Source organism: Achromobacter sp. UMC46, assembly GCF_014170335.1.
Classification (GTDB): domain Bacteria; phylum Pseudomonadota; class Gammaproteobacteria; order Burkholderiales; family Burkholderiaceae_B; genus Achromobacter.
This window is the reverse complement of the sequence record NZ_LZZS01000041.1, coordinates 1-47,217: the sequence shown is the minus strand read 5'-3', so window position 1 is coordinate 47,217 and position 47,217 is coordinate 1. Positions and strand designations below refer to the sequence as shown.

General features: G+C 65.0%; 51 protein-coding genes. 23 read left to right on the top strand and 28 right to left on the bottom strand.

Annotation, left to right across the window (positions count from 1 at the left end; translation table 11 throughout):
* Window positions 1-2: 2 nt before the first annotated feature.
* A complete protein-coding gene (locus A9973_RS30200; RefSeq protein WP_183017237.1) occupies window positions 3-578 on the bottom strand; it encodes an SET domain-containing protein in 576 nt (191 codons plus the stop codon).
* 104 nt (window positions 579-682) lie between these two features.
* On the opposite strand from A9973_RS30200, the gene A9973_RS30195 reads away from it, so the two are divergent.
* Complete coding sequence (locus A9973_RS30195) at window positions 683-1,603, top strand: bestrophin family protein (RefSeq protein ID WP_183017236.1); 921 nt, start codon at window positions 683-685, stop codon at window positions 1,601-1,603.
* Window positions 1,604-1,624: 21 nt separating this feature from the next.
* On the opposite strand, the gene A9973_RS30190 is transcribed toward A9973_RS30195, so the two are convergent.
* Window positions 1,625-2,095, bottom strand: a complete 471-nt coding sequence (locus A9973_RS30190) for an Lrp/AsnC family transcriptional regulator (protein WP_105559432.1) — start codon at window positions 2,093-2,095, stop codon at window positions 1,625-1,627.
* A gap of 93 nt (window positions 2,096-2,188) precedes the next feature.
* Between A9973_RS30190 and ilvB the strand changes: the two genes are divergently transcribed.
* On the top strand, window positions 2,189-4,015 hold the full coding sequence (gene ilvB / locus A9973_RS30185) for a biosynthetic-type acetolactate synthase large subunit (RefSeq protein ID WP_183017245.1): 1,827 nt from the start codon (window positions 2,189-2,191) through the stop codon (window positions 4,013-4,015).
* A gap of 34 nt (window positions 4,016-4,049) precedes the next feature.
* Here ilvB and A9973_RS30180 read toward each other — a convergent pair whose 3' ends face one another.
* From A9973_RS30180 to A9973_RS30160, 5 genes are all read right to left on the bottom strand, one after another.
* Complete coding sequence (locus A9973_RS30180; RefSeq protein ID WP_183017235.1) at window positions 4,050-4,829, bottom strand: SDR family oxidoreductase; 780 nt, start codon at window positions 4,827-4,829, stop codon at window positions 4,050-4,052.
* Between the two features lie 35 nt (window positions 4,830-4,864).
* Window positions 4,865-5,719, bottom strand: a complete 855-nt coding sequence (locus A9973_RS30175; protein ID WP_183017234.1) for an ABC transporter permease — start codon at window positions 5,717-5,719, stop codon at window positions 4,865-4,867.
* Window positions 5,720-5,732: 13 nt separating this feature from the next.
* Window positions 5,733-6,503, bottom strand: a complete 771-nt coding sequence (locus A9973_RS30170; RefSeq protein WP_183017233.1) for an ABC transporter ATP-binding protein — start codon at window positions 6,501-6,503, stop codon at window positions 5,733-5,735.
* Window positions 6,503-7,561 carry an ABC transporter substrate-binding protein gene (locus A9973_RS30165; RefSeq protein ID WP_183017232.1) on the bottom strand — a complete coding sequence of 353 codons (1,059 nt, stop codon included), beginning with the start codon at window positions 7,559-7,561 and terminating at the stop codon, window positions 6,503-6,505. The genes A9973_RS30170 and A9973_RS30165 overlap by 1 nt, the downstream gene beginning before the upstream one ends.
* Window positions 7,562-7,739: 178 nt before the next feature.
* Window positions 7,740-10,388: a DNA topoisomerase III gene (locus tag A9973_RS30160; protein WP_183017231.1), complete on the bottom strand. Its 2,649-nt coding sequence runs from the start codon at window positions 10,386-10,388 to the stop codon at window positions 7,740-7,742.
* A gap of 62 nt (window positions 10,389-10,450) precedes the next feature.
* On the opposite strand from A9973_RS30160, the gene A9973_RS30155 reads away from it, so the two are divergent.
* Window positions 10,451-13,081 carry a GDYXXLXY domain-containing protein gene (locus A9973_RS30155; protein ID WP_183017230.1) on the top strand — a complete coding sequence of 877 codons (2,631 nt, stop codon included), beginning with the start codon at window positions 10,451-10,453 and terminating at the stop codon, window positions 13,079-13,081.
* 25 nt (window positions 13,082-13,106) lie between these two features.
* Here A9973_RS30155 and gluQRS read toward each other — a convergent pair whose 3' ends face one another.
* The 4 genes from gluQRS to A9973_RS30135 form a co-directional block, all read right to left on the bottom strand.
* Window positions 13,107-13,985, bottom strand: a complete 879-nt coding sequence (gene gluQRS / locus A9973_RS30150; RefSeq protein ID WP_183017229.1) for a tRNA glutamyl-Q(34) synthetase GluQRS — start codon at window positions 13,983-13,985, stop codon at window positions 13,107-13,109.
* A 46-nt stretch (window positions 13,986-14,031) separates the two neighbouring features.
* Complete coding sequence (locus A9973_RS30145) at window positions 14,032-14,490, bottom strand: DUF494 family protein (protein ID WP_169272817.1); 459 nt, start codon at window positions 14,488-14,490, stop codon at window positions 14,032-14,034.
* A 241-nt stretch (window positions 14,491-14,731) separates the two neighbouring features.
* Window positions 14,732-16,756 carry a TRAP transporter permease gene (locus tag A9973_RS30140; RefSeq protein WP_183017228.1) on the bottom strand — a complete coding sequence of 675 codons (2,025 nt, stop codon included), beginning with the start codon at window positions 16,754-16,756 and terminating at the stop codon, window positions 14,732-14,734.
* Window positions 16,757-16,985: 229 nt separating this feature from the next.
* A complete protein-coding gene (locus A9973_RS30135; RefSeq protein ID WP_183017227.1) occupies window positions 16,986-17,945 on the bottom strand; it encodes a TAXI family TRAP transporter solute-binding subunit in 960 nt (319 codons plus the stop codon).
* Between the two features lie 259 nt (window positions 17,946-18,204).
* On the opposite strand from A9973_RS30135, the gene A9973_RS30130 reads away from it, so the two are divergent.
* On the top strand, window positions 18,205-19,344 hold the full coding sequence (locus tag A9973_RS30130; protein ID WP_183017226.1) for a DSD1 family PLP-dependent enzyme: 1,140 nt from the start codon (window positions 18,205-18,207) through the stop codon (window positions 19,342-19,344).
* Window positions 19,345-19,375: 31 nt separating this feature from the next.
* On the opposite strand, the gene A9973_RS30125 is transcribed toward A9973_RS30130, so the two are convergent.
* From A9973_RS30125 to A9973_RS30095, 7 genes are all read right to left on the bottom strand, one after another.
* The gene (locus A9973_RS30125) at window positions 19,376-20,113 is read right to left on the bottom strand and encodes an amino acid ABC transporter ATP-binding protein (protein ID WP_183017225.1); all 738 of its coding nucleotides are present in this window, start codon (window positions 20,111-20,113) and stop codon (window positions 19,376-19,378) included.
* Entirely contained in the window at window positions 20,094-20,750 is a 657-nt protein-coding gene (locus tag A9973_RS30120; protein ID WP_183017224.1) for an amino acid ABC transporter permease, read from the bottom strand. Before A9973_RS30120 ends, A9973_RS30125 begins: the two co-directional genes overlap by 20 nt.
* Window positions 20,747-21,415 carry an amino acid ABC transporter permease gene (locus A9973_RS30115; protein ID WP_183017223.1) on the bottom strand — a complete coding sequence of 223 codons (669 nt, stop codon included), beginning with the start codon at window positions 21,413-21,415 and terminating at the stop codon, window positions 20,747-20,749. The genes A9973_RS30120 and A9973_RS30115 overlap by 4 nt, the downstream gene beginning before the upstream one ends.
* An 18-nt stretch (window positions 21,416-21,433) precedes the next feature.
* Window positions 21,434-22,216 carry a transporter substrate-binding domain-containing protein gene (locus A9973_RS30110; RefSeq protein WP_183017222.1) on the bottom strand — a complete coding sequence of 261 codons (783 nt, stop codon included), beginning with the start codon at window positions 22,214-22,216 and terminating at the stop codon, window positions 21,434-21,436.
* Between the two features lie 211 nt (window positions 22,217-22,427).
* Window positions 22,428-23,336, bottom strand: coding sequence for a LysR family transcriptional regulator (locus tag A9973_RS30105; protein ID WP_183017221.1), 909 nt, complete (start codon window positions 23,334-23,336; stop codon window positions 22,428-22,430).
* Window positions 23,337-23,442: 106 nt separating this feature from the next.
* A complete protein-coding gene (locus A9973_RS30100) occupies window positions 23,443-24,216 on the bottom strand; it encodes an SDR family oxidoreductase (RefSeq protein WP_183017220.1) in 774 nt (257 codons plus the stop codon).
* A gap of 196 nt (window positions 24,217-24,412) precedes the next feature.
* Window positions 24,413-25,378, bottom strand: a complete 966-nt coding sequence (locus A9973_RS30095) for a tripartite tricarboxylate transporter substrate binding protein (RefSeq protein ID WP_183017219.1) — start codon at window positions 25,376-25,378, stop codon at window positions 24,413-24,415.
* Window positions 25,379-25,596: 218 nt separating this feature from the next.
* Here A9973_RS30095 and A9973_RS30090 point away from each other — a divergent pair, with 218 nt between their 5' ends.
* Window positions 25,597-26,790: an acetylornithine transaminase gene (locus tag A9973_RS30090; RefSeq protein ID WP_183017218.1), complete on the top strand. Its 1,194-nt coding sequence runs from the start codon at window positions 25,597-25,599 to the stop codon at window positions 26,788-26,790.
* Between the two features lie 74 nt (window positions 26,791-26,864).
* On the opposite strand, the gene A9973_RS30085 is transcribed toward A9973_RS30090, so the two are convergent.
* The gene (locus tag A9973_RS30085) at window positions 26,865-28,235 is read right to left on the bottom strand and encodes a Fic family protein (protein WP_183017217.1); all 1,371 of its coding nucleotides are present in this window, start codon (window positions 28,233-28,235) and stop codon (window positions 26,865-26,867) included.
* Window positions 28,236-28,612: 377 nt separating this feature from the next.
* On the opposite strand from A9973_RS30085, the gene A9973_RS30080 reads away from it, so the two are divergent.
* Both A9973_RS30080 and A9973_RS30075 read left to right on the top strand, forming a co-directional pair.
* Window positions 28,613-29,548, top strand: a complete 936-nt coding sequence (locus A9973_RS30080) for a tripartite tricarboxylate transporter substrate binding protein (protein ID WP_255469349.1) — start codon at window positions 28,613-28,615, stop codon at window positions 29,546-29,548.
* Between the two features lie 22 nt (window positions 29,549-29,570).
* Window positions 29,571-30,761 carry a Xaa-Pro peptidase family protein gene (locus A9973_RS30075; RefSeq protein ID WP_183017216.1) on the top strand — a complete coding sequence of 397 codons (1,191 nt, stop codon included), beginning with the start codon at window positions 29,571-29,573 and terminating at the stop codon, window positions 30,759-30,761.
* On the opposite strand, the gene A9973_RS30070 is transcribed toward A9973_RS30075, so the two are convergent.
* Entirely contained in the window at window positions 30,754-31,719 is a 966-nt protein-coding gene (locus A9973_RS30070) for a LysR substrate-binding domain-containing protein (RefSeq protein WP_183017215.1), read from the bottom strand. The two genes, A9973_RS30075 and A9973_RS30070, sit on opposite strands and share 8 nt — an antisense overlap.
* A gap of 92 nt (window positions 31,720-31,811) precedes the next feature.
* Here A9973_RS30070 and A9973_RS30065 point away from each other — a divergent pair, with 92 nt between their 5' ends.
* A complete protein-coding gene (locus A9973_RS30065) occupies window positions 31,812-32,333 on the top strand; it encodes a GAF domain-containing protein (RefSeq protein WP_370539552.1) in 522 nt (173 codons plus the stop codon).
* A gap of 12 nt (window positions 32,334-32,345) precedes the next feature.
* Entirely contained in the window at window positions 32,346-33,314 is a 969-nt protein-coding gene (locus tag A9973_RS30060; RefSeq protein WP_183017214.1) for a tripartite tricarboxylate transporter substrate binding protein, read from the top strand.
* A 152-nt stretch (window positions 33,315-33,466) separates the two neighbouring features.
* Here the strand turns inward: A9973_RS30060 and A9973_RS30055 are convergent, their stop codons facing one another.
* A complete protein-coding gene (locus tag A9973_RS30055) occupies window positions 33,467-34,294 on the bottom strand; it encodes a hypothetical protein (protein ID WP_183017213.1) in 828 nt (275 codons plus the stop codon).
* 136 nt (window positions 34,295-34,430) lie between these two features.
* Here A9973_RS30055 and A9973_RS30050 point away from each other — a divergent pair, with 136 nt between their 5' ends.
* The 6 genes from A9973_RS30050 to A9973_RS30025 all read left to right on the top strand — a co-directional run bounded on the left by A9973_RS30050 (window position 34,431) and on the right by A9973_RS30025 (window position 37,652).
* Window positions 34,431-35,021 carry a transposase gene (locus A9973_RS30050; RefSeq protein WP_183017212.1) on the top strand — a complete coding sequence of 197 codons (591 nt, stop codon included), beginning with the start codon at window positions 34,431-34,433 and terminating at the stop codon, window positions 35,019-35,021.
* Window positions 34,910-35,245 carry a FecR/PupR family sigma factor regulator gene (locus A9973_RS31415; protein WP_370539551.1) on the top strand — a complete coding sequence of 112 codons (336 nt, stop codon included), beginning with the start codon at window positions 34,910-34,912 and terminating at the stop codon, window positions 35,243-35,245. Before A9973_RS30050 ends, A9973_RS31415 begins: the two co-directional genes overlap by 112 nt.
* Before the next feature lies 1 nt (window position 35,246).
* Complete coding sequence (locus A9973_RS30040; RefSeq protein ID WP_370539550.1) at window positions 35,247-35,387, top strand: hypothetical protein; 141 nt, start codon at window positions 35,247-35,249, stop codon at window positions 35,385-35,387.
* Window positions 35,388-35,589: 202 nt separating this feature from the next.
* Complete coding sequence (locus A9973_RS30035) at window positions 35,590-36,123, top strand: trans-aconitate 2-methyltransferase (protein ID WP_255469347.1); 534 nt, start codon at window positions 35,590-35,592, stop codon at window positions 36,121-36,123.
* Between the two features lie 117 nt (window positions 36,124-36,240).
* A complete protein-coding gene (locus A9973_RS30030; RefSeq protein WP_183017210.1) occupies window positions 36,241-37,314 on the top strand; it encodes a hypothetical protein in 1,074 nt (357 codons plus the stop codon).
* A gap of 17 nt (window positions 37,315-37,331) precedes the next feature.
* Window positions 37,332-37,652 (top strand): hypothetical protein, encoded by a 321-nt coding sequence (locus tag A9973_RS30025; protein WP_183017209.1) that lies wholly within the window; start codon window positions 37,332-37,334, stop codon window positions 37,650-37,652.
* An 81-nt stretch (window positions 37,653-37,733) separates the two neighbouring features.
* Here A9973_RS30025 and A9973_RS30020 read toward each other — a convergent pair whose 3' ends face one another.
* The 4 genes from A9973_RS30020 to A9973_RS30005 all read right to left on the bottom strand — a co-directional run bounded on the left by A9973_RS30020 (window position 37,734) and on the right by A9973_RS30005 (window position 40,130).
* Complete coding sequence (locus tag A9973_RS30020; RefSeq protein WP_183017208.1) at window positions 37,734-38,426, bottom strand: hypothetical protein; 693 nt, start codon at window positions 38,424-38,426, stop codon at window positions 37,734-37,736.
* A 162-nt stretch (window positions 38,427-38,588) separates the two neighbouring features.
* On the bottom strand, window positions 38,589-39,038 hold the full coding sequence (locus tag A9973_RS30015) for a DUF6389 family protein (protein ID WP_183017207.1): 450 nt from the start codon (window positions 39,036-39,038) through the stop codon (window positions 38,589-38,591).
* A gap of 10 nt (window positions 39,039-39,048) precedes the next feature.
* Entirely contained in the window at window positions 39,049-39,699 is a 651-nt protein-coding gene (locus tag A9973_RS30010) for a hypothetical protein (RefSeq protein WP_183017206.1), read from the bottom strand.
* Complete coding sequence (locus A9973_RS30005; RefSeq protein ID WP_183017205.1) at window positions 39,699-40,130, bottom strand: hypothetical protein; 432 nt, start codon at window positions 40,128-40,130, stop codon at window positions 39,699-39,701. Before A9973_RS30005 ends, A9973_RS30010 begins: the two co-directional genes overlap by 1 nt.
* A gap of 87 nt (window positions 40,131-40,217) precedes the next feature.
* On the opposite strand from A9973_RS30005, the gene A9973_RS30000 reads away from it, so the two are divergent.
* The 3 genes from A9973_RS30000 to A9973_RS29990 all read left to right on the top strand — a co-directional run bounded on the left by A9973_RS30000 (window position 40,218) and on the right by A9973_RS29990 (window position 41,895).
* Window positions 40,218-40,832: an ATP-binding cassette domain-containing protein gene (locus A9973_RS30000; RefSeq protein WP_183017241.1), complete on the top strand. Its 615-nt coding sequence runs from the start codon at window positions 40,218-40,220 to the stop codon at window positions 40,830-40,832.
* A 329-nt stretch (window positions 40,833-41,161) separates the two neighbouring features.
* The gene (locus A9973_RS29995) at window positions 41,162-41,623 is read left to right on the top strand and encodes a mobile mystery protein A (RefSeq protein ID WP_183017204.1); all 462 of its coding nucleotides are present in this window, start codon (window positions 41,162-41,164) and stop codon (window positions 41,621-41,623) included.
* Window positions 41,614-41,895 (top strand): hypothetical protein, encoded by a 282-nt coding sequence (locus A9973_RS29990; protein ID WP_183017203.1) that lies wholly within the window; start codon window positions 41,614-41,616, stop codon window positions 41,893-41,895. The genes A9973_RS29995 and A9973_RS29990 overlap by 10 nt, the downstream gene beginning before the upstream one ends.
* Window positions 41,896-41,934: 39 nt before the next feature.
* On the opposite strand, the gene A9973_RS29985 is transcribed toward A9973_RS29990, so the two are convergent.
* The gene (locus A9973_RS29985; RefSeq protein WP_183017202.1) at window positions 41,935-42,357 is read right to left on the bottom strand and encodes a hypothetical protein; all 423 of its coding nucleotides are present in this window, start codon (window positions 42,355-42,357) and stop codon (window positions 41,935-41,937) included.
* A 15-nt stretch (window positions 42,358-42,372) separates the two neighbouring features.
* Window positions 42,373-42,747, bottom strand: a complete 375-nt coding sequence (locus A9973_RS29980; protein WP_183017201.1) for a glutathione S-transferase N-terminal domain-containing protein — start codon at window positions 42,745-42,747, stop codon at window positions 42,373-42,375.
* A 452-nt stretch (window positions 42,748-43,199) separates the two neighbouring features.
* Between A9973_RS29980 and A9973_RS29975 the strand changes: the two genes are divergently transcribed.
* The 5 genes from A9973_RS29975 to A9973_RS29955 all read left to right on the top strand — a co-directional run bounded on the left by A9973_RS29975 (window position 43,200) and on the right by A9973_RS29955 (window position 45,976).
* Entirely contained in the window at window positions 43,200-43,742 is a 543-nt protein-coding gene (locus A9973_RS29975) for a helix-turn-helix transcriptional regulator (protein ID WP_183017240.1), read from the top strand.
* Window positions 43,739-44,155 carry a VOC family protein gene (locus A9973_RS29970; protein WP_183017200.1) on the top strand — a complete coding sequence of 139 codons (417 nt, stop codon included), beginning with the start codon at window positions 43,739-43,741 and terminating at the stop codon, window positions 44,153-44,155. The genes A9973_RS29975 and A9973_RS29970 overlap by 4 nt, the downstream gene beginning before the upstream one ends.
* Before the next feature lie 81 nt (window positions 44,156-44,236).
* Window positions 44,237-44,644: a RidA family protein gene (locus A9973_RS29965; protein WP_183017199.1), complete on the top strand. Its 408-nt coding sequence runs from the start codon at window positions 44,237-44,239 to the stop codon at window positions 44,642-44,644.
* 174 nt (window positions 44,645-44,818) lie between these two features.
* Window positions 44,819-45,481, top strand: coding sequence for a hypothetical protein (locus A9973_RS29960; RefSeq protein WP_183017198.1), 663 nt, complete (start codon window positions 44,819-44,821; stop codon window positions 45,479-45,481).
* A 45-nt stretch (window positions 45,482-45,526) separates the two neighbouring features.
* Window positions 45,527-45,976, top strand: a complete 450-nt coding sequence (locus tag A9973_RS29955; protein WP_255469346.1) for a hypothetical protein — start codon at window positions 45,527-45,529, stop codon at window positions 45,974-45,976.
* Between the two features lie 26 nt (window positions 45,977-46,002).
* Here A9973_RS29955 and A9973_RS29950 read toward each other — a convergent pair.
* The coding region (locus A9973_RS29950) for an MFS transporter (protein ID WP_255469345.1) at window positions 46,003-47,217 on the bottom strand (1,215 nt) is incomplete at its 5' end.

Below are 47,217 nucleotides of genomic sequence, written 5' to 3'. Positions count from 1 at the left end.
GCTTACTTTGCCGTGGCGGGTGTTTTTGCCGCGGTTGCCGATTCGGCTGTTTGGGCCGCTTCCATGACTTCTGCCGGTGCGGATGTCTCTGCTTTTTTCTTCTTCTTTTTCGGCAGCGCCAGCATCGTGCCGCGGCACGGGGGGGTGCCGCACAGGCAGCGGTAGCCTTCCTTCAGCGCCTTGGTGATGCGGCCGTCCAGGACCAGGCCGTAGTCGTACGACAGTTCGGTGCCGCGCGGCAGGTCGCGCAGGGCGACGATGTAGACGCGCTTGCCGTGCTTGCCTTCCTGCGCCTCGCAGTTGGGTTCGCAGGAGTGGTTGATCCAGCGGGCGTCGTTGCCTTCGTCGCCGCCGTCGATCACGCGGCCGGAGCTGAGCGCGAAGAAGAAGGTGTGGAAGGGGTCGTCCGGGTTGGTCGGGTGGCGGCGGTCGGCTTCCTTGGCGCTGATGCGCGCGCCGCCGTATTCGATGATGCGCGTGCCCGCGGGAATCTTGCGGGCGGCGAAGACGCCGTTGCCGTGCAGCTTGGAGCGGCGGACGACATGCCAGGGCTTGATCGGGGTGTCTTCGGTGGTCATGGAGGGGGGGGTAGGCGGTGAGACGAAACAGAATTATATCGGCGCGTCTTTGACAGGACGACAGGCGTATAGTGAGCGCGCCTTGTCCTTACTTGATATTCATCATGATCGTCCGTCCGCGTCCCTCTGCGCTGGCCTTGTTCTTTATCTTGCGCGGCTCCATCATCCCGCGCATTTTCAGCCGGATCCTGGTCATTACGCTGCTGGCCTGCGTGGTGGTGTGGATGTACCACCGCCAGCTGTTTTCGCCCGCGCACCTGACCGCGGTGCCGTTCTCGCTTTTCGGCCTGGCGCTGTCGGTCTTCATGGGCTTTCGCAACAACGTCTGCTATGACCGCTGGTGGGAGGCCCGCAAGCAGTGGGGCGACCTGATCGTGCAGGCGCGCAGCCTGGCGCGCGAAAGCGCGGTACTGCTGGCGGCCAGCACGGCCAACCCGGTGCAGGAACGGCTGGTGCGGCGCTGCATCGGTTTCGGGTACGGCCTGGCGGCGCGCTTGCGCGGCCAGGACATGGTGGAGGCGGTGCGCCCCTGGGTGCAGCAAGACGAGCTGGATACGCTGGCCGGTTGCCGCAATGTGCCGGACGCCCTGCTCATGGCGATCAACCGCGATCTGGCGTCCTGTCTGCGGCGCGGCGAACTCACCGACATCCTGTATCAAGGCCTGACCCAGCGCGTGGCGCAATGCGCCGCCATCCAGGCTGCCTGCGAACGCATCAAGTTCACGCCCTGCCCGTTCGCCTATTCCCTGCTGCTGCACCGTACGGCGTGGCTGTTCTGCCTGTTGCTGCCGTTCGGCCTGGTGGGCACGCTGGAATACCTGACCCCGGTGGCGGTCATCATCATCGCCTACACCTTCTTCGGGCTGGACGCGCTGGGCGACGAGCTGGAAGACCCCTTCGGCCTGGAAGAAAACGACCTGCCGCTGTCGGCGCTGGCCCGCGTGATCGAGATCGATCTGCTGGAAGGCCTGGGCGTGCGCCCATTGCCCGAGGCGGCCGAACCGGTGGGCTACGTGCTGCGCTAAGGCCGGTTCAACCCGGCCGGATCAACCCGCCGGCCCCATCAGCGGCAGCATGGTTTCCTTCAGGCGGCGCAGCACGAAGCAGGATTTGCTGTGGCGGATGCCGGGGATGCGGTAGAGCTGTTCGCGCAGCAGGCGTTCGTAGTCGCGGGTGTCGCGCACGGCGATGCGGATGTAGTAGTCGTAGTCGCCCGACACCAGAAAGGCCTCCAGCACTTCGGGGATGGCCGCCAGCGCGCGGCCGAACTCGTACAGCGTTTCCTCGCTGTGACTCTCCAGCGTGACGTGCACGATCACCGTGTCCATGAAGCCCAGGCTGGCCGGATCGATGTCCACGGTGTAGCCGCGGATCACCCCGGCGCTTTCCATGCGCTTGATGCGGTTCCAGCACGGGGTGGACGACAGGCCCACCGCCGCGCCGATGTCGTTCAGGCTGGCGCGCGCATTCTCTTGCAGCACCTTCAGAATGGCCAGATCAAACTTGTCCAGGTTCATTTTCTTTGATTCCTCCAAATCGAAGATAAATTTACTCTGTCCGGCCGGGAATCGTGGAAAAGAAGATAAAAATTCTTCCAGGCTCCGAATAAGATAGATAGCATGAACGATCGCCTGCACCCCACCGCCGCCGCCGCGCTTGCCGCCACTGAACCCGCCGTTTCGAACGGTGCGAAGATTCTGCTCGATACGCTGATTGCGCACGGTGTGGACACCGTGTTCGGCTACCCCGGGGGGGCGGTCCTGCCGTTGTACGACGCGCTGTATGCCGAGCCGCGCCTGCGCCATGTGCTGGTGCGCCACGAACAGGCCGCCGTGCACGCCGCGGAAGGCTATGCCCGCAGCACCGGCCGGACCGGCGTGGTGTTCGTGACATCCGGCCCCGGCATGGCCAACACCACGTCCGGCTTGTTGGACGCCATGTGCGATTCAATCCCGGTGCTGTGCGTCAGCGGCCAGGTGGCCACCGCCGCCATCGGCACCGATGCGTTCCAGGAATGCGACGCCATCGGCATCTCGCGCTCCGTGACCAAGTGGAATACGCAGATCCGCGCCGTGGACGACGTGGCCAACGTGGTGTCCCGGGCGTTCGAGCTGACCCGCCAGGGCCGTCCCGGCCCCGTGCTGGTGGACTTTCCCAAGGACGTGCAGTTGGCGGTGCCGCGCGATGCGGACGACGACGTGTCCGGCCTGCCCTCGCAGCAAAAGCTGGCCGCCCTGCGCGCGCGCCGCCAATCGGGCAAGCTGGCGCCCAAGTTGCCGCAATCGGCGGTACGCCGCGCGGCCGCGCTGATCGCAGCGGCCAAGCGCCCCATCTTCTACGGCGGCGGCGGGCTGGTGAACGCCGGCCCGGAAGCCTGCGAAGCGTTTGCCGACCTGGTCCGCCATACGGGGGCGCCCTGCACGCTGACCCTGATGGGCCTGGGCGCCTTCCCGGCGTCCAGCCCGCAGTTCGTGGGCATGCTGGGCATGCACGGCACGGTCGAGGCCAACCTGGCCATGCACAACGCCGACCTGGTGGTCTGCATCGGCGCCCGCTTCGACGACCGCATCACCGGCAAGATCTCGGAATTCTGCCCGCATGCGCGCAAGATCCATATCGACATCGACCCGGCGTCAATCAACAAGGTGGTGCGGGTGGACGTGGCGCTGGTGGGCGACTGCCTGCCGCTGGTGCGGGCGCTGCGCGCCGAGCTGGGCGACGAACCGATGGACGCGGCGCGCCTGGCGCCGTGGTTCAAGCGCATCGACACGTGGCGCAGCCAGGATTGCCTGGGTTTCACGCCCGCTGCCGACGCGATCCTGCCGCAGCATCTGATGGCGAGCCTGAACGCGGCGTTGTCCGGCCGCGACGCCATCGTCTCCACCGACGTGGGCCAGCACCAGATGTGGGCGGCGCAGTACCTGCGCTTCGACAAGCCGAACCGCTGGCTGACCTCGGGCGGGGCCGGCACCATGGGGTATGGCGTGCCGGCCGCCATCGGCGCGCAGGTCGCGCATCCGGACAAGACGGTGGTCTGCGTCAGCGGCGACGCGTCGGTGCTGATGAACATCCAGGAACTGTCCACGGCCATGCAGCACCAGACGCCCGTGAAGGTCGTGCTGTGCAACAACGGCTACATGGGCATGGTGCGCCAGTGGCAGGAGCTGATCCACGGCGGCCGCTACAGCCACAGCTACAACGCGTCCCTGCCCGATTTCGTGGCGCTGGCGCGGGCGTTCGGCTGGGGCGCGGCGCGGGTGGACGACCCCGCCAAGCTGGAGGCCGCGCTGGCCGAATGCCTGGCGCACGACGGCCCCTACTTCCTGGACGTGGCGGTGTCGGCGCAGGAAAACTGCTTCCCGATGATGCCCGCCGGCCACGGCCACCAGAAGATGATGCTGGCCGAAGGCGTCTGGTACCAGGACGAGACGACCTGATCCGGCCACCGTGCGGCGTGGGGGCCCTTACCCTTCAGAACTGAATCGACAGCCCGCCGTCCACGACCAGCACGTGGCCGTTCACATAGGAGGCGGCCGGGGACGCCAGGAATACCGCCGCGCCGGCGATTTCTTCCGGTTCGCCCCAGCGCCCTGTCGGATTGCGCGCCGCGATGCGCGGACCGACCTTGGGGTCCGCCACCATTTCCGCATTGGTTTCGGTGGCGAACGTGCCGGGGGCGATGGCGTTGCTGGTGATGTGGTGGCCGCCGAATTCCGTGGCCAGGGCCCGCACCATGCCCGTCAGGCCCTGCTTGGCCGCCGGATACACGGCATCACCCGCGCGCGCCAGCTCGCCCACCACCGACGTGATGGCGATCAGCCGTCCGCCGCCCTGGCGCACCATGCGCTCGGCCGAGAACTTGGCCAAGAGCATCCCGGCGACCAGGTCCGTGTCGATCAGCTCGCGGATTTCGGCCGGCGTGGTGTCCCGCAAGGTCTTGCGGTTACGCGCGCCCACGTTGTTCACCAGCACGTCCAGGCGCCCGTGCTCGTCGTCGATGCGCTGGAACGCGCGCGCCATGTCGGCGTCGTCGCTGACATCGAACGCCAAGGGATGCGCGTCCAGGCCGGTGGCCGTCAGGTCAGCCACCGAGGCGTCCACGGCCGCGGCGTTGCGCCCGTTGATCAGCACGCGCGCGCCACAGCCCGCCAGCGCCCGCGCAATGCAGAAGCCCAGCCCGCGCGCGGATCCGGTCACCAGCGCGACCTGTCCGGTCAGGTCGAAATTGCGCAGATAAGGTAGTGTCTTCAAGTCAATTCTCCGTCGGTCCTGCGCGTCGGGGACCGTTATTCCCTGAACTCGGGCGCCCAGTGCAGCAGGCGCCGTTCCAGCCAGGTCACACAATAAACCAGCGCGATGCCGACGATGGACAGCAGCGTCACGGCCGCGAACATGTCGGTGGCGTTCAGCGTGGCCAGCGCGGTGATCATCAGGTAGCCCATGCCGGTGGTGGACCCGACGAATTCGGCCAGCACCACGCCGATCAGCGCAAAGCTGATGGCATTGGGCAAGGCGGCGAACGTCCACGCCGCCGCCGTCGGGATCCGCACCCGCCACAGGATCTGGCGCGGCGAACCGCCCAGCGTGCGGCAGAAGTCCACCAGTTCGCGTTCGACGCTGCGGCCGCCCTTGTAGGTGTTGAAGAACACCAGGAAGAACACCACGAACCAGGACGTGACCACCTTGGACGCCAGCCCCAGGCCGAAGAACATGGTGATGAGCGGCACGAACGCGATGCGCGGCATCGAGTTGAACGCCACGATGAAGGGGTTGAAGACGTCGGCCAGGAAGCGGCTGCGGCTGAGCGTCATGCCGACGATGAAGCCGCTGCCCACGCCCACCACCAGCCCCACCATCGTGGCCTGCAGCGTCAGCCACAAGTGCGGCCAGACCGAGCGCGGCCCGGGTTGCATCCATTCCCATAGCCGCACCGCCACGCGCGACGGCTGGCTGATGAAGAAGGGGTCGAACAGCGTGTTCTGGGTGAACCAGGGAATGCGCGTCAGCGTCTCCCACGCGCCCAGGATGACGGCCAGGATCAGCACTTGCCACAAGGTGATGCGCACGCGGCGGGCGATGGCGGCGCGGCGGTCCAGCCGCAGCTGGTCCTGCAGGGAATCGGAGGTTTCAGTCGGGATCATGACGCAGGGGGATTCAGGCGGCGGCGCGGAACTGCTGGCCCAGCACGCTCCAGAGGCTTTGCACGTGGGCGACGAACTGCGGGGTTTCGCGCAGCGTGAAGACGTCGCGCGGATGCGGGATGCGGATGCGCTCGTCCAGCAGCACGCGGCTGGGCGGGCCGGACAGCACCACCACGCGCTCCGACAACAGGATGGCTTCGTCCAGGTCGTGCGTGACCATGACGATGGTCTGGCCAAGCTTGCGCCAGATCTCCATCAGCTCGCGGTGCAGATGGGTCTTGGTGTGCGTGTCCAGCGCGCCGAAAGGCTCGTCCAGCAGCAGGATGCGCGGTTCGACGGCCAGGCTCATCAAGAGCGCCACGCGCCGGCGCATGCCGCCCGACAGCTGGTGCGGGAAGGCGTCGGCGAAGGCGCCCAGGTGGCCCAGCTCCAGCAGTTCCGCCACGCGGCGTTCGATCTTGTCGGCGGCCACGCCCTGGAACTTCAAACCCAGGGCCACGTTCTTCCTGACGCTGAACCAGGGCAGCAAGGTGTCTTTCTGGAAGATGTAGCCCAGCGCGGGTGGCACTTGGCCGTCCACCACCTGCCCGTTCACGCGGATGGCGCCGGTGGTGGGGCGCAAGAATCCGGCGATCATGTTCAAGAGCGTGCTCTTGCCGCAGCCGGAGGGGCCGACGATGGACACGAATTCGCCCGCTTCGACCGTCAGGCTGACTTCGCCCACCGCATGCGTCGTGCCCTGGCGCGACTGGTAGGCCTTGCCGACTTTGTCCAGCGTGATCATCAGAGGCCCCGCGCTTTCCGCACGAATCCCATGTTCACGCATTTGGCGTAAGGCACGGTCTTGATCTCGTCGTTCGAGAACTGGCGGCCGTCGCCCATGATGGCCGTCATGCGGTTGTACGCGTCTTCGGTGATGATGTTGTCTTTCAGGAACACGGTGTCTTTGTAGACGCCCAGCGTCTTCTCGATAGCCGCGCGCGGGAAGGCGTTGAGGTAGTCGTCGTAGATGACGTCGGCGATGCCGGCGGCGCTGGTGGCGGTGATGAAGTCCTGCGCCTTGACCATGGCGGTCACGAAGGCCTGCACCACTTCGGGGCGCTTCTGGATGGTGTCTTCCAGCGTCAGTGCCGCGATGCCGGGCACGTCGCCGCCCATGAATTCATTCCACGAGGCCTCTGTCGTGGCGTCGAAAATGGGCACGCCCCAGCCTTCCTGGCGGGCCTGTTCCATCATGGACATGGTGGCCATGCTGGCCGACACCGAGCCGGTCTTCAGCGCGCCCAGCATCGTGGCCAGGTCGCCCAGCGGGCGGATGTCGACCTTGTCGGCCACGCCGGCCTTCTGCATCAGGTAAAGCGCCATCAGCCAGGTGCTGGACTGGGGCTGGGTGGCGCCCACGCGCTTGCCGGCCAGGTCCTTCAGCGACTTGATCTTGCCGCTGTCGAAGTCTTCGCGGCGGACGATGACGTTGGCATAGGTGAGCTTGCGGTCAAAGCCGAACACGAGCGTCGCGGGCTTGCCGGCGATGGTCAGCGCGGGGGCGGCGGTGGCCGCCGTGGCGCCGAACACGATCTGGCCGGCCGCCAGCAGCTGGTTGGTGCGCGGGCCGCTTTGCGAATTCAGGTATTCGACGTCCAGGCCGCCTTCACCGAAATAGCCCTTCTTCAGCGCCACGTAACCGGCCGCGAAAAAGGGGTCGATGCTGCCCTGCCCGTAGACGACGCGGCCCAGCTTGGGCTGCGCGAACGCCACGCGCCCGTTGAGCAGGCTGACGCCGGCCAGCGCCCCGGCAGCGGCCAGCACGCGGCGGCGGGTAGTGAAATCGGGGCGGTGGGTCATGTCTTCCTCGGGCGTTGGTTGGGTTGCAGCTGTTTGGCGTCAACAATACCCCAGCGTCTGCCGCCCAACAATGGAAAACGCCCGGTTGCCCGGGCGTTGGTCTGCTTCTGTGTGGTTGATGGGTTACGCGCGACAGGCGCCTGCGTTCTTGCGGGCACCTGCTTGCGCTTCACCCATCCTAGGATGCCGTTTTCTTCGGGGCGGCCTTCTTCACCGCTTTCTTGGCGGCGGTTTTGGTCGCCGTCTTCGTGGCAGTCTTAGTGGCAGTCTTCTTCACCGCGGCCTTCTTGGCCGGCGCCTTCTTCGCAGCGGTCTTCGTGGCGGTTTTAGTGGCCGTCTTTGCCGCCGTCTTGCCCGGCGCGCGGCCCGGCTTTTCAGGACGCGGCTCGAACTCGAAGCCGACCTTGCCGTCGGGCTGGCGCACCAGGAACGCCTTGAACTTGCGGTTGGTGCGGCTGGACACAAAGCCGTCCAAGAGGTCGGTGCGGCCGTCGGTCAAGAGCTTGCCCATCTGCTGGGCCGAGATCTCCTGCTGCAGGATGACCTTGCCAGAGCGGAAGTCGCAAGTCTTTTCGGGACCGACGGACTTTTCGCAGACGTAGCTCATGCCGTGTTCGAACACGCGCGACTGGCACTTCGGGCACGGACCCACCGGCGTGTGGCCGGAGAAGTCCACGGCTTCGGCGTCGTCTTCGTCGTTCTGGCCGAAGTCGAATTCCAGCTTGTATTCATCGCTGATGCGCAGGATGGCGGCAAACGGCCGGCCCATCTTGCTGATGAAGCCTTGCAGCGGACCGATTTCGCGCTTGGCCAGCAGTTCTTCGACTTCCGGCAGTTCGAACGTGCGGCCGCCCGGGTGCTTGCCGATAGAAAAATCGCAAGCCGTGCAGGCGAAGCGGCGGTAGTTCTCCTTCACCACGGCGCCGCACTTGGGGCACGGCGTCTGCAGCGTGGCGTAGTCGCCCGGGACCGTATCGCGCTCGTATTCCTTGGCGCGCTTGACGATGACTTGCGTCATCTGCGCGATTTCGCGCATGAAGGCCTCGCGGCCCAGGCCGCCCTGCTCGATCTGTTTGAGCTTGTGTTCCCACTCGCCCGTCAGTTCGGGCGAGGTCAGTTCGGTGACGTCCAGGCCGGACAGCAGCGTCATCAGCTGGCGCGCCTTGGCGGTGGGCACCAGGTCGCGGCCTTCGCGGCGCAGGTAGACCTCGTTCAGCAGGCCTTCGATGATGGCGGCGCGCGTGGCCGGCGTGCCCAGGCCGCGTTCGGACATGGCTTCGCGCAGCTCTTCGTCGTCCACCAGCTTGCCGGCGCCTTCCATGGCGGACAGCAAGGTGCCTTCGTTGAATCGGGCCGGCGGCTTGGTCGACAGGCCCACGGCTTCGACGTCCTCGGTGCGCACGGTCTCGCCATCGGCTACCGGGACCAGGTTGGCGTCTTCGCCCTGGGCTTCCTTGCCGTAGACGGCCAGCCAGCCCGGGGTGACCAGCACCTTGCCGTCGGTGCGGAAGCGGTGCCCCTGCACTTCGGTCAGGCGGGTAGTGACGCGGTATTCCGCGGCCGGGAAGAACACGGCCAAAAAGCGCTTGAGCACCAGGTCGTACAGCTTGGCCTCGGCTTCGCTCAGGTCGTGCGGGATCTGCAGCGTGGGGATGATGGCAAAGTGGTCCGACACCTTCTTGTTGTCGAAGATGCGGCGGTTCGGCTTCACCCACTGCTGGCTGACGACCGTGTCCGCGTGGCGGGACAGGCCGCCGACGGCGTTCGAGCCGCCCTTGGCCAGCGCGCGCATCGTTTCCTGCACCGTGGCGATGTAGTCCTCGGGCAGATAGCGCGAATCGGTACGCGGGTAGGTCAGCGCCTTGTGGCGTTCGTACAGGGTCTGGGCGAGCGACAGCGTGGTCTTGGCCGAAAAGCCGAACCGGCCGTTGGCCTCGCGCTGCAGCGAGGTCAGGTCGTACAGCGCCGGCGACATCTGGGTCGACGGCTTGGATTCTTCGGTGACGTTGCCCGGCTGGTCGCGGCAGGCGGCCACCACGCTTTGCGCGGCAGCGGCCGACCACAGGCGCGATTCGCGCTTTTCCGGGTCGCGGTCGTCTTTCTTGAATTGCGGGTCGATCCAGCGGCCTTCGTACAGGCCGGCGGCCGCGATGAAGGTGGCGCGCACTTCCCAGTAGTCGCGCGGCACGAAGCGGCGGATGCGCTCTTCGCGCTCGGCCACGATGGCCAGCGTGGGCGTTTGCACCCGGCCGACCGGCGTCTTGAAGAAGCCGCCGTCCTTGCTGTTGAAGGCGGTCATGGCGCGCGTGCCGTTGATCCCGACCAGCCAGTCGGCTTCGGCGCGCGAGCGCGCGGCCGCTTCCAGCGGTTTCAGCTGGATGTCTTCGCGCAGGTTGGCGAAGGCGTCGCGGATGGCGGCCTGCGTCATGGATTGCAGCCACAGGCGCTGGATCGGCTTTTTCACGCCCGCATACTGAATGATGTAGCGGAAGATCAGTTCGCCTTCTCGTCCCGCGTCACAGGCATTGATGATCGAATCCACGTCCTTGCGCTTGGCCAGGCGGACCAGCAGCTTCAGGCGTTCGGCGGATTTCTTGTCGGTGGGGCCCAACTCGAATTCCGGCGGAATCACGGGCAGGTGCGCGAAGCTCCACTTTCCCTTGACCGGATCGTTGGGCGCGACCAAGCTCAGCAAGTGGCCGATGCTGGAAGCCAGTACGTAACGTTCGCTTTCAAAATAGTCGCCCTCGCGCGCAAAGCCTCCCAAGGCGCGTGATATATCAAGGGCCACCGAGGGCTTCTCGGCAATAATCAGCGTTTTATTCATGTGTATCCAGTGGCGGTAGTCCCGCCTTAGTAGCGCGGATAATAAGATCGGAGATTCGCCAGATGCAAGTCGGCACTGAAAGGCAAGCGGGATCCGAACTGCACGCTTGGCGCCAATTCCTGGCGCGAAGCACCCTTTGGCTAGGCGTTTTGCTGCTGGGCAGCGCCGCGATTTGCTGGGTCGCCGCCAACTGGCAGGACATGACAAAAGTGCAGCGCTTCGCCGGCACGCAGGGCCTGCTGGCCGTTTCCGCCCTGGCCGCCGCCTGGGCCGGATTGCGACTTCGGGGCACTCCCGGGGTGCGGCGCAGCATTCCTGGCGCGCTCCTGGCGTTGGCCGGCATCCTGCTGGGCGCCCTGCTCGCGTTATTAGGCCAAACTTACCAGACTGGCGCGGATACCTGGGAATTGTTCGCCTGGTGGGCGCTGTTGCTGCTGCCCTGGGCACTGGCCGCGGCCAGCCAGGCGGTGTGGCTGCTGTGGATCCTGGTGCTGAACGTGGCGGCCGCGCTCTGGCTGGGCGAACGGATGTTCTCATGGCTGTCGGTGTTTGGCGGATCGGACGCCGTCACCCTCGTCATGGCGGGGCTGAACCTCGCGCTGCTGCTCGGCTGGGAGCTGGCGGCGCACCGCTGGCGCGCCAGCACGCTGATCGGCCCGCGCGTCCTGGCGGCGCTGGTCATCACCGCGCTGGTCATGTCCCTGATGTTCGTCGGCTTCTTTTTCGGCCGCGAACAGGGGGTCAGCGGCATCGCATGGCTCGCCGTGACGGCGGGCCTGGGCTTTTATTATCAGCGGGTCCGCCGCGACCTGGTCATCCTGGCCATGCTGGCGGCGGGCGTCATCTGCGTGTCGCTGCGCTTCGTGGGCGAATGGCTGTTGCGCCTGGAGCCCGGCGTCTGGGCCGCGCTGCCGCTGGCGGCCTTGCTCATGGCCGAAGCCGTGCTGGCCGCGCGCTGGCTGCGCAAGCTGGCGGCCGAACCCCGGGCTGCGGAGGCTGCCGCCGCCGACGCCGAGCCGGCCTCGGCATCAGCCGGCAACGCCGTGGAGCCGGCCGAGTCGGGCGCGCCCGTGGCACAGTTGGCGCCGGCCGCCGCGCCGCACGCCGAACCGCCCTGGTACGTGCAGTGCCTGCTGGGCCTGAGCGCCTGGCTGGCCACCCTGCTGCTGCTGGTGTTCGTCGCGTTCTCGGGCATCGTCACGTCCGAGGAAGGCGCGCTGGTGGCCGGACTGGTCCTGTGCGGTGCCGGTGTGGCGGTGCTGCGTAGCGACGCAGGCCCCTTCTGGCGGCAATGCGGCACGGCCATGGCTTTCGCCGGTCAATTGCTGATCATTTACGGCCTGTCCGACTCCACCTCGTTCACCAGCGCCTGCGTGTTCGTGCTGCTGATGGCCACGGCCATCTACGTGCTGGGTCCCGATGTGATCCTGCGGTTCCTGTCCGGCCTGCTGATCGCGGGGGCCGGTGCCAGCCTGATCTGGCGCGGCCTGTCGCCCCAACTGATGCGCGACGACCTGGTGGAGGCGTGGCTGGATTTTGATCCGGCCTTGTCCAGCGTCGTGTGGCTGCCCATCGCCGTGATCGGCGCTTGGGCCACCGCCGTGATCCTGACCCTGGGCCATCGCGGGGGCGCCAAGCGGGACCATGCGCTGCAGCCGCTGGCCTGGGCGTTCCTGCTGTCGGTGCAGGGCATGGTGTGGCTGGCGGGCGGCATCTCCATCCTGCATCTGCCCGCCATGTGGCAACTCAATCCGCAGGGCGCCCTGTTCGTCACGGCCGGCGCGTTGCTGCCCGCGGCGGCCGCGATGGCGGTGCTGTGGCCCCGCCGCCACGTGCTGACTGCCGGCGTCACCTGGGGCGTGCCGATCGCGCTGCTGATCCTGGCTGGCTTCTGGTTGCCCAGCCCGGGCGTGGGTTTTGCCCTGGCCTGGCTGCTGCTGGGTTTCGGGCTGAACCAGCTGCGCCTGGTCGTCTTCGGCGTGATCAGCCTGCTGGCGTACCTGGGCGTGTACTACTACCAACTGGATGTGCCGCTGCTGCAAAAGGCGCTGTGGCTGGGCGGCGGCGCGTTGCTGCTGTTCGTCCTGCGCGCAATGGTGTGGCTGGTGCCGCGGCTGATGCGCACGCAGTCCCCCAACCGCCGCGCGCCGCTGCCGCCGGTGTCTGCGCCCTTGCGCTGGCGCACGCTGGCCATCCTGGGCGGGCTGGCGCTGGTGCTGGTGGTGGCCAACGGCGGCATCTGGCAGCGTGAAGCGCTGCTGGCCTCGGGCAAGGTCGTCATCCTGGAACTGGCGCCGGTGGATCCGCGGTCGCTGATGCAGGGCGACTACATGGCGCTGGACTTCGCGGCCAGCCGCGACATCACGCGCCTGCGGCTGGGCGGCGAGCGCCCTGTCGACGACGAACCCTTGCCGGGCTTCGAGCCCGACGGCTATGTGATGCTTCAGACCGACGCGCGCGGCGTGGCGACGCCGTTGCGCATTCAGCCCGAGGTGCATCCGCACACCGACGGCGAGGTGCCGTTGCGCTACCGGGTGCGCGATCGCGGGGTACGCATCGTGACCAATGCCTGGTTCTTCCAGGAAGGCGAAGCCAAGCGCTTCGAAGTCGCCCGCTATGGCGAGCTGCGCGTGGGCGACAACGGCGAGGCCTTGCTGGTGCGGATGCTGGGGGCGGACCTGCAACCGCTATAGCGGCGAGGCCGGATCCGGGTCAGAGTCAGGGGAAGCGCCGCGCCCAGTGCGCGGTGGCTTCACGCAGGAATAGCCCGCGGTCGGTGTCCGCGGCCAGCGGCGCAAAGCCCAAGGCGCGCCAGGCGCCCTGTAGCGCCTCCAGGGGCGCTTTGGTGTCGATGGCGGGGGCACCGTTCTGCTTGGACAGTTTCAGGCCGCTGGCGGCGTCCAGGATCAGCGGCACATGCAGATAGCGCACGGGGGGCAGGCCCAGCAAGCGGCCCAGCACGCGCTGGCGTGCCGTGGAGCTCAGCAGGTCGGCCCCGCGCACCACATCCGTCACGCCCTGTTCGGCATCGTCCACCACCACGGCAAGTTGATAGGCCCATAGCCCGTCCGCCCGTCGCAAGGCGAAGTCGCCCACCGCCTGCGCCACGTCTTGCGCTTGCGGCCCCAGCCACCGGTCTTCGAAGTGTTCGACCCCATCGGGCACGCGCAGACGCCAGGCGCGCGCCTGGCGGCCTTCCGGCAAGCCGTGGCGGCACGTGCCGGGATACGGGCGTTCGCCGTCCGCGCCGAGCACGGTCTGGCCGCGCAATGCGGAGTCGGCGATTTCGCGCCGGGTGCAGCCGCAGCCATAGATCAGGCCGCGTGCGGCCAGCGTGTCGAAAGCGGCTTGATACGCGGCGTTGCGCCGGGATTGCCACATGACGCCGCCGTCCCAGTGCAGGCCCAGTGCGTCCAGTTGCGCCATGATGGCGTCCGCGGCGCCCGCGACGGTGCGGGGCGTGTCCACGTCTTCCATGCGCAACAGCCAGCGTCCGCCGTGGGCGCGCGCGTCCAGCCAACTGGCCAGCGCAGCCACAAGCGAGCCCGCATGCAGCGGGCCGCTGGGGCTGGGGGCGAATCGGCCTACGTAGGTCACAGCAACGGCAAGCGGCCCCAAAGCATGGAGCCGGGGCGCAGGGTCATCAATGCAGCAACCGCACGCCTTCTTCGTCCAGCAGCTCTTCCAGGACCAGGTTGTCGATCTCGGCTTCCTGGCTCCAGAGAACCATGAGGGCAATGATCTTGATCTTGGACAGCGGCACGGGCGTTTCCGGCGAAGCCAGGCCCCGGTCGATGACGATTTCGCGCAACGGCGCCGGCAATACGCCGGCCGATTCCAGGAAGGCGATGAAGCCGATGGATTCGGTGCCGAGCTGGCTGTATTCGTTGTCGGTGTAGATCCGGGTTCCCGAGTTGGGAGCCTGAGCGAGGTCGACGCATCGTTCCGTTGTCTCGGCCAAACCGTACAGCCAGCCGAGCGCGTCGTCGATGTCTTCGTGCTCGAAACCGGCGGCGGCAAGCCGCTTAGCGAGCACATCGGCCGCAGGACAGGCTTGCGGCGTGTAGTAATTCTCGAACAGATAAACCAGGATATCGAACATATGGCGCAGTTTTGTGCCTGTTTGCACAGTCGGCCCGCAGATCGGCAGACCAGCAAACATGAATTTTACTTTACGCTGATTTATTTAGCCGGGCAACCGGCGAAAAGGCGGAATGTTGTATGTCGTCACCCTGTGGATCCAGGCCCCTATTCTGCCGGTATTTGCTGTCAAAATGCGGGATTGGGCGAAATAAAAAGGGGCAGACTTCCGTCCGCCCCTTTTTATTTTCAAGCCGTCCGGGTCAGGCCGGCTTGACGGCGTTCTCCAGTTTCAGCGCCGCCAGCTGCCGCATGAAGACGGGGACGCAGATGGCCAGCCCGATCAGCCCGCTTATCAGGCCGGGGACGATCGTCAGCAGCGCGCCGACGGTGCACACCCAGCGTTCCCAGCTTTTCATGCCCACCAGCATGTAGCGCGAGAACGCCGCCGACAGCAGCACCAGCCCCACCATGCAGCCGAACAGGGTCACGAAGAAGTCGTACCAGGTGAAGCCCTGCACCGAGATCAGCAGCGACGGCGAGAACACGAACACGAAGGGCACGATCAGTTTGGTGATGCCCAGCCTGAACGCCGTGTTCCCGGTCTTGAAGGGGTCGCTGCCCGCCATGCCCGCCGCCGCATAGGCGGCCAGCGCCACCGGTGGCGTGATATCGGCCAGGATGCCGAAATAGAACACGAAGAAGTGCGCCGCGATCGGCTGCACGCCCAGTTGCACCAACGTGGGCGCGGCCACGGCCACCATGATCAGGTAGTTCGCGGTGGTCGGCACGCCGCAGCCCATCAGGATGCAGACGATGCCGGTCATGATCAGCGCGGCCAGCAGCGTCAGCGTCTGCATATTGGCGATGGCGTCGGGAATGAACATGGTCGCGCCGCTGGCCATCACTTGCGAGGCCGAGATCACGATGTACGAGATCTTGAAGCCCACGCCGGTCAAAGTCACCACCCCGATCACGATGCCCACCGCGCCGGCCGCCGCGCCCACCGCCAGCGCGTACTTGGCGCCGGTCTCGAAGGCTTCATACAGGTCGCGCCAGCGCAGGCGCTGGTACGGGTTCAGCAGGCCCACCAGGATGCAGCCCGTGATGCCCGCGAACGCCGCCAGATACGGCGTGCGGCCGCTGGCCAGCACGCCGACCAGCAGGAACAGCGGGATCAGCGTCGGCCAGCGCATCTTGAACGACTGCTTGAGCTTGGGCATTTCTTCGGCCGTCAGGCCGCGCAGGCCTTCGCGCTTGGCCTCGAAGTGCACCTGCATGAACATGCCGAAGAAGTACAGGAAGGCCGGGAAAATGCCGGCGATGGCGATCTGCTGATACGGGATGCCCAGGAACTCGATCATCAGGAAGGCGGCCGCGCCCATGATGGGCGGCGTGATCTGCCCGCCCGTGCTGCTGGCCGCTTCCACGCCGGCGGCGAAGTGCCGCGGATAGCCGACCCGGATCATGGCGGGAATCGTCAGCGACCCCACGGTCACCGCGTTGGCGACCGACGAGCCCGACAGCATGCCGAACATGGCCGAGCCGAACACGGACACTTTGGCCGGGCCGCCGGCATAGCGGCCGGCCACGGTGGACGCCACGTCCAGGAACAGCTGGCCCAGCCCGATGCGGGTGGCCAGCACGCCGAACAGCACGAAGTGGAAGACATAGGTGGCCACCACGCCCACCGCCACGCCGTACACGCCCTGGCTGGTCAGGTACATGTGGTTGACGATCTGCGGCCAGGTGTTGCCCGCGTGCTTGAGCAGGCCCGGAAAGTAGGGCCCGAACATCGCGTAAGCCATGAAGACGAGCGCGATGATGGGCAGCGGCCAGCCCATGGCGCGGCGCGTGGCTTCCAGCAGGCCGATCAGGAGGATCGACCCCATGAAGACGTCCATCGGCATCGGGTTGCCGACGCGGAACGCCAGGTCTTCGAAAATGTAGGGGATGTACAGCACCGACAAGGCCAGCGCGATGGCGATGACCCAGTCGTACAGCGGAATGCCGCCCGGCGACAGCCAGGTGGATTTGGGTTCGCGCTGGTAATGCGTCTTGGAAAAGCCGAACACCAGGAAGATCAGGCTCAGCACGAACGCCAGGTGCACGCCGCGGTGCGTGGCTTCGCGCAGCAGGCCGAAGCCGGCCGTGTAGTAATGAAACAGCGACAGCGTGACAAGCAGGCCCGACACGATCCAGGTCGCCGTCTTGTCCAGCGGCCGGAAGCGGATTTCGGAGTCGTACTTTTCCGCCAGCTTCTGGGTTTTCTCGTGATCGATTTCCATCGCGGTATTTCTCAGGATGATTCAGCAAGCAGGGCCGCTCATGGCGGCCCTACTCAAGCGCGGCGCAAACACGCCGCAGGTAGATGCATTTCCGGCCCTTGCAGCCAAGAACCACCCCTTCGCACAACACCGCCGCCACCAATCCGGGCCGCGCGGAGCCGGCTTTGCCGGTCCGCAGCGGCGCCCCTGGGGGAGGCGCCGAAGGCGCGAGGGGGGGCCTACTTCAGGCCTACTTCAGCAAGCCGATTTCCTTGTAGAACTTCTCGGCGCCCGGATGGAACGGGATGCCCGCGCCCTTGATGGCGTTGTCGCGGGTGATGAGCTTGCCCTTGGCGTGGCCCGCATCCAGCGTCTTGCGCGTGGCGTCGCTGTACAGCGCCTTGGTGACGTCATAGACCGTCTGGTCGGGGATCTTGGCCGACGTGACCATCTGCGCGTTGACCGAAATGGTCTTCACTTCCGGCAGGTTCTGGTAGGTGTTGGCCGTGATCACGTCGGGCGTGAAGAACTCTTGCTTGGCGCGCAGCGCGTCGATCTCGGGGCCCACCAGCGGCACCAGTTCGATGTTGCCCGTGGACGCCAGTTCGGCGATGGCGCCGGCCGGCGCTCCGCCTACGAAGAAGAACGCGTCCAGGCCGCCGTCCTTGAGCTTGTCGCCCGCCTGGTTGGGTTTCAGGTATTCGGCCTTGATGTCCTTGTCGGTCATGCCGTAGGCGCCCAGGATCAGGCGCACGTCGACCAGCGTGCCGGAGCCCGGCTCGTCCATGGACACGCGCTTGCCCTTCAGGTCGGCCACGCTCTTGATGCCCGCGCCCTTGCGCGTCACCAGGTGGATGCTTTCCGGATACAGGGTGGCGATCAGGCGCAAGTCTTGGGCCTTGGGCTTGCCTTCGAACGTGCCGGTGCCGCTATAGGCCCAGTAGGCCACGTCGGATTGCGTGAAACCCGCTTCGAACGAGCCGCCGATGATGCCGTTGATATTGGCGACCGAGCCGTTGGAGGCCACCGCAGTAGCGATGAGCTTGCCGGGCTGAGAGACCGCGTTGCCGATGATGCCGCCGATCGGGTAGTACGTGCCGGCGGTGCCGCCCGTGCCGATGCGGAAGAACTGCTGGGCCTGTGCGGAACCCACGGTGCCGACCGCGGCGACCGCAACGGTCAGGGCGGTAATCCAGTGCTTGAGTTTCATGCGAGCTTCTCCGGGACTTTGTGACGGGTTTATCAACGTGACGTCTTGCGTCGGGTCGTTCCTGCCGCGGGCAGTCGCCAAGGCAGAAACGGGCCTCCCCCTGGGGGCCATTTCTATGATGAAATTCTGTCATGTAGGGCACGGGTAGCCAATGGTTACGGCGCTATCGTTTACCTGGGGGTAAGCAGTCCCTTTGGTTATGGATGGTCCCGCTTTGGTTATGGCGTGCGGTTTTCATGAATGCTGATGGAGTCACCCGATGTCCCAGGAAGTCATACGCGGCATAGCGCTGCCTCCACCCGCGCAACCGGGCGATCCTCTGGCGCGCGTCGACACGCCCAGCCTGGTGCTGGACCTGGCGCCGTTCGAGGCCAACCTGCGCGCCATGCAGGCCTGGGCCGACCGCCATGACGTGGCGCTGCGCCCGCATGCCAAGGCGCACAAATGCCCGGAAATCGCGTTGCGCCAGCTGGCGCTGGGTGCGCGCGGCATCTGCTGCCAGAAAGTCAGCGAGGCCCTGCCCTTCGTGGCGGCCGGCATCCGCGACATCCACATCAGCAATGAAGTCGTGGGGCCTGCAAAACTGGCCATGCTGGCGCAACTGGCGCGCACCGCCAAAATGAGCGTCTGCGTCGACAACCCGAAAAGCCTGACGCAAATCTCGCAGGCCATGGCGCAGGCCGGGGCCGAGATCGACGTGCTGGTCGAGGTGGACGTGGGCCAGGGGCGTTGCGGCGTGTCGGACGACGCGCTGGTGCTGGCGCTGGCGCAACAGGCGCGCGACCTGCCCGGTGTGAATTTCGCGGGGCTGCAGGCTTATCACGGCTCGGTGCAGCATTTCCGCACGCGCGAGGAACGGGCGCAGGTCTGCCGGCAGGTGGCGCGCATCGTGGCGTCCTATGCGCAGCTGCTGCGCGAAAGCGGCATCGCGTGCGACGTCATCACGGGCGGCGGCACGGGCAGCGCGGAATTCGATGCGGCAAGCGGCGTCTTCACCGAGCTGCAGGCGGGGTCCTACGCCTTCATGGACGGCGACTACGGCGCCAACGAATGGGGCGGCCCGTTGACGTTCCAGAACAGCCTCTTCGTGCTGTCCACCGTGATGAGCGTGCCCGCACCGGACCGCGTGATCCTGGACGCAGGGTTGAAATCCACCACCGCCGAATGCGGCCCGCCCGCGGTCTTCCAGGAAGACGGCCTGACGTATGCGGCCATCAACGACGAGCACGGCGTGGTGCGCGTGGCGCCGGGGGCGCAGGCGCCCGCATTGGGCGAGGTGTTGCGCCTGGTGCCTTCGCACGTGGACCCCACCTTCAACCTGCACGACGGGCTGGTGGTGGTGCGCGACGGCGTGGTCGAAGACATCTGGGAGATCGCGGCGCGCGGCTTCTCGCGCTGACCGCCGCGTGTCGCCCGTGCCGGTCTGCGATTCAAGCCGCCAGGTTCGTCATCCCCAGGAATTGCCGCAGTTCGGGGGTGGCGGGCGCCGAGAACAATTCCTCGGGCGGCCCGATCTCGTGCACGCGGCCTTGATGCATGAACACGACGCGGTCGCACACTTCGCGCGCAAAGCGCATTTCGTGCGTGACCATCAACAAGGTCATGCCGTCGGCCGCCAGTTCGCGCACCACCGCCAGCACTTCGTTGACCAGCTCCGGGTCCAGTGCGGACGTGATTTCGTCGCACAGCAGCGCCAGCGGCTGCATGGCCAGCGCGCGGGCGATCGCCACGCGCTGCTGCTGGCCGCCCGACAGTTCTTCCGGCCACGCGTCGAACTTGTGCGCCAGCCCCACGCGGGTCAGCATGGCGCGCGCCAGGTCGGCCGCCTGCGCTTCCGGCATGCGCTTGGCCACCATGGGCGACAGCATCACGTTGCGCCCCACCGTCAGGTGCGGGAACAGGTTGAACTGCTGGAAGATCATGCCCACCTTCAGCCGCAGCGCGCGCAGCCGTAATTCGTCGTCGCCCAGCTGGGCGTCGGCCACCATGATGGCGCCGCCGTCGATCTGCTCCAGCCCGTTCACGCAGCGCAGCAGCGTGCTCTTGCCCGAGCCGCTTTTGCCGATGATGGCGATGACCTCGCCGGGTTCGACGCGCAGCGTCACCCCTTTCAGGACTTCGTTGTCGCCGAATTTTTTGCGGACGTCTTCAAGGGCGATGAGGGGCATGCAACTTCCTTTCCAGCCGGAGGCTGAGGCGCGACAGGGGCCAGCACAGCGCGAAGTAGATCAGCGCGGCGCAGGCATAGACGGTGAAGGGGCTGAAGGTGGCGTTGGTGATGACGGTGCTGGCCTTGGACAGCTCCGTGAATCCGATGATGGAAGTCAGCGCGGTGCTCTTGACGATCTGCACCGCGAAGCCCACGGTGGGCGCGATCGCGATGCGCAACGCCTGCGGCAGCACCACATGGCGCATCTGCTGCACGTAGCCCAGCGCCAGGCTGGCCGACGCCTCCCATTGGCCTTTGGGGATGGCCTCCACGCAGCCGCGCCAGATCTCGGCCAGGAACGCGCCCGACCACAAGGTCAGCGCCGCACCCGCGGCCAGCCAGGGCGGCACTTCCACGCCCAGCAGCGACAAGCCGAAGAACGCCAGGAACAGCTGCATCAGCAGCGGCGTGCCCTGGAACAGTTCGATATAGGCCCAGCTGGCGCGCCGCATCACGGCCACGCGCGACGTCCGCATCATCAGCGCCAGCACGCCCATCAGCGCGCCGCCGACGAACGCCACCAGCGACAGCACGATGGTCCAGCGCGCGGCCAGCAGCAGGTTGCGGACGATGTCCCAGGTCGAGAATTCAATCATCTTGCCGCCTTGCGGAACAGGCGCCGTCCGGCCAGGCGCAGCAACTGGCGCAGCAGGAGGGCCAACGCCAGGTAGATGCCGGTGGTCACCAGATACACCTCGAACGCGCGGAAATTGCGCGACTGGATGAAGTTGGCGGCAAAGGTCAGGTCTTCGGCGGCGATCTGCGAGCACACCGCCGATCCCAGCATCACGATCACGATCTGCGACGACAGCGCGGGCCAGATGCGCTTGAGCGCCGGTTTCAGCACCACGTGCCGGAACACCTGGAAGCGCGTCATCGCCAGGCTGGCGCCGGCCTCGTACTGACCCTTGGGCGTGGCGTCGATGCCGGCGCGGATGATCTCGGCGCTGTAGGCGCCCAGGTTCAGCGCCATCGCCAGGCAGGCGGCCTGCATTTCGCCCAATTGCACCCCCAGCGACGGCAGGCCGAAGAACACGAAGAACAGCTGGATCAGGAACGGCGTGTTGCGGATTACCTCGACATACGCCGCCACCGGCGCGCGCAGCCAGGCAGGGCCCTGCGTGCGGACCCAGGCGCAGGCGATGCCCAGCGCCACGCCTGCCACGGCGCCGAAGGCGATCAGTTCGACCGTGACGCCGATGCCCTTCACCAGCACCGGCGTGTAGTCGAAGACCGCGCCGAAATCGTATTGATAAGCCATGTTGGCCGCCGTCGGGGCTTACAGGTCCTTGGGCAGCTCGGCGCCCAGCCACTTCTGCGAAATCGCCGACAGGGAACCGTCGCGCTTCGCAGCAGCCAGGATGTCGTTGACCTTGGCGCGCAGCTTGGGCTCGTCCTTGTTCAGGCCGATGTAGCACGGCGAATTCTTGATCAGGAATTTCGTTTCCGGCTTCTTGGCCGGGTTGCGCGCCAGGATGGCGGCGGCGACCACGTTGCCCGTGGCGATCAGCGGCACCTGACCCGACAGGAAGGCGGTGATGGTGCCGTTGTTGTCTTCGTAGCGCTTGAGCGTGGCGGATTCGGGGGCGATCTTCGACAGCTCGATGTCTTCCACCGCGCCGCGCGTCACGCCGATCGTCTTGCCGGCCAGATCCGCCGCCGACGACACCTTCAGGTCGGCCGGGCCGAACACGCCGTTGAAGAACGGCGCGTAGGCGTCCGAGAAGTCGATGGCCTTCTCGCGTTCGGCGTTCTTGCCCAGGCTGGAGATCACCAGGTCCACCTTGCGCGTCTGCAGGTAGGGCACGCGGTTGGCGCTGGTGACCGGCACCAGTTCCAGCTTCACGCCCAGCTGCTTGGCGATCAGCTGCGCGGTGTCGATGTCGTAGCCCAGGGGCTTCATGTCGGCGCCCACCGAACCGAACGGCGGGAAATCCTGCGGCACGGCGATCTTGATCGTGCCTGCACGGACGATATCGTCCAGCGTGTCGGCGTGCGTCAGCGGCGCGGCCAGCAGGCTGGCGGCGGTGCAAAGGGACAACAACAGGGTTCTGCGGTTCATGAGGGACTCTCCAGGGCGCGCACCGCCCGGGACGGGTCAATGCGTTGCACACCGATTCGGTATACAAAACTGGAAAAGCAAGTTCCGTGCCATTTCGCGCCCGCTACGCGGGTGGCGACGGGGGACGTATGACGCGCCCTGGTGTGGTGCGGCGGATGCGCCGGATGCGGGCATGCGCGGCACCGGTTTGGACCGCCCGCCGGGTGCGGGGTCAGCCCTCCAGATGGGGCTGCATCAGGGCAGCAAACCAGTCATGGAAGACGGCCAGGCGGCGCGATCGCTGGCGCCGGTGGGGGTAGAGCAGCGACACCGGCATGGGGCCCGGGCGGAAACCCGGCATCACCTCGACCAGTTTGCCGGCATCCAGCAGGTGCTGCACGTCGAAGCGGGGAATCTGGATAAGGCCCAGCCCCGCAAGGCAGCAGGCGATGTAGCTTTCGGCGTTGTTCACGACCACGCGGGCGGGCACGGGCGCCGACTGGCCGGCGCCGTCGTCTGGCAGATACTCCCAAGGCAGTTCCCGGCCGGTCTTCGGCGATGCGTAGCCGACGGTCCAATGCCCCGCCGACAGGTCGTCGGGCTGGCGCGGTTCGCCCTGTTCGCGCAGGTAATCGGGGCTGGCGCAGTTGATCAGCGCGATATGACCCAGCGGCCGCACGACCAGGCTGCTGTCTTCCAGCGTGCCGATGCGCACTGCGCAATCTACCCCTTCCTGCACCAGGTCGATCGCGCGGTCGGTGGAACTGAGCACGAGTTCAAGCCGGGGATGGCGGCGCAGCAGACCGGGCAACGCCGGCGCGATCAGCCGCCGTGCAATGCGGCTGGGCGCATCGATGCTGAGCCGCCCCGACACCTGGCGCTGGCCGGCGTGGAACAGCTGATCGATGTCTTCCACTTCCGCCAGCAGCGGCCGGACGCGCTCCAGCAACTGTTCACCGTCGGCCGTCAGCCGCACCTGCCGCGTCGTTCGATGCAGCAGGCGCACGCCCAACTGCGTCTCCAATTGCTGGATGGCCGCCGACACCGAGGCGCGCGGCACCTCCAGCGCATTGGCGGCCTTGATGAAGCTGCCCATGTCGGCGACCTGGGCGAACACGCGGTACTGGTCGAATCGGTCCATGCGTCTGGCGTCCCCTGCCGTCCACGGGCGGATCGCCCTGTGGATAACGGCAGGAGAGAGATTAGCCTGTCAGCGCGAAAAGGAATCTTGCGCAGGCCGTAGCCGCTTACTTCGTCGTATAGCCGCCGTTGATCAGGATCGTCTGGCCGGTGATCCACCAGCCGTCGCTGACCAGATGGCGGATGAAGGGCACCACGTCTTCGATATCCGTCAGCCCCGTCTTGCTGAACGGCGACAGCGCGGCGGCGGTCTTGTGATACGCCACCGCATCGGCGCCTTCGGCCGGGTAGAAGAACGGCGTGTCCATCGGGCCGGGGCCGACGGCGGTGACCGAAATGCCGCGCGCGCCGAATTCCTTGGACGCGGCGCGGGTGTAGTGTTCGACCGGCGCCTTGGTGCCCGCATAGGCGGCGTAGAACGGCGTGAACGCGCCCAGCAACGACGTCACCAGCGTGCAGACCTTGCCGTTGTCGTTCACATGGCGACCTGCTTCGCGCAGGAAGAAGAAGGCGGTCTTGGAGTTCACCGCCGTCATCTCGTCGTACTCGGCTTCGCTGATTTCGGTGAAGGGCTTCTTCAACACTTTGCCGACGGTGTTGATGGCGATGTCGGGTCGGCCCACGGCGGCGACGGCGTCGGTGAACAGCTTCTCGACGGCGGCGGCCGTGGTCAGATCGCCTTGCAGCGCGACTGCTTTAGCGCCGGCCGCCTGGATCGCGGCAACGGTCGCATCCGCATCGGCTTTGGACGCGGCGCTGTTGTAGTGGATCGCCACCGCGCGGGCGCCCTGCTGCGCCAGGTCGCGCGCGATCAGCCCGCCCAGGTTCTTGGCGCCGCCGGCGATCAAGACGACTTTGCCCTTGATGGAATGGTCTGCCATGGAAAAACCCCTTCATGAATCGATGGAGCTTCGAGCTTAGGCAAGCGCATCCCCGGGATAAACCACCCGGGGCTGGATGGATCATCCAGAAAACCCTCCCAATCGCCATGAAAAAAGCCGTCCCTTTTTACGGGGACGGCTTTTGCGACCAGGGGCTGCCGGTGCGACGGGCAGCGGAAGTCTTGATCCTGGATCTTTAGTCCACCTGGGCGCCGGACTGCTTGACGGCTTTGCCCCACTTGTCGACTTCGCTGGCGATGAACGTGCCGGTCGCCTCGGGCGTCAGCGGCATGGGTTCGGCGCCGCGGTCACGCAGGAACTTCTGCATTTCCGGTGTGCCCAGCGCATGGCCGATCTGCTGGCTGAGGTAGTTGGTGATGGCCGGCGGCGTGTCGCGCGGGGCCAGCACGGCGGCCCAGCCGATGGCCTCGAAGCCGGGGTAGCCGGACTCGGCCACGGTCGGCACGTCCGGCAATTGCGGCAGGCGTTTGGCCGTGGTCACGGCCAGCGCCACGGCCTTCTTGCTTTGCACGTGCGGCAGGCCGGCCGTGACGGAATCCACCATCAACGGCACCTGGTGGCCCAGGAAATCGGCCTGGGCCGGGCCGCTGCCCTTGTAGGGGATGTGGCGGATGTCGATATCGGCCGCGGCCTTGAACATCTCGGCCGACAGGTGCTGCGTGCCGCCGATGCCGGCGCTGGCGTAGGCCAGTTCACCCGGATTGGCGCGCGCTTGCGTCACCAATTGCTTAAGCGAGGTGATGCCGGACGCCGGCGTGGCCAGGAACATCAGCGGCACCGAGAACACGCCCGACACAGGCGCGAAATCCTTGGTCAGGCTGTAGTTGATGGTCTTGTACAGCGTCTGGTTGACCGCGGAGGCACTGCCCGCGATGACCAGCGTGTAGCCGTCGGGCGTGGCGCGCGCGGCTTGTTCCATGCCGATGTTGCTGCCGGCGCCTGCGCGGTTTTCCACCACGATGGGCTGCTTGACGGCGGCGCCCAGCTTTTCAGCCAGGGCGCGGGCGAAGATGTCGGTGGCCTGCCCGGGCGGGAACGGCACGATCAGGCGGATGGGGCGTTCGGGGTACTCGGCATGCGCCGGGGCGCCGGCCGCCGCCAGCGCCAGGCCGGCGGCAAGACTGGAAAGGATACGTTTCATGATTGGTCAGTAAAAAGCGACGTCGGGCGGCGCGCAGGGGCGCGCCACTTGCATAAAATAGAGCGCCCGAGCAGTCGGCCCTTTTGAGGCGGCCCGGGGCGGATCGGCGGGGGGTGCGTCACGATAGCATCCCTCTGTCGGTGCTACATTTGCGTTTTCGCGCTTCCCCCCTTGAAGTTTCCCCTTCATCCCTGTCCTTTTACCCCGCAGGAACCGCCATGGAATTCAGCCAGTTCAACGTCAACACCCTCATGGAGATCACCTCCCGCCCGGACCTCGTGTTCGTGAGCGGCAAGGGATCCTGGCTGGAGGATCACGCGGGCAAGCGATACCTGGACTTCGTGCAGGGCTGGGCGGTGAACACGCTGGGCCACTCCGCGCTGGAAATGCAGCGCGCGCTGGTGGAACAGTCGCAAAAGCTGATGAACCCGTCGCCGGCGTTCTACAACATCCCGTCGATCGAGCTGGCCCAACGCCTGACCGGCGCGTCCTGCTTTGACCGCGTCTTCTTCGCCAACAGCGGCGGCGAAGCCAACGAAGGCGCCATCAAGCTGGCGCGCAAGTGGGGCCAGGTCAAGAAGAACGGCGCCTACAAGATCATCACGATGAACCACGGCTTCCACGGCCGCACGCTGGCCACGATGTCCGCGTCGGGCAAGCCGGGCTGGGACAAGATGTTCGCCCCGCAAGTGGAAGGCTTCCCCAAGGCCGAACTGAACGACCTGGAATCGGTGCGCGCACTGATCGACGACAAGACCGTCGCCATCATGCTGGAACCGGTGCAAGGCGAAGGCGGCGTGATCCCGGCGACCAAGGAATTCATGCAGGGCCTGCGCAAGCTCGCCGATGAAAACCAGCTGCTGCTGATCGTCGACGAAGTGCAGACCGGCATGGGCCGCACCGGCAAGATGTTCGCCTACCAGCATTCCGACGTCATCCCCGACATCATGACGCTGGCCAAGGGCATCGGCGGCGGCGTGCCGCTGGCCGCCCTGCTGGCGCGCCAGGACGCCTGCGTGTTCACGCACGGCGACCAGGGCGGTACCTACAACGGCAACCCGCTGACCACCGCCGTGGGCGTGGCCGTGTTCGACGCACTGGCCGCCCCGGGCTTCATGGACGCCGTCAATGCGCGTTCCAAGCAGCTGTCCGAAGGCCTCTTGGCGCTGTCGGCCAAGTACGGCATGAAGGGCGAGCGTGGGCTGGGTTTGCTGCGCGCGCTGGTCATGGATCGCGATGATGGTCCGGCGATTGTCGAAGCCGCCCGCAAGCTGGAACCGCAAGGCCTGCTGCTGAACGCACCGCGCCCGAATTTGCTGCGCTTCATGCCGGCGCTGAACGTGACGGCCGAAGAAATCGACCTGATGCTGAGCGAACTGGACAAGCTGATCGCGCAGGCGCGCAAGGCGTGATTTCATTCGATCGGTAGTCTGTTGAAAAGGGGCTGCGGTGTGAACCGCAGCCTTTTTTCATTATTCAGGTGACGCTACCGCGGCCGTCCCGCCTCAAGCCACTCCTGCACCTGTTCCATCGGCAACCGGTACCGGGCGCAGTTGTACAGATCCAGCAAGAGCAACTCCTCCGCCAACATCGGACGCAACACATGCGCATCGTCCTCCGATAAGGCCAGCGCCGCTACCGCCGCATCGGCCGTCTGCCGTGCGCGCACCACCCGGCTGATCGCTTCGTTCAGCTTCTCCCGGAAGCGCAGGCGAAGGGGATCCGGCACACCCGCCGCGTCGAGCTGAATGGCGTACTTTCGGATCGAGCGCCGATAGGACCACGCGAACAGGTCCACCGCCAGCGTCACATCGCCGCGTTCGTAGACGCCCATCATGGCGTAGGCATAGTCTTGAGCCTCCACGTCCAGGAATGACAGCGGCGCGCAGTTGTAGAGCATCAGCGGAATGTTGGCCGACAGGCGGCTGGTACGCTTGTTGCCGTCCTCGAATGGCTGCAGATAGGCAAGGTTTACCCAGAGAAAGAATGCCGCTTCCACGGGGTTCTTGATCAGCCGCGCTTTCTCCACGATGTGATCGAAAATTTCCTGCAGCAGCGCGGGCGCCTGGATGGGCAGATAGGTCGTGCCGCCGATGTTGATCACGGTCTGGCGGATATGACCCAGGCTTTTGGTGTTGGGCAACAGGTGCTGCATCAGGATCGCGTGGAGGTTGCCGATAACGGCGGACGTGAGGCCGTGCAAGGGCACCGCATCGATCATGAACTCGATGGCGGCCTTGTGGTTAAGCAGCATGACCGCGTCCAGATCAGTTCCCGCCGCGCCGCGCTTGAACAGTTCTTGCGTGGCCAGCAGCGAATACCGATTGCCTTCCAGCCGCGAGGACGACCAAGACAGATCCAGCAACAGCGGTTCCAGCACGCGGCGTGCGTAAGTGCCGGCAGGTTGCTGGCCCTGCATGCAGCCTTCGTCGGCCAAGGTCTGGGCCAAAGCAGGAGGCAATAGGGAGCTCTGGTTCGGGATGTAGTTGTCCACGAAGCTGCGCTGATAGCCCACCGGTGCGCGCGATGCTAGCGGTTGCCGAAGATGGGCCAGCAATTTCACCCCCTGTTCGGACCAGATCATTGCGCCGATGTCAGGCGTCGGTTCCGCCAGCCGCGTGGCGACGTGGGTCGTGGCGGATGCCCAGGCGGGTGCCTGATCCGCGACCCCGTAGCGCGTTGCCCGGCCCTGCCCTTCGCGCAGTACCAGGCCGGCCTTGCGCAGCGCGTCCAGCTGGCGCTTTACCGTGGACCAGCTGGCATGGGTTCGGTAGGCCAATTCGCTGGAACTCAGCCAGGGCAGATTCTCCTGATGTTGGGCGCGGAGCAGCTGGAGGATGTGTTCGCGGGTGGTCATGGGCGTTGGCGGTGACTGAATCAGCTCAATTTATCAGGAATCAGCTCAATATTGAGCTGATTCCAAAGCCGGATGAGCTGAAACGGTCTGATTCTGAGCTGATTCTCGACGCGATCTGCAGCCAGCATCGCTTGGCGACCCTCGGTCGCCGTAGCGCCTGCACGGTCGCACCGCTACGGCCGCAGCATTTCTCCATGCAAAAACGCTTATGGAAACCTCAGTTTTATTCATTAGGCGTGCATGGATGATCTCCCCATAATCCTCCTGCAGGCTCCAAAAGCCGCCGTCCATTCGCGACGCATTTGATGATTCATGGGGATGACATGTTGAGGACAGTACTGGGACGCACCCGCTGCGTAGCGGCAGGGATCGCGCTCTTGCTTTTCACAGGCGTCAGCACAGGCGCCACCGCAGACTATCCGGATAAGCCCATCAAGCTGGTCGTGCCGCAGGCCGCCGGCGGCGGCACGGATGTGATCGGCCGCTTATGGGCGGACTACCTTGCACGGCAGCTTAAGACACCGGTGGTGGTTGAGAACCGGCCGGGCGCCAACGGCATCCTGGCATCCAGTTACGTGGCCAAGCAGCCGGCCGATGGATATACCGTGCTGGTCAGCGGGGTGTCCTACCTGGCCTTCAACCCGCATATGTACAAGAACATGCCGTATCAGCCGGCGCGGGATTTCGACGGTGTCAGCCTGTTGGTGAATACGCCCTTCCTGCTCGTCGCCGGTACGCAGACGGGTATCCGTTCGTTGAACGAACTGGTCGCTCGCGCCAAGGCCGAACCCGAGTCGTTGAATTTCGCGTCGGCGGGCAAGGGTAATTCCACGCATCTGGTCGTGGAGATGCTGGCGCAGAAGACGGGCATGAAGCTCACGCATGTTCCGTACAACGGCGCGGCCGCCGGGCTGACCAGCGTGATGGCCAACCAGACCCAGGTGATGGCCGATGTGCTGAACACGGGCGCCGTGCAGGCCAATGCAGGCAAGGTCGTTCCATTGGCTGTGGTGGGCAACAAGCGCGCGGCAAGCGTGCCGGACGTGCCGACGCTGGCCGAACTGGGCTTCAAGGATTTTCCGATGCCGGGCTGGTATGCGCTGGTTGCGCCCAAGGGCACGCCGCCGCAGGCCATCGCGCGGCTCAACGCCGAGACCCGGCGCTTCTTCGACGACCCCGCGGTCAAGGCGCGCCTGCAGGAGCTTCAGCTTGAGCCCCTGCCCTCGTCGCCCGAGACCGTGGCCGAATGGACCGCGCGCGATAGCGCTACATGGGGCCCGCTGATTCGCCAGCTGGGCTTGAGCAACGACTGAACACCACGACAAAGGACACACCATGCCCAAACTCACCCAGGCTGTCTGGCATTACCGATTCGACAAGATGACGTCCATGATGGACGACCTGGCCGTCGATGCCGTCATCTTCACGTCGGCGGATTTCTTCCAGTTCGCCACCAATTTCCACACCGACGTCTTGCCCTGGGAACGGCCGATCTTTGCGGTCGTGCCGCGCAACGGCACGCCCTTCCTGGTCATGAACGAACTGTCCACGCATCACATGCAGTTCTCGCAGGAACAGGGCAAGGTCTGGATCACCGACATCAGCTATTACGCCGAGCATCCGCGCGTGCAGAACCGGCTGCCCTTGATTACGCAATTGCCCGAGCTGCTGGCGGCCAGGTTGAAGGCCGCTGGCCTTGCGCGGTCGCGCATCGCCGTCGAAGGTGGCAGCCCGGTGCTGGCGCAGTTGGCGCGCTTCCTGCCCGACGTCGTCTTGCGCAACGCGACGCCCGAGTGCCGCGCACTGCGTTGGCAGAAGCACGACGAAGAGCTGGCCGTGATGGCGGCCGCCGCGTCCATCTCTGATTGGATTCAGGACCGCTACCGCGAGAACATCCGGCCCGGCCGACTGGTGCAGGAGCTGGACTTCGCAATGGCGTCGCTGTTCGTGCAGGAGGCTGCCGAGCGCTTTCCGGGCGAGCACTTCGAGGTGATCCGCTGCTGGACCCTAAGCGGCCCCGCGTCGGCCTCGCCGCATGGCGATGGCGCATCATGCGGCGCGCGGATCAAGGAAGGCGACGTGCTGGTGAACATCGTCATTCCGCGCTTGAACGGCCTGACGATCGAGAACGAGCGCACGTGGTTCTGCGGCACGCCTTCGTCCGAGCAGGTGCGGCTGTGGTCCGCGGCCAAGGCGGCGAACGAGGCGGCCATTGCCGCCGCGCGCACCGGCAACCCCGTCTGCGCGATCGACGCGGCCGCGCAGGCCGAGATCGAGAAGGCCGGGTACGCGGACTTCATCCGCCATCGCACCGGGCATGCCGTGGGCATCATTCACCACGAATACCCGGAAGACATGGCCTTCAACCAACGCCCCTTGCTGGACAACGAGGTGTATTCGGCGGAACCGGGCATCTACGCCTATGGCATCGGCGGCTTCCGCCTGGATGACACGGTCGTGGTGGGGAGCACGCCACGCGTGCTGACCCACACGCCCAAGACGCTCGAGTACGCGACGGTCAAGTAGCCGCGTCGTTGGCGGGGCTGCCCTGGGAGGTGCCCTGAGCCTCCTGGCGCAGCGTTTCACGCAAGGCCGGCAGCACGATGCTGGGCGAGTCGGCCGCCCACAACATGCCGATGGGGCCGAACTCCAGGCGGGACGGCGCGCGCACGATGCTGATGAGCTGAAGCCGTTCGTACATGTGCGCGACGGAACTCGCCAAGGTGGCGATGTAATCACGGTCTTGCAGCATCGACAACAGCGCAACCAGCGAACTGGTCTCGACGGACGGCTTCGGGGGCGGCATGCCCGCATCCACCACGGCCTGATCCAGCCGTGAGCGCGACAGCGTGCCTAGCGGCGGCAGGATCCACGGATAACGCTGCGTGTCCTCCCAGCAGGGCGCATCCAGTTCCGCCAGCGGATGCCCGCGCCTGGCCACCACGCTGAAAGTGTCGGTCATCAGCCATTCGGTGCACAGGCCGGAGCGGCTGGCGCGCACGTCCAACGGCCCGATGATGAGGTCGATCTCGCGGCGTTCCACGCGTTCAATCAGCGGTTCAAGCAAGCCCTCGACCAGTTCAATCTGCACATTGGGCGAACGCTGGTGCAGCGCGGCAATGGCGCGTGGCAACAAGACCGGCGCCGCAGAAAGAATGGTGCCGATATGCAGATGTCCTGCCACGCCACCCTTGACCGCTTCGATTTCCTCGCCAGTGCGCGCGGTGTCGCCCAGAACTCGGCACGCGTAGCGCCAGAGCGCACCCCCGGCCTCCGTCAGTTCAAGCGACCGGCCACGCAGGAACAGCGGCGTGCCCACCAGGTCTTCCATGTCGCTCAGCCAGTGCGAGAGCGCGGGCTGCGTCATGTGCATGGCTTTGGCGGCACCGGTGACGCTGCGCGCGCTTTCCAAGGCGGCCAGCACTTGCAGGTGGCGAAGCTTGAGCCGGCGGGTCCAGGGCGGGTCGATCGAGGTGGCGTCCATGCGGAAATGGTAATGGATCTCTCAGCTTTATTCATTAGCGCCTTATGGCCAATGGCAGCCAAAATGCCTTTCCCGATAGATGAGGGCAAGCCGTGACGAACGCAACAGAAAACATGGCCCAGACGCGGGCGCTAAGCGACATGGCGCAGGCCCTGGCCGCAGCACCCCAACCCGAACGCGGACTGCAGGCGCTGGCCCGCGCGCTGGCCGCGCGGATCGGCTATCGGCTGTTCACGGTGTTGGTGCTGGACCGAGAGGCGGAGCAGAGCCTGCGGTATTTTTCAAGCCAGCCCGAGGCCTACCCGCCAGGCGGCGCCAAGCCCATCCGCGAAAACAGCGAGTTCTACGCCACGGTCGTGCTTGAGGGAAAGGCGCGAATCTGCGTCGACCGCGCAGAATGCGCGCGCGCATTTCCAGACCATGAACTCATCCATTCACTCGGCTGCGAGAGCGCCGTGAATGTGCCCGTCCGATGGGACGGGCAGACCATCGCATCGCTGAACCTGCTGCACGAGTCCGGCTGGTATCGGCAGGACATGCTGCCCGAACTGAGCGGGTACGCCGCGATGGCTATTCCCATCATTCAAAAGATCATTCATACCACCCGCCCGTAGGGAGAGAAAACGATGACACGCCTTGGCACCGCTATTACTGCATTGCTCCTGTCGGTGGGGCTGACGCCGGCTCACGCCGCCGACGCCTACCCCGCCAAACCGATCACGATCATCTATCCCTATGCGCCGGGATCGGCGTCGGACACGATGACCCGCCTGCTGGCAGAAGCGATGTCCAAGCGCCTGGGGCAACCCGTGATCGTCGACGGCAAACCCGGCGCGGGCGGCTCGATCGCCACCGAGCACGTCGTGCGCGCCGCACCCGACGGCTATACGCTGCTGCTCAGCGCAAGCGGCACCATCGCGGTCAATCCGCACATCTACAAGCTGCGCTACAACCCCGTCGAGGACCTGGCGCAGATCTCGATCGCCGTGGAAGTCCCGTTCGTGTTTGTCGTGGGCAAGCAGTTTCCGGCGCAGGATTACGCGGCGTTCAAGGCGTTAAGCAGCACGAAGCCCGGTGGCCTTTCTTCGGCGAACGCCGGGCTTGGCACCCAAGCGCACCTGACGCAGGCGGCCTTCGCCAAGCTGGCGGGGGTGAATCTGAGCATCCTGGGCTATAAGGGGGCCGCGCCCGCCGTCAACGACATCCTGGGCGGGCACGTGGATTCGATGATGGACAACGCCGCCTCGCAAATTCCGTACGTCACGTCGGGTAAAACCACCGCGCTGTTCGTCACCAGCGATTATCGGTTTGAAGGGTATCCCCAGGTACCCACTGCCAAGGAATTGGGCATCACGGGGCTGGTTCCGACCGGGTGGTTTGGTCTGGCTGCGCCCAAGGACACACCGCCTGCGGTTGTTGAAAAGATACAGGGTGCGGTGGTCGCCAGCCTTAAGGATGCCGAGATGCAGCGCAAGTTGAAGGAGTTGGGCTGGGTGATCGTCGGGAATACGTCGCAGCAGGCCACTGAACGGGCTCGCACGGACTATGAGCTTCTGGGGACGGTGGCTCGGGATATTGATTTGAAGCCGAATTGATGGATTTGTGGTGGGCCTGCGTTTCGCGGGGCCCAACCTAACTCCACCTGCGATCGTAAGAGATAAGAGTGCAAGACTACTGTTTAAATTGCCGAACGGCTCGAGTTGTAGTTCGACACCTTCTCCTCTGAAGGAATCGCTCGGGCGTCTCTTCAGTTCGTTCTTTCCGATGGTTTGGCCGCGGGCTTCGATACCTTCTTTGCATCCAGTTCTGTTTTTGTCTGGCCGGCTGCGTTCTCTTTCGCGAATTGGCGCACACCTTCGGCGATGTCCTTAGGGATGTAGACATATTTGATCACCTCGTCGATGATCTCAGGATGTAGGAAGAACGGTGAGTTACCGGCCTCCCAGTCCGGTCGCATCTTTACTCTCTTGCGTCGTGACGGTCCAAAGAAAAGATTGTTCCAGACTAATGCGCCACGCGCTGGGTGGCCCTTCTGTTCGATGATCTTCTCTAAGACGCCTCCTATGATGCATGTCCCCTTGGCGTGAATTGCCTTCGCACTGTGAATGCGGTCAAGTTCATGCGTCAGCGAGCCCACGGTCTTGCCGCTTATGTCGACGATGCCATAGTCCAGTGGCTGACAGTACCTTCGGAGTTCCCAAACTGCACGGTCGAATCGAACAATATCGAACGGCTGGATGTTGTATGAGACCTCGTAATATCGACGCGCTGCCCCGTAGTCCTCGAGATCCTTGATGAACTGGAGTGTATCGGCACTGAGATCGAGTTCGAACTTTCCCTGCTGCTTCATTTTCTCGATGCCAGGAGTTGCGCTGTGGCCCATATGGGCCTTCAGTCGATTGAGTACCAAAATGCCTTTGACGTATTTCTCAAGGCTGTGCAGGGCAGACCACAGGAACGGCTGAATCAGCCGCGCTCGGTAGGCCATTCGCGCAGTGACGTAGTCCTTGTCTGCGGTATCGCGGAAGCTTCTGATCGCAAAGTCGTTGACCAGGATATGCATCGGGTAAGGCATGCGTGTTCTCAGAAGTGGTAGGCCTTGATTGCATCGGGGATGCATTGAGCACGAGTCATTCACCAAATTTTAGTCTGAGCTAGCCCGGGTTTTCCGGACGCCCGAAGAAGTAGACAATACTTGAACGAGGTGTCCCATGGATAAATCCAAGCCCGATAGCAGTGCGACCGGCGACAAGCGCCAGCACCAAAGCCGCGAGTTCAAGGTCGAGGCGGTTCGCCAGTTGGAGCAAGGCCAGGTTATTGGCACCCAACTGGCGTTGATGCTGGGTGTGAAGCGCTCGATTATTTACCGATGGATGAGGGAGCTCGCCACACACGGGCCTGATATTTCTTTCCCCGATAAAGGCCGAACTAGCAGCGACGAACAGACCGAGATCCAGCGCCTCAAGCGCGAGTTGGAGCAGGTTAAGGAAGAGCGCGACATCTTTAAAAAAAGCGGCAGCGTACTTTGCGCGGGAACTGCCGTGAGGTACGCCTTTGTGCAAGCTCATCAGCAGCAGTTCCGCGTAGCGCGGCTATGCAAAGCACTGCACGTCAGTCGCAGTGGCTATTACGATTGGGTGCGGCAATCGCCATGCGCGCATGGCGGCGCTGATGGCGGGGTGGGAGGCTTGTGCGATCACTCGGGGACCTTGGCGGACGCCTTGCTAGAGCAGGCGCGGGCTTGCGGCGCGGATGCGGACCCTTGCGGCATGTTGCACGACGCGCCGGCGTCGTTGCAGTAGTAGGCGCCCGCCCAAAGACAAAGACCCGCCCGCTCCGGCGGGCATGCGGGACGAATACCAGGCTTGGGCCGGTATTCGTTAAGCTGCAATACAACACGGCGGATGCGTCGGCGTGGCAGGCGTTCGATGCCTGGCTGCGGGTGCAGCCGGCGCATGCGTTGGTATGGGAGCGTTTGCAGGCGCCGGCCTTCTTACAGCGTGTGGAACACCCGGGTCGCGTATGACGTGACGTCGAATTGGACGGCGGCGTTGAACGTGAACAATCTGTTCGACAAGGTGTATTACGAGTATCCGGGCTATGTCGAGAACCGCAACAACTACGGCGCGCCGCGCAACATGATGTTGACGTTGCGCGGGCGGTTCTGAACGCCTGGGCAACAAGGGGCAGGCGGCATGAGGTGCCGCCTGGTCCTCTGGCGTTGCCCAAGAGGACGGGTGTGATGCGCATCTTTTAAGATGTCTGCATCCCCATTGCCAGAGTCCTGACATGCCCTCCTCTCCCGCTGACGACGTGATTGCCCTGTACCAAGCGCATGCTGCGGCGTTTGCGGCGCTGCGGATTACAGAATTGATCGAGCGCGCCTGGCTGACCGCCTTCCTGGAACGGCTTGCCGTCCCCCATCCGCAAGTGCTGGATGTAGGTTGCGGCACTGGCGTTCCCATCGCCCGTCATCTGATCGAGAACGGCTGCCGCATCACCGGCATCGATACCTCGTTGCCGCTGCTGTCCCGGGCCAAGGCGTCGTTTCCCGACCATCATTGGATCGCCGCCGACATGCGGCAGTTGGCTGGCATCGGACCGTTTCATGGATTGATCGCCTGGCACAGCTTTTTCCACCTTCGGCCCGAGGATCAGCGGCTGATGTTCCCCATCTTTCGGCGCCTGGCCGCGCCGGGCGCGGTGTTGATGTTCACCAGTGGCACGGCGTTGGGCGAAGCCATTGGGACGTTTGAAGGCAAGCCGCTTTATCACGGCAGTCTGGATGCTTGCGAATATCGCCAACTACTGGCGGAAAACGGATTCTCGGTGGTTCGGCATCAGCAGGAAGATCCGGCGTGCGGCGGCGCGACGGTGTGGCTGGCCACGCAGACCGGCTGTTAAGGAAGAGGCGCTGCTGACGCGATATCATGGCCCCGCCTTTCCCCGCCGGGGTATTGCCTGGCCCTGCCTCTTGCAATGCCCCGTTCCTTCCCGCCTCGGAAACAGGAACCCAGAACGATGCCGTTTTTCCCCCCGCTTGTCCGCGTTTGCCTGATCGCCCTTTTCACCCCATCGCTGGCGCTTGCCCAGCCCGCCGCACCGGATTTCGCCGGGCGCACCGCGGCGCTGGTGGAGCGTCATCGCGTGAACGTGGACGGATTGCTGGGTAATGCGCGGCAGGAGGGAATGGCGTTGCTGGTGATTCCGACCCTGAACCTGGACGCCGAGCCCCCGCGTGATTTCAATGACGACGCGACGCGCGACCGCTTCGTGCGTCAGCGCAGCACGTTCATGCGCTGGAACCACAAGTCGGAAAAGGACACCGCGATCAGCGCCGGCGCGGGGGACCACAAGCTGAAACCGACGGACCCCGGGCCGCAGTTCCAGACGGTGCGCGGCAAGCTGCTGTATCAGGTGATTCCGGTGTGGCCGGGTGAATACCGGCTCAACCGCATTACTTATCATCAGCCTCGTACCGAATTGCCCGAAACGGTGCCGCCGCAGAGCGCCATGGAGCGGCTGAAGAAGATCGGCATCGCGACGCTGGATTACACGGTGGACCGCGAATTCAAGATGACCGCGCCTCAAGCGAAAACCGGGCAAGAGGACGACGACGGCCTGGGCAAGGGCTGCGAGGTGATGTTGCGGGCGGGCGGCGGTTGCGACGAGGCAGCGCGCGAGGTGTACTGGCGGATCAACGGCGAGATCGCCTTCAATGCGGGAGAGGCGGACGCCGTGCCGGCGCCCGGCATCGAAGCCGAACTGACTTTCTCGCCGATCGCCGCGATCACGCTCGAAGCGGGGGAAGCGGTGCTGACGGATGGATTCGTGTTGCCTGTCGACCAGCCGGTCATGACGCCGGATTCGTGCGAAGACACGTCCCTCGGCCCCACCTGCACGATGGATTCGCTGACGTTGACGCGCCTGCCTGCCAGCCTGGAAGATTTCCGGCAGGCGCCCGGCGCGGGCAGCTTCAATTTGCCCGAGCTGGAGGCAGCGCTGCGCGACCTTAAGTACCGGGCGCCCACGCTGTACTACAAGCCGGCGTCCGAGGCGACGCCGAACCAGATCCGGGCCGTGGGGACGGACTAGGATTCGAAAGGTGAGGAATGGACGCAAAGGAATTTGTCGCCAACTGGAATGCGCTAAGGGCCGAGCTGCTGGCCGCCTTCACGGCGCCGGAGGCGGCCAGCGAGGTCGCCGCCAAGGTCCGGGAAATGGGGCTGTCTGCCGAGCAATCCGTTCAGATGCAGGGCGTCCTCGACACCGTGGTTAAAGACACGATGTACGCGCTGCTGCTGGGTCTGGACGGGGAGGCCAGCATCGGGGACAGCCAGCAGGCGTTCACGATCACGGATGAAGACGGCACCGTGATTCAGGGCATCGAGGAGGCCGCTTGGGAGTGCTTCCATGGCGCAGCCGGGCAATGACGCAAGGCGCCTGTTGCGGACCTTGCACACTGCGTAGAGAAAGCCAGGAAAGCTGATCTGGCCGCCGCGGGCCCGAAACCGTTACGCGCCTTCGCCCGCCCTGCCCTTTGAATCGCGATACGCGACCGCATACATAGCCATCACGACGAACGTTGCCAGGACACAAAGCACGACGCCCAACGCGGCATAGGCCACATCAGTGCCCGTCACGAATGTGTACGTCAGCGGGGACAGCACACTCGCCGTGAAACCGGCCACGACGACCAGCGCCAGCAGCACGAGCATCAGCGGCCAACGCGGGTAGGGCATTGCCGCGCGGATGTTGCCAAAGCCATAATCACCGGTCGCGGCGACGCGCGGCAGGCTCAGCCCATACGTCGCAAGCGCGTACAGGACCGGCAGCCAGATGACCGTCGCCGACGCGATCAATGCGCCCCAAAACCTGATGTCTTCCGCGCCGTTCAGCAGCACGTAGACCACAAACGGCAGATTGCCGGTGGCGCGCGCCAAGGCCCCGACCGCGATGGCGATCGCGCCCAGCAGGACGAGGTGTTTGGCCTCGGCGGTGCCGCCGCGTGCGGTTGCGTCGCGCGGGGCGTTCCCCAGGACGACGACCCTGTGCCAGGCGAACGTCATGCGCGCGAACGCGATCAGATTGATCAGCGTCAGCGCGACAAACACCAGATCCGCCAGCCGATACAGCGGGGTGTCCGCCAAGGCGAACGGCAGAGATAGCGTGAACACCGCAAGCGACCACGGCGCGGCGGCCAACATGGACCGGCCCTGCTGCCGGATGACGCCAGCTGTCGCTGCGAAAAAGCGACCTGCCCCGAGTTTGCTCGACACGAGATTCCTTTGCTCTGAACGGACGGGTTTCGTTTATACCCCAGCTGCGGCCTCGTCCTTGTTTGGCGTGCCGGCGCGCTGGCGATTGCCTCACACAGGCAATTCGCGCGGCATCGACGTGCCGGCGTCGTCATCGCCATAGATCAGTCCGGGCAACGGCGACTTGCCCCGCCCGACGCTTGCCCACAGCGCTTCGATCCAGTCCGCCGCCGTATCGACGATGGCATCCTGCACGACAAAGCCGGCCCTATCGGGAGCGAACGTCGGCACGGCCGGCGTTACGCCGGTGGCGGTGTGCCGGACGTCGAACAAGGTCCGATGGGCATCCACCGCCTTGTTCAGCACATAAAGGTCGGGGCCTTCCAGGCTGACGACAACCGAGAACGTGCCCTCGCCGTCCTGGTCGGGGAAGATGCCGACGTGAATCTCGCGGGCCCTTTCAGGCAGGGCCGCGATCAGCGCGGCCAAGCGCGCTTGTGCGTTGTCGGTATGCCGGTCCAACACGCGCCGCAGCGCGGCTTGATAGTCTTGCCGATTCATTTGCATCCCCTTATTGCCCCGCGGCCTCATAGCTCACCCCAGGCTGGCCACGCGGGTCCTGACGGAAAAACACGATGTTCTCGAACGGGATCGGGTCGGCATCCCAGCGCCAGTACGGCTTGGTGGCGCCGGAAAAGCCGCTGTAGCGATGCTCGTACTGGTTGTAGCAACCGACATGCACGGGGTCGCGGCCCGCGCCATGCGTTCGCAGCGCGATCACCAGATCGCCCCATTTCGGATCCTGTCCTGATTCCACCACGGATACGGGGGCAAACCGGTCGTCTTCAAAGCGGCTCCGAGCCGCTTGTGAGAAGTGGGACCGCAGGGCCTGCCGGATTTTCTCGCGCAGCGGTTCGTCGTCGGGCGAGGCGTCGCCGCCCCTGTCCGCGATCAGTTGTTCGGCTTGCCGGCAAACGCCTCCCAACTCCGGGCCGATGCGCTGCTCCAGCCCGGCCGCCAAGTCGCTGCGCTGCATGTTGCCGAAGGACAAGCCGGCGATGGCCACCGCCAGCATCGCGGCGACCGCGCCAAACGGCCACGCGGGCGTGCGTCGGCCGGCATAGCGCAACGCCGCCAAGACCAGCAGCAAATGCACCGCCACGAACAGCAGCGCGTAACCGGCCACCATCCAGTAGTGATAGAACGTGAATCCCGTAAGCATCACGGCGTCCCCCCGCTCGCCCGGCGATGCAGCTTCACGCTGCCGATACTGGCGACGATCAACATCAGGCTTGTCAGCGTAGCGATGCAGAACAGCGGAAAGAGATCGTCGGTGATGATCCAGCGCAGTTGCTCGCCCAGGCCATACGGCCCGAACGCCCGTGCACGTTCGCGGTCTGCGCCGGCGAAGATGCGGGTCCAGAAGCACGCGGCCAGTGCGCCATGCAGCCACAACGCCAGCGCATAGCGCTTGATGTAGAGCAGGCAAAGCGCGGCCAGCGCGCCCGTCCAGACGCTGATCACCGATATCCGGCTGGCGTCGAAGAGCTGTACGCTGGGCTTGGAAAGCAGCCACATCAGGGCGAATATCGCCGCTGCACTGGCTGCGCCGATGGGCCACGGAATCGGCGTCAGATTGATTTTTCGGGTCATGGGTGCGACGAATATACCTGATCGGACACCGCCAAAATCCGGATGCAGGATCTGGCCGCAGACCGCGTTCGTGCGTACACTTCCGGCATGCTACGCATCGACAATCTCACCAAGCGCTACGGCGAATATCTCGTATTTCAGGGGCTGACTCACACGTTCGGCCCGGGCTGCGTGGCGCTGTGCGAAGAAGACAGCACCGGCAAATCCAGCTTGCTGGGTATCATCGCGGGCGCCGTCCCGCCGGATGCCGGAGACGTCTGGATCGACGGGCATTCCCTGACCCATGCGCCGCAGCAGGCCCGTGCCCGCCTGGCTTATGTGCCGGACAATTGTTTGGCCTTTCCAGCGATGACAGGGCGCGCTTTGCTTGCGCAAGTGGCTGCGGAAAAGCAGGTTCCCGTGGACGATGCGGTGCTTGATCTGGCTTACCGATTGGGGCTGGAACCGCATCTGGACAAGCGCTTCGAACAGATGTCGACGGGTACGCGCCGCAAGGTCTTCGTGACGGCGGCCGCCTTGGGCGATCCGGCCGTGGTGATCGCAGACGGACCCAGCAACGGGTTCGATGCACAGGGCCGCGCCGTGCTGGCCGAGGTGTTCAAGGCCTGGGCCAAAGATCGCGTGGTGCTGTTCGCCAGCCATGATCCCGAGCTGGTGCAGGCGTGCGAGGCTGAGGCGATCAACGTCGCTGAATTGCGCTGACCGGGGCGCGGTGCTCAGCTGCGGCCGAACCGAACGGTGCCCGATTGTCGGGCCGCTGCCAATACTGCCTTCACTTCGTCTGCAATTCTCATCGGGCAATCGCTCTCGCTGTCGAAAACGCGTTCTGGCAGCTTAAGCTTCAATCATTGGCGTGGCCGAAGCCACAGTAAGGTGGGTTTCTTAATATTCTGCGGCGCATATTTCCTTTTTATGCTTCCTTATAGTGCAGCAAATATCTATGTTTTGCTGCACTATAAGGAAGCAAAAAACAGGGGTTTGCTGCATTATGGGCTATCATTTGTCGATAAAATCCGACCATAGGTTTGCCCATGTCCCCAGAACTGAATCAACTGCGCCTGGAGCAATTGCAGGCATCCCTGTCCGCGTATTCCCCGTTGGTAGCGAGGAAAGCACCTGCGCGCGGCTGGCTGAAGCTTATTCGCGAATCGCTGGGGCTCACACAGCGCCAACAAGCGCAACGCCTGGGGATCTCAGGGCCGACGCTACACAAATCAGAACAAGCGGAATCGGATGAGCGGATCAGTCTTGGACATTTGCGCAAACTCGCCGACGGTCTCGACTGCGAACTTGTCTATGCCTTGGTACCGCGGCGACCCCTTACGGAGGTCGTTCATGAGCGGGCTCGCGCCATTGCGCTTGAAGAGGTTGATGGCGTTGTGCACACCATGAGCCTGGAAGACCAGCGCCCGGCGGAAGCTCGCAGTAGCAAGCAGGTGGAACGACGGGCCGAGGAGTTGCTGCGAGGTAGATGGTCCGACTTATGGCGCTAGACCTTGACGAGCAGGACGGCCAGACACCGCTGGATCCTGACGAAAGGGCAGGACTCATTCCCGAGCACCTGAATACCAAGGGTGAATTGAACGATTGGGAGCAGGAAAACATCTTGCGTGCGGTGCGCTGGTTGAAGCGAACCCGGCCGCCATTCTCCTGTGGTGGCAGTAGTCTGGTAAGCGCATCGCAAATCCGGTCTTGCTATTTGGAGGGGCTGCGCGCTGCCGACAAAAATGACTACCAGCCGCTGCTTGCATTCGTTCGTAGCTGACCGAAGAGACGGGGCGCTGTGCTCGGGAAACGTCCGAAATCAGTGCGGCTTCCAGTTGATGCCGTCTTTCGAACGGTACTCGGGCTGGCCCGAGCAACACCCGCCTGCGCCGAAGGCCTGACGCCCGATGAAGGCCGTGATAAAGCCTTTGCCTTCGGTCAGTGATTGGTTGACGCATATCGTGGGCAGCGGATAGAACTCACCTTCCAATACCAGCGTCCAGCTCACATTCTCGCCTTCAGCAGCGTCTACCTTGTAGACCTTGCAGTTATTGACGAGCAAGTGAATGGGCTTGCCGGCCAGCACGCCTTTGAACTGGTGGTGCGGTGGCGTTTCGCGCGTGGCGATGGTTTCGGCGGTGAGCGTTGATCCGGCCGGCGGCGGCGGAAGCGAAGGTTCGCAACCCGCCAGCACGCCTGCCGCGCATAGCGTGAGGGCCAGTCGGCGGGCGTGGCGGGTCATCTTGGCAATCCCCTGTCAGGCGACGTTGGCGAAGCGCTTTTCCAGATACGCGATGATCTCGTTGGACTCGTACATCCAGCGCGTGCCGTCCGCCTCTTCGATGCGCAGGCAAGGCACCTTCACCTTGCCGCCGCCGGCCAGCAGTTGTTCGCGCGCCTGCGGATCGCCCTTGGCGTCGTGCAGGGCCACCGGCACGTTCAGGCGATGCATGGCGCGGCGCGTCTTGACGCAAAACGGGCAGGCGTGGAACTGGTACAGCGAGAGCGCGGCCGCGTCTTTGTTGACGGCCGCCTGGCCTTGCGGCGAACGCTTCTGCGGGCGCGGCCGCGTCAGGGCGTCGCCCGCGACGATCAATTGACCCAGGCCGACACGCAAGGCTTTAACAATCATGGATAGGGACTCGAAAAGGCAAAGTAAGGCGGTCAGTCTACTCCCTGCGGGACGTTGGTGCCGCCCGCATTCTTGAACCCGCTGCAGGTCGCTAGACATTGCGTTCTCTACCCTTCTGTTCGTCGGATTCCAACTTCCGTGCGTGTTATGGCGACGCGAGTCCTCGCTACGGATGGTGAAATGTTCTCAGGGCTTGTAAGCGGAGGTGTTGTTGATTGTTTACGCCAAAGCCAGATTCGATGACCTGCCGGCCTCATTTCTGACCAAAATCAAGGAGAGTCTTGATGCCTAAAAAAGCCGATGCTGAGATGGCCGAGTTTGAAGCGGCACTGCTGCACAGCATCAAGCAAGCTGCCGAGGGCCAATATGCCCGTGTACATACGCCTGATGAGATTGTGCGGGGGCCAGTCCTCTACACTCGAACACTCCGCCCTTTGCCAACGCCGGACATCATGAGATCCCGTGCCGTTCCGCATGCCCAGCCGCCGGCATCCTCTTCGGACCCGGCCGCCACCGAGCCGTTGCAGGATGCCGCCCTGCTGCGCCGGTTGCTGCGCGCCAAAGACCGCATGGATGCCGCCTCGCACGAGGCCTGGCCGGTCAGCCGCCTGGCCGAGGTCAGCGGGGTCTCGGAGGCCTATTTCGCGCGCTCCTTCAAGCGGGCGTTTGGCCTGCCCCCGCACCGCTATCTGTTGACGCGGCGGATCGAGCAGGCCGTCTCGTTGCTGCGCGACACCGAGCTCAGCATCACCGACATCGCTTTCTCGACCGGCTGGCAAAGCCTGGGCACGTTCGGCCGCATTTTCCATGACGTTACGGGCTCAAGCCCCAGCACCCTGCGCGCCGAGGTCCGGGCGAAGACGGTTGAACTCGGCCGCGTTCCCGCTTGCGTGCTGAAAGCCGCGCAACGCCCTGATCTGGGCACCGCAGTTTTGGAGAAGCGCCGCCGCAGCGCCAGGGATAAATTGGCGGCATCCACCAAGGAGAAACCATGAACGAAGGTATCAGTGTGATGGGCGTGTATGTCGACGATCAGGACGAAGCGCTTGCGTTCTACGTAGACAAATTGGGATTCCGCATTCACACGGATGTGCGCAATGGCCCGTACCGCTGGCTCACGGTCCAGCACCCCGAGCAGCCTGGGCTTCAGCTTGGCTTGTTCGCGCCGGGGCCGCCCGTCCATGACGAAGCCACCGCGAAAACCCTGCGTGCGATGGTCGCCAAAGGCGCCATGCCGCCGCTGGTGCTATCGGTGTCTGACTGCCGCGCCAGCTACGCCAAACTGAAGGCGCTGGGTGTGGAGTTCACGCAAGAGCCGACGGACCGCTATGGCAGCGTGGACGCCGGCTTCCGCGACCCGGCCGGCAATGGCTGGAAGATGATTCAGGCGCCCACCGGCAAGGCGTAGGCGGCAGCAATCGGGGCGTCGGTCAGTTCCCCTCAGGCTAGCTAAAATCCAACGCCTCACCCCATTGGAATTCAGCCTGTCATGACCGACCGACAGATCATCCTCCCCGATTCGATGAAGACGCTTGCAGACCGGGCCGGCTACGCGCCTGCGGTGAAGGTCGGGCACACGGTCTATTGCGCCGGGCAAGTAGGCAGGACGCCTGATCTGCAGGTCATCGCGGACCCGGAAGCGCAGTTCGCCGCCGCCTGGGAAAACCTGCGCGTGGTGCTCGCCGAGGCCGGCTGCACGTTCGACGATGTGGTCGACATGACGACATACCATGTCGACATGGCCGTCCATATGGACGTGTTCCGGGCCGTGAAGGACAGGACGTTTCCGCGAGGCCGATGCGCCTGGACGTGCATCGGCGTGAGCGAGCTTGCGCGACCCGGGCTGCTGGTCGAGATCAAGTGCACCGCGATTGCGAAGGCCGCTAGTACAGCCTGACGCGTTGATCCTGCCCCGTCACCGGACGAGTCAGACAAAGGCAACGCCGATACCATCCGCCGCAGTGCACACGGTTTTTTTGGATTAATCCTGGCACCGGCACGGCCATCCTGGTATCAAATGTCGCGGCAAGCTCCACTTCTGTTCAGGTCTCTGACATGGCGAGGTGTATCCATGCCGCAATGCCGATTTCCCCTGCGAATCCTGGCTGCCGCCGGTGCATCGCTTGCGCTGTCCAGCGGCGCCGTGCTGGCCCAAGGAGCCGGCCAGGCGGGCATGGCCGCGGCGCCTCAGGCGCCGGGAAAATTCTGCGAATGCAGATTCTCATCAGGGCAGTACGAGGCCTACAGCACCGATGGCACCTGCACCGTCCAGCGCTATGGCGGCGGGCGCAAGTGCGAATTCGGCTTTGCGGGGGCCGGGGCTAATCCTGCCGTGCTCAATGCCCTGCTGGGTCAGGATGCTTCCAGCGCGCAGTTCCGCCTGGCGCCTGAAATCTTTGCCCGCTACCTGGCATTTGCCCAAACGGGCGACACGACGTCGTTGTCCGACAGCAAGTTCATTGAAGCTGCCCTGCCCGTGCTGGCGCGGGCCAGCCTGTTCCGCGAAGCCGTTGTCCGCGCGGAACTGCCCGTCAAGCAGATGGATGCCGAGATCGTCGAGTTCTCAAGAAAATACAGCGAGGTCATTTCCGCGGTGTTCCGCGGCAAGCAGGCGCCTCAAACGATCAAGTGGAGCCCCAACAGCCAGTTCGAGATCGGACAGGGCTTCGTGCAGCTGGATTTTCAACAACAGTCGCAATTGCTGGTGCTGTTCTTTGCCAACGCGAAACGGTGACCGGCCATGGATCTGAGTTGCATACGGGAATTGCCTGGATTGGACATGACCATGCTGGTCCTGCTTATCGGGGCGGGAATCGGTTTCCTGGTGCTGGGGGGGTATCTGCTGGTCCGTCCACCGCCTGCAACGGCCGGTCAGCCGGCGGTGTTGTGGATCGACAAATATCGCTTGAGAGGCCCCGTGGGCCTTTTCCTCATCCTGCTGGGGCTCGCCCTGTGGGGACTGGCGTATTGGCAGCTGAACAGCCGATTCGCCCCGGACGCGGAAGCCTTCACCGGAGCCCCCCGGACACTGGGTTCCATCGCAGACGGCCTGCGCCGCAACTCTAACGCCGATATTCAATTGAAAGGCGACGCGGATAGCGTCATGATTTCCCAGCCGGTCAGCGGCGCCTGCGCGACCGCGTTGCTGGACGACCTGTGCAAAAAGTACCGGGGCACGCTGACGTGCATCCAAGAGGGAAACAGAAGAGTGATCGAGCGCAGCCGTTGATCAAACCGATGCGCGAGAAACCCCGTTCAGGTGGGCGCCGTTTCGTTCCCGTGCAGGGTCCTGAGCTTCCGCAATTCCGGGAACCACCGCATCCACAACCCGGCCACGGCGATCGTGCCCATGCCGCCGATCACTACCGCCGGCACGGCCCCGAACAGTTCGGCGGTCACGCCGGACTCGAACTCGCCCAGCTGGTTGGACGCGCCGATGAACAAGGTGTTCACGGCGCTGACCCGGCCCAGCATGTGGTCGGGCGTATTCAACTGCACCAGCGATGAACGCACCACGACGCTGATCGAGTCCGCGGCGCCCAGCACGACCAGCGCGCCCACCGACAGCGGAATCGAGGTCGACAGGCCGAACACGGTCGTCGCCAGCCCGAACAGGATCAGCGAACCGAACAGCAGGCGGCCCACGTTTTCGCCCAGGCTCAATCGCGCCAGCGTCAGCGACATCAGCGCCGCTCCGCAGGCCGGTGCGGCACGCAAGGCGCCCAGCGCCCAGGGGCCGGCGTTGAGGATGTCTTTGGCGAAGATGGGCAGCAAGGCGGTGGCCCCGCCAAGCAGCACCGCGAACAGGTCCAGCGACAGGGTGCCCAGCAGCAGCCGGCGCTGGAAGATGAAGGTGATGCCGGCGAAGAGCGTGCGCCACGTGGTCGGCTCCTTGCGCGGCGGGGCGCGGTCGATGACGAGCGTGGCGATGGACGCGAAGGCCGTCAGGTACAGCGCCGCCGCCACGCAATAGATCCACCCGGCCCCCAGGCTGTAGCCGATGCCGCCCAGCGCGGGGCCGGCGATCTGCGCGATCTGCCCGCCCGAGGACGACAAGGCGGTCGCGCGCGGCAGCCACTCGCGGGGCACGACGGCCGGAATCAGCGTGGATAAGGTCGGCGCTTCGAAGGCGCGCGCCGAACTCATGATGATGATGGTGGCGTAGATCAGCGTCTTGCCGCCCACGCCGTGCAGGGCCGCGATCGCCAGGACCAGCGTGGCCAGGGTTTCCAGCGCCATGCAAAGGGCGACGATCTTGCGGCGGTCGTAGCGGTCGGCCACGTGCCCCACCACCAGCGTCAGCGCCGCCATGGGCAGGAATTGCGCCAGGCCGATCAGCCCCAGGTCGATCGCGCTGCCCGACAGCGCATAGATCTGCCAGCCGACCGCCACCGAGACGATCTGGAAGGCCAGCGACGCGCTGATGCGCGCGAACAGGAAATGCAGGAATGGGGGACGGGAAAGCGGACT

What these genes read in the sequence shown, in the direction of transcription:
- A9973_RS30200 (WP_183017237.1), bottom strand. Translation starts at nt 578, where the DNA reads ATGACCACCGAAGACACCCCGATCAAGCCCTGGCATGTCGTCCGCCGC.
- A9973_RS30195 (WP_183017236.1), top strand. Translation starts at nt 683, where the DNA reads ATGATCGTCCGTCCGCGTCCCTCTGCGCTGGCCTTGTTCTTTATCTTG.
- A9973_RS30190 (WP_105559432.1), bottom strand. Translation starts at nt 2,095, where the DNA reads ATGAACCTGGACAAGTTTGATCTGGCCATTCTGAAGGTGCTGCAAGAG.
- A9973_RS30175 (WP_183017234.1), bottom strand. Translation starts at nt 5,719, where the DNA reads ATGATCCCGACTGAAACCTCCGATTCCCTGCAGGACCAGCTGCGGCTG.
- A9973_RS30170 (WP_183017233.1), bottom strand. Translation starts at nt 6,503, where the DNA reads ATGATCACGCTGGACAAAGTCGGCAAGGCCTACCAGTCGCGCCAGGGC.
- A9973_RS30165 (WP_183017232.1), bottom strand. Translation starts at nt 7,561, where the DNA reads ATGACCCACCGCCCCGATTTCACTACCCGCCGCCGCGTGCTGGCCGCT.
- A9973_RS30160 (WP_183017231.1), bottom strand. Translation starts at nt 10,388, where the DNA reads ATGAATAAAACGCTGATTATTGCCGAGAAGCCCTCGGTGGCCCTTGAT.
- A9973_RS30155 (WP_183017230.1), top strand. Translation starts at nt 10,451, where the DNA reads ATGCAAGTCGGCACTGAAAGGCAAGCGGGATCCGAACTGCACGCTTGG.
- A9973_RS30145 (WP_169272817.1), bottom strand. Translation starts at nt 14,490, where the DNA reads ATGTTCGATATCCTGGTTTATCTGTTCGAGAATTACTACACGCCGCAA.
- A9973_RS30140 (WP_183017228.1), bottom strand. Translation starts at nt 16,756, where the DNA reads ATGGAAATCGATCACGAGAAAACCCAGAAGCTGGCGGAAAAGTACGAC.
- A9973_RS30135 (WP_183017227.1), bottom strand. Translation starts at nt 17,945, where the DNA reads ATGAAACTCAAGCACTGGATTACCGCCCTGACCGTTGCGGTCGCCGCG.
- A9973_RS30130 (WP_183017226.1), top strand. Translation starts at nt 18,205, where the DNA reads ATGTCCCAGGAAGTCATACGCGGCATAGCGCTGCCTCCACCCGCGCAA.
- A9973_RS30125 (WP_183017225.1), bottom strand. Translation starts at nt 20,113, where the DNA reads ATGCCCCTCATCGCCCTTGAAGACGTCCGCAAAAAATTCGGCGACAAC.
- A9973_RS30120 (WP_183017224.1), bottom strand. Translation starts at nt 20,750, where the DNA reads ATGATTGAATTCTCGACCTGGGACATCGTCCGCAACCTGCTGCTGGCC.
- A9973_RS30115 (WP_183017223.1), bottom strand. Translation starts at nt 21,415, where the DNA reads ATGGCTTATCAATACGATTTCGGCGCGGTCTTCGACTACACGCCGGTG.
- A9973_RS30110 (WP_183017222.1), bottom strand. Translation starts at nt 22,216, where the DNA reads ATGAACCGCAGAACCCTGTTGTTGTCCCTTTGCACCGCCGCCAGCCTG.
- A9973_RS30105 (WP_183017221.1), bottom strand. Translation starts at nt 23,336, where the DNA reads ATGGACCGATTCGACCAGTACCGCGTGTTCGCCCAGGTCGCCGACATG.
- A9973_RS30100 (WP_183017220.1), bottom strand. Translation starts at nt 24,216, where the DNA reads ATGGCAGACCATTCCATCAAGGGCAAAGTCGTCTTGATCGCCGGCGGC.
- A9973_RS30095 (WP_183017219.1), bottom strand. Translation starts at nt 25,378, where the DNA reads ATGAAACGTATCCTTTCCAGTCTTGCCGCCGGCCTGGCGCTGGCGGCG.
- A9973_RS30090 (WP_183017218.1), top strand. Translation starts at nt 25,597, where the DNA reads ATGGAATTCAGCCAGTTCAACGTCAACACCCTCATGGAGATCACCTCC.
- A9973_RS30085 (WP_183017217.1), bottom strand. Translation starts at nt 28,235, where the DNA reads ATGACCACCCGCGAACACATCCTCCAGCTGCTCCGCGCCCAACATCAG.
- A9973_RS30075 (WP_183017216.1), top strand. Translation starts at nt 29,571, where the DNA reads ATGCCCAAACTCACCCAGGCTGTCTGGCATTACCGATTCGACAAGATG.
- A9973_RS30070 (WP_183017215.1), bottom strand. Translation starts at nt 31,719, where the DNA reads ATGGACGCCACCTCGATCGACCCGCCCTGGACCCGCCGGCTCAAGCTT.
- A9973_RS30060 (WP_183017214.1), top strand. Translation starts at nt 32,346, where the DNA reads ATGACACGCCTTGGCACCGCTATTACTGCATTGCTCCTGTCGGTGGGG.
- A9973_RS30055 (WP_183017213.1), bottom strand. Translation starts at nt 34,294, where the DNA reads ATGCCTTACCCGATGCATATCCTGGTCAACGACTTTGCGATCAGAAGC.
- A9973_RS30050 (WP_183017212.1), top strand. Translation starts at nt 34,431, where the DNA reads ATGGATAAATCCAAGCCCGATAGCAGTGCGACCGGCGACAAGCGCCAG.
- A9973_RS30030 (WP_183017210.1), top strand. Translation starts at nt 36,241, where the DNA reads ATGCCGTTTTTCCCCCCGCTTGTCCGCGTTTGCCTGATCGCCCTTTTC.
- A9973_RS30025 (WP_183017209.1), top strand. Translation starts at nt 37,332, where the DNA reads ATGGACGCAAAGGAATTTGTCGCCAACTGGAATGCGCTAAGGGCCGAG.
- A9973_RS30020 (WP_183017208.1), bottom strand. Translation starts at nt 38,426, where the DNA reads ATGTTGGCCGCCGCGCCGTGGTCGCTTGCGGTGTTCACGCTATCTCTG.
- A9973_RS30015 (WP_183017207.1), bottom strand. Translation starts at nt 39,038, where the DNA reads ATGAATCGGCAAGACTATCAAGCCGCGCTGCGGCGCGTGTTGGACCGG.
- A9973_RS30010 (WP_183017206.1), bottom strand. Translation starts at nt 39,699, where the DNA reads ATGCTTACGGGATTCACGTTCTATCACTACTGGATGGTGGCCGGTTAC.
- A9973_RS30005 (WP_183017205.1), bottom strand. Translation starts at nt 40,130, where the DNA reads ATGACCCGAAAAATCAATCTGACGCCGATTCCGTGGCCCATCGGCGCA.
- A9973_RS30000 (WP_183017241.1), top strand. Translation starts at nt 40,218, where the DNA reads ATGCTACGCATCGACAATCTCACCAAGCGCTACGGCGAATATCTCGTA.
- A9973_RS29995 (WP_183017204.1), top strand. Translation starts at nt 41,162, where the DNA reads ATGTCCCCAGAACTGAATCAACTGCGCCTGGAGCAATTGCAGGCATCC.
- A9973_RS29990 (WP_183017203.1), top strand. Translation starts at nt 41,614, where the DNA reads ATGGCGCTAGACCTTGACGAGCAGGACGGCCAGACACCGCTGGATCCT.
- A9973_RS29985 (WP_183017202.1), bottom strand. Translation starts at nt 42,357, where the DNA reads ATGACCCGCCACGCCCGCCGACTGGCCCTCACGCTATGCGCGGCAGGC.
- A9973_RS29980 (WP_183017201.1), bottom strand. Translation starts at nt 42,747, where the DNA reads ATGATTGTTAAAGCCTTGCGTGTCGGCCTGGGTCAATTGATCGTCGCG.
- A9973_RS29975 (WP_183017240.1), top strand. Translation starts at nt 43,200, where the DNA reads ATGAGATCCCGTGCCGTTCCGCATGCCCAGCCGCCGGCATCCTCTTCG.
- A9973_RS29970 (WP_183017200.1), top strand. Translation starts at nt 43,739, where the DNA reads ATGAACGAAGGTATCAGTGTGATGGGCGTGTATGTCGACGATCAGGAC.
- A9973_RS29965 (WP_183017199.1), top strand. Translation starts at nt 44,237, where the DNA reads ATGACCGACCGACAGATCATCCTCCCCGATTCGATGAAGACGCTTGCA.
- A9973_RS29960 (WP_183017198.1), top strand. Translation starts at nt 44,819, where the DNA reads ATGCCGCAATGCCGATTTCCCCTGCGAATCCTGGCTGCCGCCGGTGCA.
- A9973_RS29955 (WP_255469346.1), top strand. Translation starts at nt 45,527, where the DNA reads ATGACCATGCTGGTCCTGCTTATCGGGGCGGGAATCGGTTTCCTGGTG.